General features: G+C 66.5%; 58 protein-coding genes and 1 pseudogene (1 of these 59 running past the window's edge). 29 read left to right on the forward strand and 30 right to left on the reverse strand.

Annotated elements, in window-relative coordinates; genetic code table 11:
• The 3 genes and pseudogenes from C8D95_RS22140 to C8D95_RS19105 all read left to right on the forward strand — a co-directional run.
• Positions 1–444, forward strand: a pseudogene (locus C8D95_RS22140) (hypothetical protein); the annotation flags it as partial.
• 55 nt (positions 445–499) lie between these two features.
• Positions 500–853, forward strand: a complete 354-nt coding sequence (locus C8D95_RS19100; RefSeq protein ID WP_109760809.1) for a PIN domain-containing protein — start codon at positions 500–502, stop codon at positions 851–853.
• Positions 850–1,488 carry an HAD hydrolase-like protein gene (locus C8D95_RS19105; RefSeq protein WP_109760810.1) on the forward strand — a complete coding sequence of 213 codons (639 nt, stop codon included), beginning with the start codon at positions 850–852 and terminating at the stop codon, positions 1,486–1,488. Before C8D95_RS19100 ends, C8D95_RS19105 begins: the two co-directional genes overlap by 4 nt.
• Before the next feature lie 3 nt (positions 1,489–1,491).
• On the opposite strand, the gene C8D95_RS19110 is transcribed toward C8D95_RS19105, so the two are convergent.
• The 7 genes from C8D95_RS19110 to C8D95_RS19140 all read right to left on the reverse strand — a co-directional run bounded on the left by C8D95_RS19110 (position 1,492) and on the right by C8D95_RS19140 (position 9,735).
• On the reverse strand, positions 1,492–3,063 hold the full coding sequence (locus C8D95_RS19110; protein ID WP_109760811.1) for a Hint domain-containing protein: 1,572 nt from the start codon (positions 3,061–3,063) through the stop codon (positions 1,492–1,494).
• Positions 3,064–3,300: 237 nt separating this feature from the next.
• Positions 3,301–4,557, reverse strand: coding sequence for a lytic murein transglycosylase (locus tag C8D95_RS19115; protein WP_109760934.1), 1,257 nt, complete (start codon positions 4,555–4,557; stop codon positions 3,301–3,303).
• A 126-nt stretch (positions 4,558–4,683) separates the two neighbouring features.
• On the reverse strand, positions 4,684–6,939 hold the full coding sequence (gene rnr, locus C8D95_RS19120) for a ribonuclease R (protein ID WP_109760812.1): 2,256 nt from the start codon (positions 6,937–6,939) through the stop codon (positions 4,684–4,686).
• A 62-nt stretch (positions 6,940–7,001) separates the two neighbouring features.
• Entirely contained in the window at positions 7,002–7,583 is a 582-nt protein-coding gene (locus C8D95_RS19125) for a TIGR04282 family arsenosugar biosynthesis glycosyltransferase (protein WP_249033332.1), read from the reverse strand.
• Positions 7,571–7,960, reverse strand: coding sequence for a GNAT family N-acetyltransferase (locus C8D95_RS19130; RefSeq protein WP_109760936.1), 390 nt, complete (start codon positions 7,958–7,960; stop codon positions 7,571–7,573). The genes C8D95_RS19125 and C8D95_RS19130 overlap by 13 nt, the downstream gene beginning before the upstream one ends.
• A 26-nt stretch (positions 7,961–7,986) precedes the next feature.
• Entirely contained in the window at positions 7,987–9,129 is a 1,143-nt protein-coding gene (gene dapE / locus C8D95_RS19135) for a succinyl-diaminopimelate desuccinylase (RefSeq protein WP_109760813.1), read from the reverse strand.
• Between the two features lie 9 nt (positions 9,130–9,138).
• The gene (locus C8D95_RS19140) at positions 9,139–9,735 is read right to left on the reverse strand and encodes a DNA-3-methyladenine glycosylase I (protein ID WP_109760814.1); all 597 of its coding nucleotides are present in this window, start codon (positions 9,733–9,735) and stop codon (positions 9,139–9,141) included.
• 322 nt (positions 9,736–10,057) lie between these two features.
• On the opposite strand from C8D95_RS19140, the gene C8D95_RS19145 reads away from it, so the two are divergent.
• From C8D95_RS19145 to C8D95_RS19160, 4 genes are all read left to right on the forward strand, one after another.
• Positions 10,058–11,314, forward strand: a complete 1,257-nt coding sequence (locus tag C8D95_RS19145; RefSeq protein WP_109760815.1) for a SulP family inorganic anion transporter — start codon at positions 10,058–10,060, stop codon at positions 11,312–11,314.
• 69 nt (positions 11,315–11,383) lie between these two features.
• On the forward strand, positions 11,384–12,577 hold the full coding sequence (gene rlmN, locus C8D95_RS19150) for a dual-specificity RNA methyltransferase RlmN (RefSeq protein WP_109760816.1): 1,194 nt from the start codon (positions 11,384–11,386) through the stop codon (positions 12,575–12,577).
• A gap of 46 nt (positions 12,578–12,623) precedes the next feature.
• On the forward strand, positions 12,624–12,986 hold the full coding sequence (locus tag C8D95_RS19155; RefSeq protein ID WP_164721759.1) for a c-type cytochrome: 363 nt from the start codon (positions 12,624–12,626) through the stop codon (positions 12,984–12,986).
• Positions 12,983–13,201 carry a hypervirulence associated TUDOR domain-containing protein gene (locus C8D95_RS19160; protein WP_109760817.1) on the forward strand — a complete coding sequence of 73 codons (219 nt, stop codon included), beginning with the start codon at positions 12,983–12,985 and terminating at the stop codon, positions 13,199–13,201. The genes C8D95_RS19155 and C8D95_RS19160 overlap by 4 nt, the downstream gene beginning before the upstream one ends.
• Positions 13,202–13,204: 3 nt before the next feature.
• Here C8D95_RS19160 and C8D95_RS19165 read toward each other — a convergent pair whose 3' ends face one another.
• The 9 genes from C8D95_RS19165 to C8D95_RS19205 all read right to left on the reverse strand — a co-directional run bounded on the left by C8D95_RS19165 (position 13,205) and on the right by C8D95_RS19205 (position 19,729).
• A complete protein-coding gene (locus C8D95_RS19165; RefSeq protein ID WP_109760818.1) occupies positions 13,205–13,450 on the reverse strand; it encodes a GlsB/YeaQ/YmgE family stress response membrane protein in 246 nt (81 codons plus the stop codon).
• A 58-nt stretch (positions 13,451–13,508) separates the two neighbouring features.
• Positions 13,509–13,751, reverse strand: coding sequence for a GlsB/YeaQ/YmgE family stress response membrane protein (locus tag C8D95_RS19170; RefSeq protein WP_109760819.1), 243 nt, complete (start codon positions 13,749–13,751; stop codon positions 13,509–13,511).
• A gap of 15 nt (positions 13,752–13,766) precedes the next feature.
• The gene (locus C8D95_RS19175) at positions 13,767–14,624 is read right to left on the reverse strand and encodes an LOG family protein (protein ID WP_109760820.1); all 858 of its coding nucleotides are present in this window, start codon (positions 14,622–14,624) and stop codon (positions 13,767–13,769) included.
• 66 nt (positions 14,625–14,690) lie between these two features.
• Complete coding sequence (gene arfB, locus C8D95_RS19180) at positions 14,691–15,107, reverse strand: alternative ribosome rescue aminoacyl-tRNA hydrolase ArfB (protein ID WP_109760821.1); 417 nt, start codon at positions 15,105–15,107, stop codon at positions 14,691–14,693.
• Positions 15,108–15,364: 257 nt separating this feature from the next.
• Positions 15,365–15,985, reverse strand: coding sequence for a queuosine precursor transporter (locus C8D95_RS19185; protein ID WP_109760822.1), 621 nt, complete (start codon positions 15,983–15,985; stop codon positions 15,365–15,367).
• A 74-nt stretch (positions 15,986–16,059) separates the two neighbouring features.
• Complete coding sequence (locus C8D95_RS19190) at positions 16,060–16,929, reverse strand: esterase-like activity of phytase family protein (RefSeq protein ID WP_109760823.1); 870 nt, start codon at positions 16,927–16,929, stop codon at positions 16,060–16,062.
• Positions 16,905–17,765, reverse strand: coding sequence for a penicillin-insensitive murein endopeptidase (gene mepA, locus C8D95_RS19195; RefSeq protein WP_109760824.1), 861 nt, complete (start codon positions 17,763–17,765; stop codon positions 16,905–16,907). The genes C8D95_RS19190 and mepA overlap by 25 nt, the downstream gene beginning before the upstream one ends.
• Positions 17,732–19,132 (reverse strand): MFS transporter, encoded by a 1,401-nt coding sequence (locus C8D95_RS19200; RefSeq protein WP_109760825.1) that lies wholly within the window; start codon positions 19,130–19,132, stop codon positions 17,732–17,734. The genes mepA and C8D95_RS19200 overlap by 34 nt, the downstream gene beginning before the upstream one ends.
• A gap of 66 nt (positions 19,133–19,198) precedes the next feature.
• Positions 19,199–19,729 carry an acyl-CoA thioesterase gene (locus C8D95_RS19205; protein WP_109760826.1) on the reverse strand — a complete coding sequence of 177 codons (531 nt, stop codon included), beginning with the start codon at positions 19,727–19,729 and terminating at the stop codon, positions 19,199–19,201.
• Between the two features lie 116 nt (positions 19,730–19,845).
• Between C8D95_RS19205 and C8D95_RS19210 the strand changes: the two genes are divergently transcribed.
• Together C8D95_RS19210 and recQ are read left to right on the forward strand one after the other, a co-directional pair.
• Positions 19,846–20,136, forward strand: a complete 291-nt coding sequence (locus C8D95_RS19210) for a YggT family protein (RefSeq protein WP_109760827.1) — start codon at positions 19,846–19,848, stop codon at positions 20,134–20,136.
• Positions 20,137–20,284: 148 nt separating this feature from the next.
• On the forward strand, positions 20,285–22,336 hold the full coding sequence (gene recQ / locus C8D95_RS19215; RefSeq protein ID WP_109760828.1) for a DNA helicase RecQ: 2,052 nt from the start codon (positions 20,285–20,287) through the stop codon (positions 22,334–22,336).
• Between the two features lie 55 nt (positions 22,337–22,391).
• Here recQ and C8D95_RS19220 read toward each other — a convergent pair whose 3' ends face one another.
• The 5 genes from C8D95_RS19220 to dctP form a co-directional block, all read right to left on the reverse strand.
• Entirely contained in the window at positions 22,392–23,909 is a 1,518-nt protein-coding gene (locus C8D95_RS19220; RefSeq protein ID WP_109760829.1) for a malonate--CoA ligase, read from the reverse strand.
• Between the two features lie 13 nt (positions 23,910–23,922).
• A complete protein-coding gene (locus C8D95_RS19225; protein ID WP_109760830.1) occupies positions 23,923–25,170 on the reverse strand; it encodes a malonyl-CoA decarboxylase domain-containing protein in 1,248 nt (415 codons plus the stop codon).
• A complete protein-coding gene (locus C8D95_RS19230) occupies positions 25,167–26,483 on the reverse strand; it encodes a TRAP transporter large permease (RefSeq protein WP_109760831.1) in 1,317 nt (438 codons plus the stop codon). Before C8D95_RS19230 ends, C8D95_RS19225 begins: the two co-directional genes overlap by 4 nt.
• Entirely contained in the window at positions 26,483–27,046 is a 564-nt protein-coding gene (locus C8D95_RS19235) for a TRAP transporter small permease (RefSeq protein WP_109760832.1), read from the reverse strand. Before C8D95_RS19235 ends, C8D95_RS19230 begins: the two co-directional genes overlap by 1 nt.
• Positions 27,047–27,109: 63 nt before the next feature.
• Positions 27,110–28,090, reverse strand: coding sequence for a TRAP transporter substrate-binding protein DctP (dctP, locus tag C8D95_RS19240; protein ID WP_109760833.1), 981 nt, complete (start codon positions 28,088–28,090; stop codon positions 27,110–27,112).
• Positions 28,091–28,226: 136 nt separating this feature from the next.
• On the opposite strand from dctP, the gene C8D95_RS19245 reads away from it, so the two are divergent.
• The 4 genes from C8D95_RS19245 (at position 28,227) to C8D95_RS19260 (ending at position 31,593) form a co-directional block, all read left to right on the forward strand.
• Positions 28,227–28,883, forward strand: a complete 657-nt coding sequence (locus C8D95_RS19245; protein WP_109760938.1) for a GntR family transcriptional regulator — start codon at positions 28,227–28,229, stop codon at positions 28,881–28,883.
• A 76-nt stretch (positions 28,884–28,959) separates the two neighbouring features.
• On the forward strand, positions 28,960–29,733 hold the full coding sequence (locus C8D95_RS19250) for a FadR/GntR family transcriptional regulator (protein ID WP_109760834.1): 774 nt from the start codon (positions 28,960–28,962) through the stop codon (positions 29,731–29,733).
• Positions 29,730–30,662, forward strand: a complete 933-nt coding sequence (locus C8D95_RS19255) for a Gfo/Idh/MocA family protein (protein ID WP_109760835.1) — start codon at positions 29,730–29,732, stop codon at positions 30,660–30,662. The genes C8D95_RS19250 and C8D95_RS19255 overlap by 4 nt, the downstream gene beginning before the upstream one ends.
• Before the next feature lie 13 nt (positions 30,663–30,675).
• Positions 30,676–31,593 (forward strand): dihydrodipicolinate synthase family protein, encoded by a 918-nt coding sequence (locus C8D95_RS19260; RefSeq protein ID WP_109760939.1) that lies wholly within the window; start codon positions 30,676–30,678, stop codon positions 31,591–31,593.
• 3 nt (positions 31,594–31,596) lie between these two features.
• Here the strand turns inward: C8D95_RS19260 and C8D95_RS19265 are convergent, their stop codons facing one another.
• A complete protein-coding gene (locus C8D95_RS19265; RefSeq protein WP_109760836.1) occupies positions 31,597–31,776 on the reverse strand; it encodes a DUF1674 domain-containing protein in 180 nt (59 codons plus the stop codon).
• 44 nt (positions 31,777–31,820) lie between these two features.
• Here C8D95_RS19265 and C8D95_RS19270 point away from each other — a divergent pair, with 44 nt between their 5' ends.
• From C8D95_RS19270 to C8D95_RS19325, 12 genes are all read left to right on the forward strand, one after another.
• Entirely contained in the window at positions 31,821–33,080 is a 1,260-nt protein-coding gene (locus C8D95_RS19270; protein WP_109760837.1) for an RsmB/NOP family class I SAM-dependent RNA methyltransferase, read from the forward strand.
• Between the two features lie 76 nt (positions 33,081–33,156).
• A complete protein-coding gene (locus C8D95_RS19275) occupies positions 33,157–34,905 on the forward strand; it encodes a heparinase II/III family protein (protein ID WP_241239741.1) in 1,749 nt (582 codons plus the stop codon).
• A gap of 22 nt (positions 34,906–34,927) precedes the next feature.
• Positions 34,928–36,517, forward strand: a complete 1,590-nt coding sequence (purH, locus tag C8D95_RS19280; RefSeq protein ID WP_109760838.1) for a bifunctional phosphoribosylaminoimidazolecarboxamide formyltransferase/IMP cyclohydrolase — start codon at positions 34,928–34,930, stop codon at positions 36,515–36,517.
• Positions 36,517–37,008, forward strand: coding sequence for a signal peptidase II (lspA, locus tag C8D95_RS19285; RefSeq protein ID WP_109760839.1), 492 nt, complete (start codon positions 36,517–36,519; stop codon positions 37,006–37,008). Before purH ends, lspA begins: the two co-directional genes overlap by 1 nt.
• Positions 37,009–37,096: 88 nt before the next feature.
• Positions 37,097–37,612, forward strand: coding sequence for a DUF3035 domain-containing protein (locus tag C8D95_RS19290; RefSeq protein WP_109760840.1), 516 nt, complete (start codon positions 37,097–37,099; stop codon positions 37,610–37,612).
• Between the two features lie 79 nt (positions 37,613–37,691).
• On the forward strand, positions 37,692–39,026 hold the full coding sequence (locus C8D95_RS19295) for a M16 family metallopeptidase (RefSeq protein WP_109760841.1): 1,335 nt from the start codon (positions 37,692–37,694) through the stop codon (positions 39,024–39,026).
• Positions 39,023–40,339: a M16 family metallopeptidase gene (locus tag C8D95_RS19300; protein WP_164721806.1), complete on the forward strand. Its 1,317-nt coding sequence runs from the start codon at positions 39,023–39,025 to the stop codon at positions 40,337–40,339. Before C8D95_RS19295 ends, C8D95_RS19300 begins: the two co-directional genes overlap by 4 nt.
• A gap of 21 nt (positions 40,340–40,360) precedes the next feature.
• Positions 40,361–41,266 carry an NAD-dependent epimerase/dehydratase family protein gene (locus C8D95_RS19305; RefSeq protein ID WP_109760843.1) on the forward strand — a complete coding sequence of 302 codons (906 nt, stop codon included), beginning with the start codon at positions 40,361–40,363 and terminating at the stop codon, positions 41,264–41,266.
• 96 nt (positions 41,267–41,362) lie between these two features.
• On the forward strand, positions 41,363–41,662 hold the full coding sequence (locus C8D95_RS19310; RefSeq protein WP_206508368.1) for a putative quinol monooxygenase: 300 nt from the start codon (positions 41,363–41,365) through the stop codon (positions 41,660–41,662).
• 17 nt (positions 41,663–41,679) lie between these two features.
• Positions 41,680–42,096 carry a cupin domain-containing protein gene (locus C8D95_RS19315; RefSeq protein ID WP_109760845.1) on the forward strand — a complete coding sequence of 139 codons (417 nt, stop codon included), beginning with the start codon at positions 41,680–41,682 and terminating at the stop codon, positions 42,094–42,096.
• Positions 42,096–42,440 carry a helix-turn-helix domain-containing protein gene (locus C8D95_RS22805; RefSeq protein WP_109760846.1) on the forward strand — a complete coding sequence of 115 codons (345 nt, stop codon included), beginning with the start codon at positions 42,096–42,098 and terminating at the stop codon, positions 42,438–42,440. The genes C8D95_RS19315 and C8D95_RS22805 overlap by 1 nt, the downstream gene beginning before the upstream one ends.
• Positions 42,441–42,500: 60 nt before the next feature.
• Positions 42,501–42,785 carry a universal stress protein gene (locus C8D95_RS19325; RefSeq protein WP_109760847.1) on the forward strand — a complete coding sequence of 95 codons (285 nt, stop codon included), beginning with the start codon at positions 42,501–42,503 and terminating at the stop codon, positions 42,783–42,785.
• Between the two features lie 77 nt (positions 42,786–42,862).
• Here C8D95_RS19325 and C8D95_RS19330 read toward each other — a convergent pair whose 3' ends face one another.
• From C8D95_RS19330 to C8D95_RS19345, 4 genes are all read right to left on the reverse strand, one after another.
• A complete protein-coding gene (locus C8D95_RS19330; protein ID WP_109760848.1) occupies positions 42,863–43,375 on the reverse strand; it encodes a CarD family transcriptional regulator in 513 nt (170 codons plus the stop codon).
• A 259-nt stretch (positions 43,376–43,634) separates the two neighbouring features.
• The gene (fdxA, locus tag C8D95_RS19335; RefSeq protein WP_109760849.1) at positions 43,635–43,970 is read right to left on the reverse strand and encodes a ferredoxin FdxA; all 336 of its coding nucleotides are present in this window, start codon (positions 43,968–43,970) and stop codon (positions 43,635–43,637) included.
• A 48-nt stretch (positions 43,971–44,018) separates the two neighbouring features.
• A complete protein-coding gene (locus C8D95_RS19340) occupies positions 44,019–44,402 on the reverse strand; it encodes an RNA-binding S4 domain-containing protein (RefSeq protein ID WP_109760850.1) in 384 nt (127 codons plus the stop codon).
• Entirely contained in the window at positions 44,403–47,330 is a 2,928-nt protein-coding gene (locus C8D95_RS19345) for a helicase-related protein (RefSeq protein ID WP_109760851.1), read from the reverse strand.
• Between the two features lie 154 nt (positions 47,331–47,484).
• Here C8D95_RS19345 and C8D95_RS19350 point away from each other — a divergent pair, with 154 nt between their 5' ends.
• Positions 47,485–48,411, forward strand: coding sequence for a DMT family transporter (locus C8D95_RS19350; RefSeq protein WP_109760852.1), 927 nt, complete (start codon positions 47,485–47,487; stop codon positions 48,409–48,411).
• Here the strand turns inward: C8D95_RS19350 and C8D95_RS19355 are convergent.
• Complete coding sequence (locus C8D95_RS19355; protein ID WP_241239740.1) at positions 48,341–49,042, reverse strand: thiamine diphosphokinase; 702 nt, start codon at positions 49,040–49,042, stop codon at positions 48,341–48,343. The two genes, C8D95_RS19350 and C8D95_RS19355, sit on opposite strands and share 71 nt — an antisense overlap.
• A gap of 121 nt (positions 49,043–49,163) precedes the next feature.
• Between C8D95_RS19355 and C8D95_RS19360 the strand changes: the two genes are divergently transcribed.
• On the forward strand, positions 49,164–50,996 hold the full coding sequence (locus C8D95_RS19360; protein ID WP_109760853.1) for a hypothetical protein: 1,833 nt from the start codon (positions 49,164–49,166) through the stop codon (positions 50,994–50,996).
• Here the strand turns inward: C8D95_RS19360 and C8D95_RS19365 are convergent.
• Positions 50,993–51,340, reverse strand: coding sequence for a hypothetical protein (locus C8D95_RS19365; RefSeq protein ID WP_241239739.1), 348 nt, complete (start codon positions 51,338–51,340; stop codon positions 50,993–50,995). The two genes, C8D95_RS19360 and C8D95_RS19365, sit on opposite strands and share 4 nt — an antisense overlap.
• Positions 51,341–51,544: 204 nt before the next feature.
• Here C8D95_RS19365 and C8D95_RS19370 point away from each other — a divergent pair, with 204 nt between their 5' ends.
• Positions 51,545–52,723 carry a lytic murein transglycosylase gene (locus tag C8D95_RS19370; protein ID WP_109760855.1) on the forward strand — a complete coding sequence of 393 codons (1,179 nt, stop codon included), beginning with the start codon at positions 51,545–51,547 and terminating at the stop codon, positions 52,721–52,723.
• A 4-nt stretch (positions 52,724–52,727) separates the two neighbouring features.
• Here C8D95_RS19370 and C8D95_RS22810 read toward each other — a convergent pair whose 3' ends face one another.
• Together C8D95_RS22810 and C8D95_RS19375 are read right to left on the reverse strand one after the other, a co-directional pair.
• The gene (locus C8D95_RS22810) at positions 52,728–52,850 is read right to left on the reverse strand and encodes a hypothetical protein (protein WP_277601026.1); all 123 of its coding nucleotides are present in this window, start codon (positions 52,848–52,850) and stop codon (positions 52,728–52,730) included.
• A gap of 136 nt (positions 52,851–52,986) precedes the next feature.
• Positions 52,987–53,547, reverse strand: coding sequence for a TlpA family protein disulfide reductase (locus C8D95_RS19375; protein ID WP_109760856.1), 561 nt, complete (start codon positions 53,545–53,547; stop codon positions 52,987–52,989).
• A gap of 24 nt (positions 53,548–53,571) precedes the next feature.
• Between C8D95_RS19375 and argH the strand changes: the two genes are divergently transcribed.
• Positions 53,572–54,005, forward strand: partial view of an argininosuccinate lyase gene (gene argH / locus C8D95_RS19380; RefSeq protein ID WP_109760857.1) — the start only. Its footprint extends 955 nt past the window's final position; only the first 434 of its 1,389 coding nucleotides appear in the window; the start codon lies at positions 53,572–53,574; its stop codon lies off the right edge, out of view.

The raw sequence follows: 54,005 nt of genomic DNA on the forward strand, positions 1-54,005 counted from the left end.
CCCGCCTTCATCGCCGCCACCGCCATTCTTCTCACCGACCGGATTTCGGAAGGCGGCGGGACGGACGACCTCTATTGGAACTGGGAGGCGTTCCGCGACCATTACCGTCTCGCCGATCCGCCAGTCCGCGCGGCGCTGATGAACGGCTTCCGGCTGAGCGGCGACAAGGGACGTGTGATCCTGGGCGATGGACCGACGCAGGACGAATGCCTTACGCGCGGCGATGACGACGTGCTTTCGATCGTGTCGGGCGCTGGTCTCCGGGCTCTTGCGCAGGCCATCGCCGAAGACGTGCCGCCCGACGAAGCCGGGGCGCTTTGGCAGGACGCGGCGACGCTTCCCTTGTCTTGGCAGGCTGTCGCGGGGTTCCGCTATCTCTATGAGCGTGCGGGGTCGATGAATCCTCCCGACGCGCACCAGGCGCCGCTGATCCCCTGGACGTAGTGCGCGCGATCCACCGGCCATGGACAAGCATCGGCGAACCGCCTAAGGCGCCCGCATGGCGAAGAAACAAGGCTCCCTTCAGGTCTATACCCTTCTCGTTCAAGTCGGACGCGGCCCGGAGGATGGTCTTCCAGCCAAGGCGGCGGGAGCCGCCTTGCTGTGCTATGCCGCCGGTCACGACGAGGCCGAGGCGGTACGCGAGACCGTGGCGGTGCTGAAGACCGCCGGATTGAAGCCGCTCGACGTCACCGGGTACGGGACGCGGGCTGAACGTGAGGCCGAAGGACACGAGATCGGCGACGGGGATCTTGCCCTGATGGAGCGCGCACTTGCCGAAAACGCGGTGATCGTCGCCGAGACGACTGTCCTGCGGGAAGGCGAAAGCATCGGGGACGCATCGGACGAATGAGCGTAGCCGTGTTTCTCGACCTCGACGGCACACTCGTCGACTCGCGTCCAGGCATCGTCTCGTCGCTGGTCTACGCGCTGACGGTCACCGGTCACCCCGAACTGGCGGCAAGCGATCTGACGTGGATGATCGGACCGCCTTTCGTCGAAAGCTTCGCCAAGGCAGGCATTTCGGACCCGGCGGCCGCCATCGAGGCCTATCGCGTAAAGTATCAGGAAGCCGGCATGTACGACGCGCAGGTCTACGCCGGCATACCCGAGGCGATGGATGCCATCGGCCTTGCCGGCGCGCGCCTTTACCTCGCGACGGCGAAGCCCCACGCCTATGCGAAGCTCATCACAGCGCACTTCGGCCTCGCCCCCCGCTTTGTCGCCGAGTACGGACCCGAGTTGGATGGCACGCGGAACTGGAAAGGCGACCTGCTCGCCCACGCCTTGGCCGAGACGGGAGAGGACCCGGCGCGGTCGGTGATGATCGGGGATCGTCACCACGACGTGGCGGCGGCGGCGGAGGTGGGAATGCCATCGCTGGCCGTCGGCTGGGGCTATGGCACCGCTGCCGAATGGCATGGCGCCCGTGCCGTTCTGGAAAGACCGGACCAGATGCCGGAGGCGGTGGCGCGCCTCTTCGCCTGATCCTCAGGCGACCAAAAGGCGCGCCTCGAACCTCTTGAGAGCCGGTCGCGCAGCCGGTCCGTAGCCGAGGCCTGTCGCCGGGTCCAGTTCAGGGAAGATGTGGCGGATCTCGGCGACCGTCTCCGCATCGAAGCAACTCGTCGTCTGCGGTCCGGGCAGGAAGCTTTCACTTTCAAGACCGTCGGACCAGACGATCTGGTGGCGGTCGAACAGGATGTGGACGTATTCGACCATGCCGCCCTGAACCTGTCGCACGGCTCGGCCATCGACAAGGTCGCGGGCGGCCACCAGAACCTCGTGCGAACCGAAAAGCAGTTCGGCCTGCTGGTTCGTGATCAGAACACGGTGGTGCGGAGAAATGAGCACGGCTCGGTGATGGCCGAAGGTGTTCTCGGCTATGCGGACGGGCGCCATCGGTCCCTCGGCGGGCAGGATACGGCGGCCGATCCAGCGAACGGGCTGCAGGCCATCGTCGCGCGTCTCGACGAGGTCGCCCGGCTCCAACCTTTCAATCGGAACCTCGCCCCGCGAGGTGCGGATCATCGTGCCGGCGACAAAGCAGGGGACGGTGTCGAGTAGGACGAAGCCCACGGCATAGTCGCCCGCGCTCGACGTCACGCCATAGGTGAAGGCGACATCCTCGCTTTCGTTGTTGCCGACCATCTCGAGCTTGTTGTCGGCGGTCAGGGTGATCGTCTGTCCCGTCGTCAACGTGACGCTGTCGCCAGGCGACACGGCAATGCCGTTGATATGCGTGATCCACGCTTCGCCGCCGGTGAGGTTGATGTCATTCTTGAGGACGTTTACGGTCTTCGTCGTACCTGGCCGCAGCAGCACGTCATCGGTCACGGCAATCAGCGACCCCTGCACACTGTCGGCCGCGATCAGCACGTTGGAGTCGTACTGGTCGTCCGAGACGTCGGCGATGCCGATCTTGATCGAGTTCACCTGCCCGGCGATCACCGGAATGGTCAGCGACATGGATACAGTAAAGCCGTCCATCTCGGTGTTGTACTGGTCGCCGGTATTCGAGATGAAAAGGTTCTGCGCGCCCGACAGGTTGATGTTCGTGACGCTGGTCTGGCCGGTGCCCGCCGCCAACGGCACGATCTCCCCGTTGATCCAGACACCCACCATGTCGTTGTAGATCGACGTGGCATACTCGGGGTATTCGTCCGACGAGAACACGAATTCCATCGTTATGAACTCGGTCCCCGCATCAGGGATGAAGTCCACCTCGAGGAACGAGGCGTCATAAGTCCTTGTCCCGGAAAGTTCATCGAAATCGTCTTCGCGGTTCGGCCCGTCATTTGACGTTGTTGTCGAGGAAGAAGTGTTCGACTGCGAATTGTTCCGCGTCGTGAAGGCGCGGGCGTCGCCCGTCGAGAGGATCACGCCGCTGTCCGACGGCACCACGCCAGGCGAAATGCTATCGCCATTGGAGTATATCGCCGACGCGCGGTTGTCGCCGGTGTAGCTGGCGCTTAGGACGGTGACCCTGTCCCCGAAGATGAGGTTCGCCATCTGCATTGCGCTGGCGTTGATGTTGTAGTTGAGCTCGACGCCCTGAACCATGTCAGCCTCATGTCGCGATCACGAGGCCGGGTCCGCCACCGGTCGTGCCGGTGCCGTCTGCCGTTGTCCGTCTTGCGCATGGTCCGGGTATTCCCGGTCCCGCACGCGACCCTGCCTCGGGTTTTGCTTTGCCGGATGATGCGCGTGCGCCCGCGATCGGAAAAGCCCGCCGGATGAAAAGCTTGCCGTGGTTGTTGCCGCGCCACAGGCCCTTGGACGGGCCGGAGGCAGGTTTCGCTATTTCAGCCGGTTGAGGATCTCGAAGCTGGCATACCCGTCGGGGATCATTCCGATGGAGACCTGGAAGCGCCGGATCGCCTGGATCGTGTTCGGACCGATGATGCCGTCGACACCGCCAGTCTCGAAGCCCCGCCGCGACAGAAGCGCCTGCATCTCCTTTTTTTCTGCGAAGCGCAGGTTGCGGTCGCCGCGCGGCCATCCCGACTTGAGCGGACCGGCGCCGCGGATACGGTCGGACAGGTGACCGACGCCGATGACATAAGCGTCGGCCGTATTATAGCGCTCGATGACGTGAAAGTTCTGGAAGATCATGAAAGCCGCACCCTGCGCGCCGGCGGGCAAGAGGATGGAGGCGCTTCCGTAGTTCGGGACCGTGCCACCCTGCGTATCACGGATGCCGAGCGCCGCCCACTCGGCCGGGCTCTTCTTGATACGCTCTCCGGTCTCCGCATAGTCGAAGCCGCGCGGCAAGGCGACCTCGACCCCCCAGGGCTGACCCTTGGTCCATCCGAAGCGCCGAAGGTAGGCGGCGGTCGAGGCGAGGGCGTCGGCCGGATCGTCGGACCAGATGTCGCGCTTGCCGTCGCCAGTGAAGTCCACCGCGTAGGCAAGGTACGACGTCGGGATGAATTGTGTGTGGCCCATTGCCCCGGCCCAGCTTCCCGTCATGCGACCCGGGGACACATCGCCGGCCTGCACGATCTTCAGTGCCGCGACGAGTTGCTCTTCGAAGAACCTTCCGCGGCGCCCGTCAAAGGCAAGCGTGGCCAGAGACTGGATCAGGGGTTCGCTGCCCCGATACTCGCCATATGCGCTCTCGAGACCCCAGACGGCGGCCACGACCTCGCCTTCGACGCCGTAGGCTGCCTCGATCGCGTCGAGGAGCCTCTGATGGCGGCGCACCGCGTCGCGGCCGTTGCGGACGCGGGCGTCGGAGGCGGCGCTGTCGAGGTATTCCCAGATCGGCTTGGTGAACTCGGACTGGTTGCGGTCCTTTTCGATCACGCCCGGATCATAGCGTACGCCTTGGAAGGCTGCGTTGAACACGCCGTCACGGATGCCGGCGGCCCTTGCACGGCCGCGAAACCCGTCGATCCACCTCTGGAACTCCATGCTGGAGCGCGAAGCCTGGGCAAGCACGATCTGCGCCTCCTCTGCATGGGCGGGTCGCGGTCGGGGCGAAACGGATGTATCCGGGCCTGCCACGGCCGGGCCGGTGACAAGGCAGAACGCGAGGATGGCGACCTTTAGCATGCGCATGGTTCACCTGTGTTTTGACTGCTCGTGGTGGAGGTTAGCGGGATTCGGTCCTCGTCGGAAGCGGCCTGCGCCGAGATCGGCGAGGCGTCGCGCGGCAGACGCACCGACCGGGGGCAGACCCTATTTGCGGCGCCGCGCGACCTTGCGTTCCTTGCGCGCCTTCGCCGCCCCCGCCTTTTCCTTGCGGCGGACGGGACCCTTTCCCCGCCCCTTGCGCGGCGCGGCAGGAAGGGCACCGCCCTCGACCTCCAGCAGTTCCAGAAGGATGCCGCCCGTAACCGGCACCGCTTCGGAAAGACGCACCGTCACCCTCTGACCGATGGTCAGCGTCATGCCGGTCTCGGACCCCATGAGTGTCTGGCTGTCGCGGTCGAAGTGGAAATATTCGCGGCCGATCTCACGGATCGGGATCAGACCGTCGGCGCCGGTCTCGTCCAGCCGAACGAAAGCGCCGAACCTCTGGATCCCCGAGATTCGCCCCTTGAACTCGCTCCCGACGCGGTCCGAGAGATAGGCGGCCAAGTAGCGGTCCGTGGTGTCCCGTTCCGCTTCCATCGATCGCCTTTCGGTCATCGAGATCTGCTCGCCGGTGTTCGCCAGCCGCTCGATCTCGTCCTCGGTCAGCCCGTCACCGCCCCAGCCGTGCGCACGGATCAGGGCGCGGTGGACGACGAGGTCGGCATAGCGCCGGATCGGTGATGTGAAATGGGCATAGGCCTTCAGCGCGAGGCCGAAGTGGCCGAAATTCTCAGGGCTGTAGTAGGCTTGCGTCATGGCCCGCAGGACGGCCATGTTGATGATCGCGTCGTCGTCGTGACCCTCGGCCTGGGCCAGAAGGCGGTTCAGGTGTGCCGTCTTCAGAACCTGCCCCTTGGCGAGCGTCAGGCCGGCCCCCTGTGCGACCTCGCGGAGGGCCTCCATCTTGTCGGGGTCGGGTTCCTCGTGGACGCGGAACAAAAGCGGCGTACGCTTCGCGATCAGGGTTTCGGCGGCGGCGACGTTGGCGAGGATCATGAACTCCTCGATCAGCCGGTGCGCGTCGAGGCGGTCCTTGAAGGCGACGGACCTTACCGTGCCATCTTCGCCCAGGATCACCTGCCGCTCGGGCAGGTCGAGATCGAGGGGCTCGCGCGCCTTCCGTGCCGTCGCAAGGGCGTGGTAGGCCGCGTAGAGCGGTCGGATCACCGTTTCGAGCAGGGGCACGGTCTTCTCGTTCGGCTGGCCATCGATGGCGGCCTGCACTTCTTCGTAATGGAGCGTCGCGTCGGAGCGCATCAGGCCGCGATGGAACGAGTGGTCGCGCTTCTCGCCCTTCGCGTCGATGCGGATGCTCGCGACGAGGCAGGCGCGCGGAACACCTTCGTGCAAGGAACACAGGTCGCCGGACAGCCGGTCCGGCAGCATCGGCACCACGCGGTCGGGAAAGTAGGTCGAGTTGCCCCGCTCCCAGGCTTCCCGGTCCAGCGCCGAACCGGGGGTGACGTAGTGCGACACGTCGGCGATGGCGACCCAAAGGATGAACCCGCCGACGTTCTTCGGGTCGGGATCGGCTTCGGCCCAAACCGCATCGTCGTGATCGCGAGCGTCCGAGGGGTCGATGGTGACCAGCGGTACCTCGCGGAAATCCTCGCGGCCTTGCATCCCCGCCGGCTCCATCGCGTCGGCCTCGGCGATCGCGTCGTCGGCGAAGTCGTCGCGCAGTCCGTGCTGGTGAATGGCGATGAGGAACACAGCGCGCGGCTGCGACGGGTCACCCAGGCGCGTCACGATCCGTGCACGTGGAAGACCCATGCTGTCCTTCGGCCCAGCCTGCTCGGCCTCGACCAGTTCGCCGTCCTTCGCGCCGTGCGTCGCATCCTTTGCCACTCGCCATTCCCGCGCCGCGCCCTTGTCGACAGGCAGGATGCGGCCTCCCTCGGCGGTCTTGCGGAAGACGCCAAGGACCTTCCGCGGGTTCGTCCCGATGCGGCGGATCAGGCGGGCTTCGTAGGCATGGTCCTCGTCCCGGACGAGGGTCACCCGCGCGAGGATGCGGTCGCCCTCACCAAGAGCGGGATCGGAGTCGCGCGGTATCAGAAGGATGCGCGGCTCGGGTCCGTCGCCCTGCCATTCAAGCGGACGGGCGTAGAGGTCGCCGTCCTTGCCCGGGCCCGTGACCTGGAGGACGGAGACGGGAGGCAGGCGGTCCGGGTCGCGGTAGGTCTTGCGCCGCCTCTCGAGTTGGCCGTCCTCTTCGAGCTCTTTCAAGACGCGCTTCAGGTCGATCCGATCCGCGCCCTTGATGCCGAAGGCCTTGGCAATGTCGCGCTTCGCGGTCGCCGTCGGATGCTCGGCGATCCAGTCGAGGATGTCCTTTTTCGAGGGGATACGGGCCATGTCCCGGCGGTATCATGAGCGTGCGGAGAGGTCACGGGGGAAACCGCTGGCCACAGGTTCTCTCAGAGGTCGTCCGCGTCGTCGACGTCGGAGAGAGTGGCGGCGCTCGCGACGGGGTGGGGAAGCCGAGGCAGGGTGTTATCCAGCGTGTTATCTTGAGACCACGCGATGCCGTCGAGGAAGGCAGGCAGCGTGCGTTCGGGATGGCGCAGACCGATGAGCCAGAAGCCACCGTCCATGGCGGGTCCAATGACGCTTCCGTGGTGGCCAAGAGACTGAAATGCTTCCTCGATGTGATGTCGCCGGACACCCGGGATGTCCGCACCGATCAGGATGGCGGGGCCCTGTGAGGCGAGAAGGCAGCGCGCCATGCGTTGGCCAAGGTCGCCTCTGCCCTGGGCGATGCGCGGGAGGTGCGCCGGCCAGGAACGGCTTCTCAGTCCCTCGGCATCCGGCGTCACGGCGAGGACCAGGACCCACCTCCGGTCGTCCAGGCGACGCAGCAGGTGTCGTGCCTGGTGACGAAACCACCAGGCGGCGACGGTCATTCCCACCTGGCGGCCAAGGCGGGTCTTGACGCGCCCGGCGCGGGGTTCCTTCAGCATGACGATCAGGGTGGGTCGCCTGCGCCCTAGAGCGGGCATGTCATGTCGCGGTGCGGGATTCCGGCGTCGAGGTACTCGTCCCCCTGCGCGGTGAAACCGAGCGCCTCGTAGAAACCCAGGGCATGGGTCTGTGCGCCGAGCTTCGCGGTATGGGCGCCCGCGAGTCGGCTCTCCTCCATCGCGAGGCGGATCAGGGCTCGGCCAAGGCCGGTGCCCCTGTAGGGCTTCAGGACGGCAACGCGCCCGATCTTGCCTATGCCCCCGCCGATGACGATGCGGGCCGTTCCCACGGGTCGGCCGTCGGCGAGAGCGACGAGGTGAAGCGCCGTGGCGTCGAACATATCGCGTTCGATGGTCTCGGGGACCGACTGTTCGTCGATGAAAACCGTGCGCCGAATGTCCATAACCGCGGGCATGTCACCCGGGCGGGCGCGGCGGACGGTCACGCGAAGTAGCTTTCGAGGATGCGGCGGTAGACGGCCTTGAGCTGGTCGATGTGCTCGACCCGCACCCTTTCGTCCACCTGGTGCATGGTCTGGCCGACGAGGCCGAATTCCACCACAGGGCAATGACTTCGGATGAAGCGCGCGTCCGACGTGCCGCCCGATGTCGACAGCACCGGACGTCGGCCTGTCTCGGCCTCGACCGCACTGGCGACGAGGTCCGACAGCGGTCCGGGCGGGGTCAGAAAACTTTCGCCCGAGACGCGAGCGGTCATTCCGATCTCGACGCCCGTTTGCTCGGCGACCTTGCGTGCCTCAGCGGCAAGCCACGAGGTCAGGCTGTCCGAGGTATGGGCGTCATTGAAACGGATGTTCACCGTGGCGCGGCAGCCCGCCGGGATGACGTTGGTGGCGGGGTTGCCGGTGTCGAAGGTGGTCACGGCAAGTGTCGAGGCGTCGAAATGCTCGGTGCCGTCGTCGATGGTGTGGCTGGCGAGGCGGTCGATCAGGCGCGCCATCGCGGACACGGGGTTCTTCGCGCGATGCGGATAGGCGGAGTGGCCCTGCACGCCGGTTGCGGTAAAGACGGCGGTTATCGATCCGCGGCGTCCGACCTTCATCATCTCTCCCATTTCGGAGGGACAGGTCGGTTCTCCGACGAGGCACACGCTCATCGCCTCGCCGGTCGCGTTCATCCAGTGGAGGATCGCGGGGGTGCCGTCGGTGGCGTCGCCTTCCTCGTCGCCGGTCACGGTGATGAGGATCGCGCCATCGGGCGGAGCCTCAGCGACGAGGTCGACCGCGGCAGCGACGAAGGCGGCCACGCCGGACTTCATGTCGGCGGCGCCCCTGCCGAAAAGCCAGCCATTCTCGATAGTTGCTGAGAAGGGATCGTGGGCCCATTTCTGGGGGTCGCCGGGAGGAACGACGTCGGTGTGGCCGTTGAAGCCGAAGGTGCGGGGATGGGCCTTGGCGCCCCATCTGGCGACGAGGTTCGCGGTCTCGCCCCGGTCGGCGCGGTGGCAGGTGAAGCCGGCCTCGGTCAGGAGGTCCTGGAGAAGGCTGATCGCGCCGCCTTCCTCGGGGGTGACCGAGGGACAACGGACGAGGCGGCGGGTCAGGTCGATGGGATCGCAGGTCATGGCTTAGGGCTATCCCGGCTTGGAGGACCGGGCAACGAGAAGCGCGCGGGTCGAAATCCAGCAGCCGCGCCAATGGTCGTTCACGACGCCCACGGCCTGGAGGTAGGCGTAGATGATTGTGGGTCCGACGAAGCCCATTCCGCGCTTTCGAAGGTCTTTCGAGATGGCGTCCGAGAGAGGCGTCGTCGCGGGGATGTCGCCGCGCTCGGACCAGTCGCCTCGGAGGGGCTCGCCGTCGACATGGGACCAGAGCCAGTGCGAGACGCTGCCGTATTCTCTCTGCATTTCCATGAAGATACGGGCGTTGCGGCGCGTGGCCTCGACCTTCTGGCGGTGGCGCACGATGCCCGGGTCAGTCAGTGCGACAGCAAGGTCTTCGTCGGTCATGGCGGCGACCCTGGCGACGTCGAAGTCGTGGAAGATGCGGCGGTAGCCATCTCGTTTCTTCAGCACCGTCTCCCACGACAGGCCGGCATGGGCTCCTTCGAGGATGAGCATCTCGAAAAGCGTCCTGTCGTCGTGTACGGGCACGCCCCATTCGGTGTCGTGGTAGTGGGCGTAGAGTTCGGAGGAAGACCCGAAGCAGCGGGGAAGGTCGTCGATCATGCGCGGGACGGTAGCGGGAGCGGGGCGCGTTGTCATCCGGGACGGCAGCGGGGCGCGCCAAGGGTTAATGAGGCGCGCCGGGCAGGGCGTTGCGGAGAAAGCCCGCGAAGGTAAACGCCTTTAAAACACGGCCGAGGCGTGAAGCGGGCGTGTCGGCAAAGCGTATGGCAGCTGTCGGCAAACCGTCGGACATCTGTGACGAGTGACGGGCAATCCGGCGTCTCGGAGATGCGGGCGGTAACAAAGATTACCGCGCGATTTACGATTGTCGGATGGGGGGCGCGGGACTAGCGTCGCGGCGAGCCTCTCCAATGGACCTGACGTGAAGCCTCAGCTTCTCACGACCCTTCCGGGATACACGCGCACGCTTTTCGCGGCGGACCTCGCGGCCGGATTGACCGTCGCGATGGTGGCGCTGCCGCTGAGCCTCGCCATCGCCATCGCGTCGGGCGCGGATCCGGCGAAGGGATTGGTGACGGCGGTCGTCGCGGGCTTCCTGATCTCGCTTCTGGGCGGAAGCCGGGTGCAGATTGGCGGACCGACGGGGGCCTTCATCGTCGTCGTCGCGGGCGTGATCGCGGAACACGGCTATGACGGGCTGGTGCTTGCGACGTTGATGGCGGGGGTGATCCTGCTGGTGGCGGGTTTCCTGCGCGCCGGCCGGCTGATCGCGCTGGTGCCGGAGCCGGTGGTCAGCGGCTTCACCATCGGGATCGCCGTCATCATCGCGACGAGCCAGCTTCAGGACCTGTTCGGCCTGAAGGGCGCGACGCCCGCCGAGTTCTTCGGCAAGATCGCGGGTCTCTGGGCCGCACGAGGGACCTTGAATCCCGCCGCCCTGTCCGTGGGGCTGGTGACGATGGTGCTGATCGTCGCTCTGCGTCGTCTCGCACCGCGCCAGCCGGGCCTGATCGTCGCGGTCGCGCTGACCTCTGCCGCCGTGGCCTTGCTGGCGCTGCCGGTCGACACGATCGAGGGCCGCTTCGGCGCGCTGCCGAGAACGCTGCCCGCGCCATCGCTGCCGGACCTCGACCTTGCGCGGTTCCGTGAACTGTTGCCGTCCGCTCTGGTGATCGCCTTCCTGGCGGGCGTCGAGTCGCTTCTCTCTGCAATGGTCGCCGACCGCATGACGGGCGGATCGCACCGGCCGAGCGCCGAGCTGATCGCCCAAGGTGCGGCGAACCTGGGATCGGCGTTGTTCGGAGGCCTGCCGGCGACGGGCGCCATCGCGCGGACGGCGACGAACGTGCGGGCCGGAGGACAGACGCCCGTTGCGGGGATCGTTCATGCCGTCGCCATCCTTGCCGTCATGGCCATCGCCGCGCCGCTTGCGGGCTATCTTGCCATGCCGGCGCTGGCCGGGCTTCTGATCCTGACAGCATGGAACATGTCCGAGCCGCACAAGTGGGCAGAGTACGCGCGGATGCGGGTGTCGGACCGGCTGCTTCTGGTGCTGACGTTCGTCCTGACGGTGGTGGCCGACCTGACGGTGGCCATCGGCGTCGGTGTGGGGCTGGGACTGGCGTTGCGGCTTTACCGGCGCGACGCCCCGTCCAAGTGGAGCATGCCGCGCCGCTGAGGTGTTTCGGATTTGGCTTTTGGGGCGGCTTCGCTTATATGCCGCCTCTGACCCCGGAAAGCCAAAGCCATGACCGACGCCACAGCGCCCATCACCCAGGATGTCGTGACTATCCCCCGCAAGGAGTCCGCCTCGGCGGAGGGGCGGACGAATGTCGTCGGCCTGACGCGCGAGGCCATGCGCCTGGCGCTGATCGAGGCGGGAACGCCCGAGAAGCAGGCGAAGATGCGGGTCAACCAGATCTGGCAGTGGGTCTATTTCTGGGGCGTGCGCGACTTCGGCGAGATGACCAATCTGTCTAAGGACTATCGCGCGCTTCTGGCCGAAAAGTTCACCATCGCGCTGCCTGAGGTCGTCAGCCGCCACGTCAGCGCTGACGGCACGCGCAAATACCTTGTGCGCATCGCGGGCGGGCACGAGGTCGAGACGGTCTATATCCCCGAAGAGGATCGCGGCACGCTCTGCATCTCGAGCCAGGTCGGCTGCACGCTGACCTGTTCGTTCTGCCATACCGGCACGCAGAAGCTGGTGCGCAACCTGACGGCGGGCGAGATCGTGGGTCAGGTCATGCTGGCGCGTGACGACCTGGGCGAATGGCCCGAGCACGGCGTGGGCATGGGCGAGGCGGGGCCGCGCCTTCTGTCCAACATCGTGCTGATGGGAATGGGCGAGCCTCTCTACAACTTCGAGGCGGTGCGCGACGCGATGAAGATCGCGATGGACGCGGAGGGCATCGCCTTGTCGCGGCGGCGGATCACCCTGTCGACCAGCGGCGTCGTGCCCGAGATCGCGCGGACGGCCGAAGAGATCGGCTGCATGCTGGCGGTGTCGTTCCACGCGACCACCGACGAGGTGCGCAACAGGCTGGTGCCGATCAACAAGCGCTGGAACATCGCCGAGCTTCTCGATGCGTTGCGCGCTTATCCGAAGGCCTCGAACTCGGAGCGGATCACCTTCGAATACGTCATGCTGAAGGGTGTGAACGACAGCGACGAGGATGCGCGGCGGCTGGTGAAGCTGATCGCGGGCATTCCGGCGAAGATCAATCTCATCCCCTTCAACGAGTGGCCCGGTGCGCCCTACGAGCGGTCGGACTGGTCGCGGATCGAGGCGTTCTCGGACATCGTCTACAAGGCGGGATACGCCTCGCCCATTCGCACGCCGCGGGGCGAGGATATCATGGCGGCCTGCGGGCAGTTGAAGTCCGCGACCGAGCGCGAGCGCAAGTCCCGCGCGCAGATCGCCGCCGAGAGCGGGCTCTGAGGGGAACGGCGGGCCACCTCCGGCGTTGACGGGCTGGAGGTGGATCATGCAGAAATTCCTGACAGCCCTGATCGTTCTGGCCGCGTCGCCCGCGATGTCACAGGACGCGAGCGGCGAGGTCGAGTTCAACAACCATTGCCGCACCTGCCATTCCGTCGAGGAGGGCGACAACCGCATGGGACCGACGCTACATGCCGTGATCGACCGGAAAGCCGGTTCGGTCCCCGGCTATGGGTACAGCGATGCGATGGCGGGGTCCGATGTCGTGTGGGATGCCGAGACGCTGGACGCCTTCATCGAAGCGCCGGACGCCGTGGTGCCGGGGAACGCGATGAAGCCCTACAGCGAGATCACGGATCCCAAGGTGCGCGAGTTGATCGTGTCGTATCTGTCCGAGACCGAGGTATGAGCGCAGGGTACAAGGAAGGCGATACCGTCGAGTGGACCTGGTCCGGCAGTACGGCGCGCGGAAAGGTCGTGAAGGTCTATACCAGCCGACAGACGCTGACGATCAAGGGAAGCGAGATCACGCGGAACGCGTCGGCGGACTGCCCGGCCTACAGGATCGAGCAATCCGACGGCGACGAGGTTCTCAAGTCGCACACCGAGGTGCGCACGGTCTGAGGGTCAGCGACGGATGAGGCTGACCAGCCAGAGAAGCAGGACCGCACCGATGATCGCGATGACCAGCGCTCCGAGGAAACCGCCGGCGGTGATGCCGATCAGGCTGGCAACGAAGGCGCCGAGGTAGGCGCCGACGACGCCCACGATCAGGTTCATCATCAACCCGTGATCGCGCTTCATCACCTTCTCGGCGATCCAGCCCGCCAGAAGGCCGACGATGAGGAAAGAGAACCAGCCTAGAGCGTCCATTTTGCGTATCTCCCTGCAAATGTGTCGCCTGACAACTGCGCGCGGTCAATCTTGTTCCTTAGCGCTCCCTGACCTTCGCGACGATCCACAGAAGGACCACCGCGCCGATGGTCGCCATGATGATCGAGCCTATTAGGCCCGTCGCCTGGAGGCCGATCAAACGTCCCAGAAATCCGCCGATCAGCGCGCCGACGACGCCGACCACGAGGTTCATCGGCAAGCTGCCGCTATCCTTCTTCATGATCTGGTTCGCGAGCCATCCCGCGATCAGGCCGACGATCAGAAGCCAAATCAGTCCCATTGTCCCACCCTTTGGTTATGCGTTGCGACCCGGGATGCTTTGACGTCGCGTGTGCGGACCGGGCCAGTTTTCCATGCACGCGATTGCTTCCTCGGCCGTGTCCACGAAACGGAACAGGTCGAGGTCGGCGTCCGAGATCGTACCCGCTTCGGCCAGTGCCTTGAAGTCCACGATGCGATTCCAGAATTCCGAGCCGAAAAGCAGGAACGGGATGGGTTTCATCCGGCCGGTCTGGATCAGCGTCAGGGACTCGAACAGCTCGTCGAGCGTGCCGAAGCCGCCGGGAAAGACGGCGATGGCGGCGGCGCGCATCAGGAAGTGCATCTTCCTGATGGCGAAGTAGTGGAAATTGAACGCGAGGTCGGGCGTCACGTAATCGTTCGGCGCCTGCTCGTGCGGCAGGACGATGTTCAGGCCGATGGACACGCCCCCGGCCTCGGCCGCGCCCTTGTTGCCGGCCTCCATCACTCCGGGTCCGCCGCCCGTGACGATGACGTGCTCGCGGCCGCCGGTGCTGGAGGCGATGGCCCGCTCGGTGAGAAGACGGGCGAAGATGCGGGCCTCTTCGTAGTAGCGGCTGAGGTCCGCGAGGGTCTGGGTGCGCGCCGTCTGCGCGTCTTCCGGGCTGGGAATGCGGGCGCCCCCGAAGAGGACGACCGTGGAGTCGATGCCATATTCGGTCATCATCATCTCGGGCTTCAGAAGCTCGAGCTGCAGGCGGACGGGACGCAGTTCGTCGCGCAGGAGGAAGTCGGCGTCGGCAAAGGCAAGACGGTAGGATGGCGAACGCGTCTGCGGCGTGTCGGGGATGTCGCGCGCGGTCGCGCTGTCCTGGTGCGCGTCGCGGAACACGCGGTTCGTGTCGTCTGTCATGGCGGTCTCCTGTCGCGTGCCTTGAATGGCAGGCGGTGGGGCGGGGTGCAATCCGGGGAGGGTGATCTAGGGCTCGTCGACCGGGCCGCGGGCCGACTTGATCTCGCCTCGGCGCTTCTTGGCGTCGAGGCGCTTGCGCTTCTGCGAGAGCGATACGCGGGTCTTGAGGCGCGGCTTCGGCACGATGGTCGCGCGGCGGATCAGGTCTGCGAGGCGTTCGCGCGCGATATCCCGGTTGCGGGCCTGGCTGCGTTCTTCCGAGACCTGGATGATCAGCGCGCCGTCCTTGGTCCAGCGCCGGCCCGCCAGTCGCCGAAGCCTTCGTTTCACGGGGTCGGGCAGGTTCGGAGACCGCTCCGCCTCGAAGCGCAACTCGACGGCGGTGTTGACCTTGTTGACGTTCTGACCGCCCGGGCCGCTTGAGCGAACGAACTGCTCGGTCAGCTCCCAGTCTGCGATCTCGATGTCGGGCGTGATGCGCATGGCTCGGTCCGAAGTCAAAGGAAGAAGGGCCGCGACTGGCGCGACCCTTCCGAGTTTCTTGGAGATGGGCCAGTTAGGGGTCGACCGTGTCGACGGGCCCAATCAGGAGTGTTCTGCCTTCGGGTCTGCCCTAGGCAACGGCCCCCCCGACTGTCCGGACACATATCTCCAATATCGCTCTAGACACTGGACCACCTCCTTTCAATTGGTTGCCGATACCTGGAGGGTGGCACGCTATTTGTGTCTGTCAAATTAATTCACGATCCGAGCGGCGCGATTTTTTGCACGATGACTCGAAATGGCACGAGCGTCACAATCGCGAGCCCAAGTTTTACGCACCAATCGGCCAGGGCGAGCGAGATCCAGAGCGGGACCGCAGGGCCGACGCCGAGGAGCGGCAACATCTCGTTGGCCCAGGAGACGTCGTTGCCGGGTTCGAGGAACGACAGGCTGGCCGAAAAGGCCAGCGTGAAGAAGAGGATGGTATCGACGGCCGAGCCGATCAGGGTCGAGACGAGCGGCGCGCGCCACCACGCCTCTTCGCGTAGGCGGTCGAAGATCGCCACGTCGAGGAGTTGAGCGGTCAGGAAGGCCGTCCCGGAGGCGATGGCGATGCGCCACGTCACGAGAGGCCCGAACTCGCCCATGATCTGCGTGCCGATCAGGGAACAGGCGACGCCTGTGGCGAAGCCCGCGATCACCACCTTGCGGGCGGTGGCCGCGCCGTAGACGCGGTTCATGACGTCGGTGACGAGAAAGGCGAAGGGATAGGTGAAGGCGCCCCAGGTCAGCCAGTCGCCGAAGAGGAACTGCACGAGGATGTTGGAGGCCACAACGATGGCGGCCATGGCGATCACGCCGGGAAGAAGTCGGGTCATGTCGGGTTCCGTTTTGACAAGGTGGCGGAGACTTGGCCCCACGTTCGGGGACGGGGGCGAATACCTCTCGCGCCCTAGTCGGTCAAGCGGAACTCGACGAATTCGGTGGGCGTGGCGGAGCTGCCGTTGTTGTCCGAGATCAGGGTAAGGCGGCGGCCGGTGTCGTCGCTCCAGACCGAGAGGCCTTCGAGATTACCGTATTCGCCGCGCTCTCCGGTCCAGATGACAGTGTCGGCGCCGGTGTCGAGCCGCACGCGGCGCACGCGGTTCTGCCACCAGAGGCCCACGACCAGTTTCCGTTCGAGAAGGTAGAGCGTGCCGTCCGCATCGAAGTCGGCGCCGACGATGCCGAAGACCTCGCTTTCGGGGAGGTAGCCGTCGATTTCCCAGAGGTTGCCGGGGGCGAGGCGGTAGATCGGAAAGCCCTCGGCCAGCGGGCGTTCGGGAAAGGCGTAAACCGTGCCTTCGGGGGATATGGCGATGGCCTCGAGTTGCCAGTTGTCGGCGTAGTCCTTGAAGGTCTCGTGGTCGGGAATGTGGTTGGCTTTCGAAAACGGCGCATCGTACCACCAGACGTGGGCCCATCGTTCGAACGACACCCAGGCCCGGCCGTCGGGTCCGATGGCGAGGCCCTCGGCGTCGGACCAGTCGCCCACGCGGCGGGCGGCCGCGGGCAGGCCGTTCGAGCCGAGGATGGGTTCGAGCCGTTCGATCTCGACCCCGGTGATGACCTCGCCGTCGCGGGTCAATGCGCCCTGCAGCCACCAGCCCTGGTCGCTGACCGCGGTGAAGCCCATCCCGTCGTCATCCATCTCGATCCCGGAGAGCCCGACGATCAACTGGCTGTCCCAGTCGAACCGGCCGATGGGATCCAGTTCTTCGGCCCGCGCAGGTCCGGAAGCGAGACAGGTCGCGAGGATCAGCGCGACAGGACGCTGGAGCATTGCGCGGGCAGGTCGGACAGGACGTATTCCCGCGCCGGGGGCGAGGGCCTGGCGTTCGGATCGGGCGGCGGCGGGTTGAGGATGTTGTTCACCCAGTCCTGCGCATCGGCACATCCGTCGCCGGCGGGCGGCGGGGCCTGGTTCTCGCAGCCGCGCGCGCCGCGGGGGCAGGCGAGCCGGACGTGGAAGTGATAGTGGTGTCCCCACCAGGGCCGGACCTTCCTGAGCCAGCTTCGGTCGCCTTTCTCGTCGCGGCACATCTGCACCTTCGCGCCGGGGAAGACGAAGATGCGGGCGACGGCGGGGTCCTTTGCGGCCTGCCGGATGAGGGCGTGATGCTGCGGTGTCCAGAGGTTGTTGACGTAGGCGCCGCCGGCCCGCTGCATCGAGGTGGCCGAGATGTTCTCGCGCTCGCGCGCGGAGAGGCGGAGGGTCTTGGGCGGGTTCATCCAGATGTCGATGTCGAGACCGACCTGGTGGCTGCGGTGGCCAGTCAGCATCGGGCCGCCCTTGGGCTGGGACATGTCGCCGATGTAGAGGCCCTGCCAGCCGGGCTGTTTCGCCGCGAAGGCCGACAGGCGCTGGATGAAGGCGAGCGTTTCGGGATGACCCCAGTTGCGGTTGCGCGAGAGGCGCATGGCCTGCCAGGTCGGACCGCTTTCGGGCAGTTGGGCGGCGCCGGCGATGCAGCCCTTGGCGTAGCTTCCAAACGCCGCGGCGCGACCGGCGGCGGGACCGCGTTCGGCGCCGAAGAGTTCTTTCGCCAGTGGCTGTGCGTGGGCCGCAGGGGCAAGCGACAGGATCAGGGCGAGGGCGGCAAGGACGTGTCGGACCATTGTTCTGCTCGGTCTCCTTCAGGTCGTGTCCAGCGTAGCAGACCGAGGCCCGAAAGAAAGAGCAGTATCAGCGGCAGGACGCCAAGCCTCGCGTCGCCGGTTGCGATGGTGACGAGACCGATCAGCGCAGGCGCGAGGAACGAGGTTGCCCGGCCCGCCAGCCCGTAGAGCCCGAAGCCCGAGGTTTCGGACCCGGCGTCGGTGTGGCGCACCATCATCGACCGGCTCGCCGCCTGGAGGACGCCTCCCAGGCCGCCGATGAGGACGCCGCAGAAAAGGAAAACGGTGTCCGGGAGGCTGGAGCCTTCGGCGAGGGGGATGCCGAAAAAGCTCTCGCGGGTCATCGAGGCGACCACGGCGCTGACTATGGTGAGGCCGAGGACGGCGGTTGTGATGACGGGTTTCGGACCGTGGCGGCGGTCGAGGTGGCCGCCCAGCCATGAGAAGGCGGCGGCGGCGATGACGCTGACAATGCCGAAGACGCCGATGCGGATGACGTCCCAGTTCAGGACGAGGGCGGCATAGGTGCCTCCGAAGCCGTAAAGGCCGTTCAGCGCGTCGCGGTAGAGCATCGAGCCGCCGAGGTAGGAGGCGAGGCTGGGGCGGTCCTTCAGCGCGCGGACCGAGGCTGCAAGGTGGATGAGGGCGGCGGAGACGGAGTGGGGGCGGCGGACGCTGCGGGTTTCGCGCACCCACAGGAAGTAGGGCACCATGAAGATGACGAACCAGATCGCGGCGAAGGGTCCCGCGAAGCGGGTGCCCTCGCGCATGTCGGGGTCGAGACCGAAGAGCGGCGACAGGCCGACAAGCGTCTTGCCCGAGGGCTGCTCGACGAAGAGCGCCAGGACGAGGATCAGCGACACAAGGCCGCCCAGGTAACCGAAGGCGAAGCCGGAGCCGGAGATGCGGCCGATCTCGGCGCGCGTCCCCAGACCGGGAAGCTGGGCGTTGGTGAAGATCAGCGCAAATTCGGCCCCGATGAAGCCGATCCCGAAGGCAATGAGCGCGAAGGAGAGGTTCGAGCCGTCGGGCATCGTGACCCAGAGGGCCGAGGCCCCCGTGACATAAAGGGCCGAGAAAACGACGATCCAGGGCATCCGCCGCCCGGCGGTGTCGGCGAGGGCTCCCATGACGGGACCGCCGAAGCCCACGATCAGCCCGGTCACCGTCAGGCAGAGCGACCAGAGCGACTGTGCGCGGGCGTCGGCCGCCTGTTCCTCGAGGCCCGTGGCCATGAAGTGCGTCGCGGCGACGGTGGCGAAGAATGGTCCGAAGACGAAGGTCAGAAGGACGGTGTGATAGGGCTGCGTCGCCCAGTCGAAGAAGTACCAGCCCCAGACGCGCTGCTTGAGTGTCGGCTCCGCCATCCCGGTCCCTGTCCCTTTTGCGCGCCAGTTAGACGGCGTACCGGACATGAGGCAACGGCTTTCGCCTCAGAAGGCGGGCGGCCAGGGACGGAGGGTTTCGGCCTCCGACCAGGCCTCGATCCAGTCGGGCAGGGCGGGCGAGGCCGGATTATGGCCGAGGGTCGCTATCATCTCGGAGGGCGGCACGATCCCCTTGCCGCCGGTGATGGCGGTGCGGATGGCGGCGTGGGCGCAGCATTCGCCGTCGCGCCAGAAGGCCTGCTCGAAGTAGATGAAGCGGTCATCCCAGCCAGCGAGACGGGTGCGCAGTTCGAGATGCTGGAAGACGGTGATGCGGCGGCGGTAGCGGATGCAGGTGCCCGCGACGGTGCCGTACCAGCCGTTGGCCTTCAACTGCTTCAGGATTCCCATCCGGGTGAAGAGGCCGAACCGCCCGATGTCGAAGAGCGTCAGCAGGCGACCGTTGTTCAGGTCCATGAAGACGTCGATGTCCCAGGGCCAGACGCGCATCCGGCTGACGTGGGTCTCGCCGGCCGGCGGAGACAGGAGGTTGCGGGCGCGGGCCATTTCCGAGGCGAGGCGGATGACGGGATACATGGTCCCGGGTGTCCGTCCGGCGCCTTGCGGGGTCAAGCGGGACGCTGCGGCACGGACGGACTTGCGCGGCACGGCGCGGCCCCTTAGGTCAGGAGGGCCTCAGACACGGGTCGCACATGTTCACGCTCTACAAGATCCTCGCCCTTCTCCTGGACGTCGCCTTCATGGTGCTTCTGGTGCATGTCATCATGAGCTGGCTCATCAACTTCCAGGTGCTGAACCTGCGCCAGCCTCTCGTGGCGTCGATCTGGGACGGGCTGAACCGACTTCTCGAGCCGATCTACCGTCCGATCCGGCGGATGCTGCCGAATACCGGTGCGCTGGACCTGGCGCCGCTGGTGCTGTTCCTGATCATCATCATCCTGCGGGACATTCTTCTGCCGGACCTGATGCGCAGCATGATGTGACGCGTCGCTGATGACGAACCGGATGGCCGCTGCGACCGCAGCGGCCTTTTGCGTATTTGGGGCAAGATGACGCCCGGCCGGCCTTGTTCACGGGCCGTTCAGATGGCAGGGTATAGCCAACGAGCAGATCAAAAAAAATCGAGGCATCATGGACGGCGCGCAGGTCTCGGCCCTCGCTCTTCTGTCGCAGGTTTTCGGCTTCGACGGCTTTCGTCCGATGCAGGGCGACATCGTCGCTGCGGTAACGGCGGGTGAGGACGTTCTGGCGATCCTGCCGACGGGTGGCGGCAAGTCTCTGTGCTTCCAGTTGCCCGCGCTGATCCGGCCCGGACTGACCGTCGTCATCTCTCCCCTCATCGCGCTGATGCGCGACCAGGTTCGGGCCCTGCGCGAGGCGGGCGTCGCCGCGGGCGCGCTGACCAGCGGCAACACCGAGGAAGAGACGGCCGAGGTGTTCGACGCGCTCCACCGGGGGGCGCTCAAGCTTCTCTACATGGCGCCGGAGCGGCTGGCCTCGGGTGGCACGGGCCGAATGCTGGCCGAGGCGCGCGTGACGATGATCGCCGTCGACGAGGCGCATTGCGTCAGCCAGTGGGGGCATGACTTCCGGCCCGACTATCTGCGGATCAACGCGCTCCGCCGCGCGCTGGACGTGCCGCTCGCCGCGTTCACCGCGACGGCGGACGCCGAGACGCGGGACGAGATCGTCGAGCGTCTGTTCGACGGGCGTGCGCCCCGGCTCTTCCTAGGTGGCTTCGACCGGCCGAACATCCATCTCGCCTTCGCGGCGAAGGAGAGCCCGCGCAAACAGATCCTCGACTTTGCAGCGGCGCGGCCGGGTCAGTCGGGCATCGTCTATTGCGGGACACGCGCCAAGACCGAGACCTTGGCGAAGGCCTTGAGCGACACGGGGGGCGACGCGCTGGCCTATCACGGCGGGATGGAGCCCGACGCGCGGCGCGAGGTCGAGCGGCGGTTCCAGACCGACGACGGGCTGGTGGTGGTGGCGACGGTGGCCTTCGGCATGGGGATCGACAAGCCGGACATACGGTGGGTCGCGCATGCCGACCTGCCGAAGTCGATCGAGTCCTACTACCAGGAGATCGGGCGCGCGGGGCGTGACGGCGCGCCGGCTGAAACGCTGACCCTTTACGGCGCCGACGACATCCGATTCCGCCGGATGCAGATCGACGAGGGGCTGGCGCCGCCCGAGCGGCGGATGGCGGACCACGGGCGGCTGAACGCTCTTTTGGGCCTGGCCGAGGCGCAGGGCTGTCGTCGGGTACGGCTTCTGGCGTATTTCGGTGATGCGGCGGAGCCGTGCGGTGCCTGCGATCTGTGCGATGCGCCGCCCGAGACCTTCGACGGGACCGAGGCGGTGATGAAGGCACTGTCGGCGGTGCTGAGGACGGGCGAGAGCTTCGGGGTGGGGCACCTGACCGACATCCTCGTGGGTTCCGCGACCGAAAAGGTGATGCAGCGCGGGCACGACCGGCTTCCGACCTTCGGCGTTGGCCGCGATATCGACCGGCGCCAGTGGGGCGCGATCTTCCGCCAGATGATGGGGCACGACCTGGTGCGCCCTGATCCCGAGCGGCATGGCGGGTTGCGGATGACGCAGGCCGCACGGCCGATCCTCAAGGGCGAACAGGCGATCCTGCTCCGCCGCGACACCATGACAACGGTGGCGCGGCGGCCAGCGGTGAAGGCCCTGGTGGCGGATGAGGATGCGCCACTTCTGTCGGCGCTGAAAGCCAAGCGGCGCGCGCTGGCCGAGGCGCAGAAGGTTCCGGCCTATGTCATCTTCCCGGACCGGACGCTGATCGAGATGGCCGAAACGCGGCCGAAGTCGCTGGACGAGATGGCGCGGATCGGGGGCGTCGGTGCGAAGAAGCTGGAACGCTACGGCCGGACTTTCCTCGAGGTAATCACGGGCGAGGCGGCGGCGCCTGCGCATCCGGTGCGGCGCAAGCTGGCAGGTCGCGCGGCGGGCGAGGTCTATGATCGGCTGCTGTCGGTGCAGGCGCGTCTGTCGCGGGGCGAGGACGGGACGGGCAAGCCGATGAGCTGCTCGGCCTCGCTTCTGGCGCGTGTCGCCGCGCTGGGGCCCGACGCGGCGGACCAGGTCGAGCGCGTGCTGGGCGACCGGCTGGCCGAGCGGTTCGGGCCGGCGTTCTGCGAGGTCCTGGCCGAGGGCTGATCTTCTTCTGTCGAGAACTACTCCGGGGAGCGCGAGGGGCTGGCCCCTCGTACCGTCAGGCTGTCACGAAGAGGTCCTTGTAGGCCTCGCGCAGCTGGTTCTTCTGCACCTTCCCCATGGTGTTGCGCGGGAGCTCGTCGAGGACGATGAGCTTTCGCGGATGCTTGAAGCGGGCGAGCGACCTGCCCGCCGCCGCCTGGATCGCGTCGAGGTCGGGGGACTGCCCCGGCTCGGGGACTAGGACGCCGACGACGGTTTCGCCGAAGTCCGGGTGGGGCACGCCGATGACAGCGCTTTCCATGACGCCGGGCTGGTCGTCGAGGATCAGTTCGATCTCTTTGGGATAGATATTGTAGCCGCCCGAGATGATGAGATCCTTGTTCCGTCCGACGATGGTGACATAGCCGTCTTCATCGACGACGCCGAGATCGCCGGTGATGAAGAAGCCGTCGGCTCGCAGTTCGGCGGCGGTCTTGTCGGGCATCTGCCAGTAGCCCTTGAACACGTTGGGGCCGCGCACTTCGATCTGGCCGACCTCGCCCTGCTGCACCTCGCGGCCTGTGTCGGGGTCGGTGATCTTCAGCTCCACCCCCGGCAGCGGCTTGCCGACCGTCCCGGCGCGGCGCTCGCCCTCGTAGGGGTTCGAGGTGTTCATGTTGGTCTCGGTCATGCCGTAGCGTTCGAGGATGCGGTGGCCGGTGCGGTCCTCGAACCGGACGTGAGTCTCGGACAGAAGGGGGGCCGAGCCGGAGACGAAGAGCCGCATGTGGGACACGAGTTCCTTCGTGAACCGCGGATCGTCGAGAAGGCGGGTGTAGAACGTCGGCACGCCCATCATCACGGTCGCCCCGGGCAGGGCGGCGATGACCGCGTCCTGATCGAACTTCGGCAGGAAGATCATCGAGCCGCCCCCTGCCAACGTGACGTTCGTCGCGACGAACAGGCCGTGAGTATGGAAGATCGGCAACGCGTGGAGAAGGACGTCGTCGGGTGTGAAGCGCCAGTGCTCCGCCAGCGTCTCGGCGTTGGACAGAAGATTCTTCTGGGTCAGCATCGCGCCTTTCGACCGGCCCGTGGTGCCGGAGGTGTAGAGGAAGGCGGCGAGGTCGTCCGGCGCGCAGTCCACGGTGTCGAAGGCTGTGCGCATCCGGGCGGCGCGCTCCGGCAGGCTGCCGGTCCCGTCCGCATCCAGCGTCATCAGGCGTGCGCCCAAGGAGCTTGCGACGGGTGCAAGGGATGTTTCGCTGGCCCCGTCGCAGATCACGAGTGCGGCGCCGCTGTTCTCGATGAAATAGGTCAGCTCATCGACCGTATAGGCCGTGTTGAGCGGCAGGAAGACGATGCCTGCCTGGACGCAGGCGGCGTAGAGGGCCAGCGCCTCGGGCGATTTCTGCACCTGAGCGGCAAGGCGGTCGCCCGGAGAAAGGCCGGCGTCCGAGAGGACATGTGCGAAGCGCGCCGCAATCCCCAGAAACTCGGCGTGGGTCAGGGTGCTGCCGTCCGGAAGATGGAGGAAGGGCGTGTCCTGTCCGGCGTGCCGTCCGAAGAGGCGGTCGTAGAGCGGATTGGCCATGCGACGGGCTCCTTCAGGCGGTGGCGGTCTCGGCGGCGTTGGCCAGCGCACGGATTTCTCCGGTCGAGGCGATGGCGTAGCTCGCGGCGAAGCGCTCGTGGTTCTGCGCCACCCGGTCGAGGTCGTAGAGGTAGTTGACCATCATGCCGCCCGACTGCGCCATGCCCTTGGCCGAAGTGTCGGCGTCGGCATGAACGGCGTGGACGATGGCGCCGTTGCCGAGGTGGAAGCGGGCGACGGGATCGCGCGGCGCGCCGTGGCGGTCCTTGGCGGTGAGCAGGTAGCGCGCCGCGAGTTCCCGGCGCCGTTTTGGCGTGGCGCCCTCGAGCGAGAGGCCTTCGTCCTCGAGCCAGCGGGAAAGGCCGGGGATGGGCGAGAGGGTGACGAAGGTCTTGAGTCCGGGCAGCGCGACCGACAGATCGGCGGCGACCTGTTTGATAAGCGAGTTACCGAAGGAGACGCCGGCAAGTCCCGCCTGGCAATTGGAGATCGAGTAGAAGACGGCGGTGTCCGCCTCTTCTGCCGTCAGGTGTGCGCGGTCCTCGGCCAGAAGGGTCTGGACCGAGCCGGGGATGCCCCGGGTCAGCGCGACCTCGACGAAGATCAGCGGTTCGTCGGGCATCGCGGGGTGGAAGAAGGCGAAGCAGCGGCGGTCCCGAGGTTGCAGGCGGCGGCGCAGGTCGTCCCAGTCGTCGATTGCGTGGACGGCCTCGTAGGCGATGATCTTCTCGAGGATGTGCGCCGGGCTTTCCCAGTTGATGGGGCGCAGGACGAGGAAACCACGGTTGAACCACGACGCGAAGAGATGTCGGAAATCGAGGTCGAGCGCCTCGAGGTCGGGATCTCCACGGCCGAGCCGCAGAAGATCCTTCCGCATCGACACGAGTTGGCCCGTGGCGCCCGGCACGCGGTTCAGGCGGCGGATCAGTTCTTGGCGGGCGGGTTCGGCGGCCTCCATGAGGGCGCGGTAGCTGTCTTTCGTCTGGCCCTCCTCGTAGGCCGCAAGGGCCGCGCGCAGGCGAAGTGCATCGACCGACATAGCGGTGGCGAGGTGGCGGAAGAAGGCGGTTTTACCCTCGTCGTCCTTCGCGGCGTAGCGCTCGAAGAGTTGCCGCGCGGTGGTGATGCCGGATTCCTCGCCCGCCGTTCCGACGAGGTCGGCGGCGATCTTCTCGATCGGGCGGGTGTCGCGGCGAAGTTTGCCCGGCAGGGGCATCCGGCGCTCGAAGACGGTCGTGAGGAGATCGGCGAAGAGGCTCATCGCGCTGGTCCCATCACCGCCTCGGGCAGCCAGGTGGCGATGCCGGGGAAGATGCAGAGGATGACGATGCCAAGCACCATGCAGAGGACGTAGGGCAGCGAACCGAGCAGGATCGTCTTCAGCGAGATGTCGGGCGCGATGCCGTTGATGACGTAGAGGTTGAGGCCGACGGGCGGAGAGATCAGCCCAATCTCCATGTTGATGGTCAGGATGACCGCGAACCAGATCGGGTCGAAGCCCGCCGCGGTGATGATCGGCAGGAGGATCGGCGCAGCCATCAGGATCACGGCGACCGGCGGCAGGAAGAAGCCGGCGATCAGAAGGAAGACGTTCACCGCCCCCATCAGGACCCACCTGTTGACGTCCAGCGTGCCGATCCATTCGGCGATGGCCTGGGTGATGAAGAGCGAGGACAGCATGTAGCTGAACACGCCCGCCGCCGCGATGATGAAGAGGATCATCACCGACTCGCGGGTCGAGTCCCGCAGGACGACCCAGAGGGCCGACGGCGACCACAGGCGATAGATGACCATGGCGATGACGATGCAGAGAAGTGCGCCAACGGCTGCCGTCTCGGAGGGCGTCGCGATGCCGCCGTACATGGCGTAGAGCACGCCCAGGATGATCGCGAGAAAGGGCAGGACGCGCGGCAGGATCTCGACCTTCTCGCGCCAAGTATAGCTGCTGGCGCTCAGGACCTGGGCATTGCCGGACCGCCAGGTTGACCAGATCGACCAGGCCATGAACAGGACGACCAGCATGATGCCGGGAAAGACGCCCGCGAGGAACAGGCGGCCGATCGAGACTTCGGTCGCGATGCCGTAGACGATCATTGTCACGGAGGGCGGGATCAGGATGCCGAGGGTGCCACCGGCCGCGATCGAGCCCGCGGCGACGCCGTCGGGGTAGCCACGCTTGCGCATCTCGGGGATGCCCATCTTGCCGATGGCCGCACAGGTGGCGGGCGACGAGCCCGACATGGCGGCGAAGAGCGCGCAGGCGCCGAGGTTCGAGATGACGAGGCCGCCCGGTACGCGGGTCAGCCAGCGCTCCAGCGCCTCATAGAGGTCGGCGCCGGCCCGCGTCGAGGCGATGGCGGCGCCCATGATGATGAACATCGGGATCGAGAGGAGCGCAAAGCTGTTCAGTTCGGCGAAGAAGAGGTCGGGCAGAGATATCAGCGAGCGTGCGCCGTCAAAGATCAGGAGGAAGCCCGTCGCGACGACGAGAAGTCCCGCCGCCACGGAAATGCCCGAGAAGAGCATGATGACGGTGGAGAGGCCGACGAGACCGGCGAGCGTGAGCGGTTCCATCAGCCGACCCTCTCTTCGAGTTCCGCCTCATGCGCCATCGACGCGGCGAGCGGATTGTCTCGGCCCGAGACCGTCATCCACAGATCCATGGACAGCTGAAGGAAATAGAGCGCAAAGCCCAAGGGGACGGCGCCATAGGGAATCCAGAGAGGGAAGGCCCAGACCGTCTCGGATTTCCAGTTCCTCGACCAGGCCAGATGGAAGGTGTCGAAGCCGTACCAGACCATGGCGCCCGCCATGGCGATCGTCAGGACAAGGACAAAAAGCGCGAGCACTCGCCGGGGACCGGGCGGAAGAAGGCTTGGCAGAAGGTCGACGCCGACGTGGCCGCGCAGCTTCTGCACATAGGGCAGGCCGATCAGCGTCGCGCCGATCATCAGGTAGATCACCGCCTCGGTCTGCCAGATCGTCGAGCGGTTGAGGATCAGGCGGACGAAGATCATCTGGCAGGTGATCAGCACGGAGGACAGGATCATCAGCGCCGCGATTACGCCGCAGACGGTAGAGACGGCGTTCATCGCCCTCACGGGCAAGGGCGTGTCGACGGGTGCGGGGTCGGACATGGGGCTCTCGCGCAAGGGGGGCCGGGGAAGGCCGCGACGGATGCCGCGGCCCTCGATTTCAGGTCACTCGACGGAGAGCGCCATGTCGAGAAGCTCCTGCCCGCCCGGCGTCTCCTGTACGAAGATCGGGAAGGCGGTCTCCTTGGCCAGCGCGAGCCAGGCGTCGAAGTCCTCGGACGTCATCTCGGCGATCTCGACGCCCGCGTCCGCGAAGGTCTGGCGCGCGATCTCGTCGCCCTTCTTGCCTTCCTCAAGATAGAAGGCCTCGGCCTTGGCCGACGCCTCGGTCAGCGCTGTCTGCTGTTCCGGGGTCAGTCCCTCGAAGGTCGACTTGTTGATGAGGAGCGGCTGGTACATGAACCAAAGCGCCGTGTCGCCCGCGGGCGTATAGCACTTGAGCTGCTCGTAGAGGCGGAAAGACACGAAGCTTTCCGATGAGGTGTTCGTCGCGTCCAGAACGCCGGTCTGGAGCGCGGGATAGATCTCGGACGAGGCCATCGACGAGATCGAAGCGCCGGCGCCGGCCAGCATTTCCTCGAACGACTTGCCTGCGGCGCGGATGCTTATGCCCTGGACGTCTTCGGGCTTGGTGATGCAGCCCTTGTTCGAACCAAAGCCGCCCGCGAGATAGCCGTGGACCAGGACCATGACGTCGTCCTGGGCCATGATCTCGGACAGCTTGTCCATGAAGGGCGAATGCGACAGCCGGTCGCCGTGGTCGAGGTTCTTCACGAGCCCCGGCATCAGGGTGAGGTTGTAGGCGGGCTGCTGGCCGCCCGCGTAGGACAGCGGCAGGACGGTCATGTCGAGCTGTCCGCGCGACAGCGGCGTGTATTGCTCGCGCGCCTTGAACAGCGACTGGTTCGGGAAAATCTGGATCTCGAGGTCGACGCCCGCGGCGGCGACGTCGTCGGCGATCATCTGGGCGATCTGGTGGCGCACGTCGCCGGTGGCGAACTGGTGCGACAGGCGAAGTTCGACCGCCGAGGCGGCGCTTGCTGCAACGGCGAGGGTCAGCACGGATGCTGCTAGAGTCAGTTTCATCGAAGGTCCTCCCTGGACTCCCCGGACTGGCGCCGGGTCGGGTCCTGCGTGGCATAGCATGTATTTCGAGTCAACATTCCTGTATACAAGAACGCCGTTCTTGTTCGGGAAGTTGAGGGCGGCTATGGTCCCGCGCATGGAGCGCAAACGGTCCGACATCATCGCCGACGAACTGGAGGGCCTGATCCTCGAAGGCTCATTCACGGACGGGGCGCGTCTGGACGAGGTCCAGCTTGCCGACCGCTTCCAGGTGTCGCGCACCCCGATCCGCGAGGCGCTGCACCGTCTGACGCAATCCGGGCTGGTCGAGCAGGTGCCCCGCCGCGGCGTCTTCGTGCGACAGCCGGGGCCGGTCGAACTGATCGAGATGTTCGAGGTCATGGCCGAACTCGAGGCGGTCTGCGCGCGGCTTGCGGCAAGCCGGATCACCGAGCAGGCGCTGGAGGAGTTGAAGGCGCTCAACGTCCGGTGTCTGGACGCGGTAGGGCAGGGGCAGTCCGACGACTATTACGAGATGAATGAGGTCTTTCACCGCATGCTGTACAGGCAGTCGGGGAATGCCTTTCTCGAGCAGGAATGTCTGCGCCTTCATCGCCGTCTGAAGCCCTTCCGCCGCCTCCAGTTGCGTGTGCGCGGGCGCCTGTCGCAGTCGATGACCGAACACGAGCAGGTCGTCGCGGCGCTGGAGGCGGGCGACGGAAGCGCCGCGGCGTCGGCGATCCGGGCCCATGTCGCCGTGCAGGGCGAGAAATTCCACCACCTGATGTCCAGCCTGAGGCCCGCTGCGGAGTAGCCGCCGCCGATTTGACCTTGCCAATTAATATTACTTTATACAGTCTCTGCGGAAAACCACGGGAGGATGGAGGGACTTGGTCGAACGCGGGGCATCCGATGGCGGCCGCGCCGCGAGCGTGCCCGGTGCGGGTTGGCAGGCGCCGCTCGTCACCGTATCCGGCGCGTCGAACCTGGCCAACCTGATCGGGCGGGACATCGTGTCGGGTCGCCTGGGCGAGACGCTCCTTCCCTCCGAAGTCGAGATGCGCGAGCGGTACGCGGTGTCCCGCACCGCGCTGCGGGAAGCCTATTCCAAACTGGCCGCCAAGGGTCTTGTCGCCGCGCGTCCCAAGGTCGGCACCTCGGTGAGGCCTCGCGCGGACTGGAACATGCTGGATCAGGACGTTCTGGCCTGGCACCTTCAGACCTCGCCGGTGGGCGAGCTTTTCGCCGACCTCTACGCGCTTCGGAAGATGATCGAGCCCGCTGCTGCCGACCTTGCCGCGCGCATCCGCACCGACGACGACCTGACGCGGATCGACGCCGCCTTCGAGCGGATGACCGAGTCGCGGGGGTCGGCGCTGGTCGAGGCCGACTACGAGTTCCACGTCTCGATCCTGACCGCGACGCAGAACCGCTTCATCCTGTCGTTCAGCGGGCTCATCAAGGCGGCGATGCTGAGCGCTTTCGAGGTCAGCTGGTCGAATGCGGGCGTCGTCCTGGTGAAGACGCGGATCGGACAGCACGGCGAGGTGGCGCGCGCCATTCGCGACGGGAAGGGCGAGACGGCACGGCGGATCATGGCGGCTCTTCTGGAGGATTCGATCGGCGACGTGCGCGCCGCTCTGGACAAGGGACGCACGGCATGACCCGACGCAAGATCGCCTTGGCCGGGATCGGAAAGATCGCGACCGACCAGCATATCCCGACGCTGGCGTCGTCGCCGGACTGGGAACTGGCGGCCGCCGTGTCGCGGCACGGGCGTGTCGAGGGCGTTCCCAACTTCACGGACATGGACGAGATGCTGGCGGCCCATCCCGAGGTCGGGACCGTCTCGCTGTGCATGCCGCCGGTGCCGCGCTTCGCCTATGCCGAAGCGGCGCTGAAAGCCGGGCGGAACGTGATGCTGGAAAAGCCGCCGGGCGCCACGCTGTCGGAGGTTCATGCGTTGGAAAACCTGGCGCGCGAGGCGGGCGTCGTTCTCTACGCTACATGGCATTCGCGCGAGGCCGCCTTCGTGGCGCCGGCGGCGGCGTGGCTGAAGGGTCGGCGGCTGAAGCGGTTCACCGTGACCTGGAAGGAAGACGTGCGGAAATGGCACCCTGGCCAGGACTGGGTCTTCGAGCCGGGAGGAATGGGTGTTTTCGATCCTGGCATCAACGCGCTCTCCATCGTCACGGCGATCCTGCCCGATCCCATCCATGTGACGCGGGCGACGCTGGAAATGCCTGAAAACCGCCAGACCCCCATTGCGGCGACACTGGCTTTTCATCATCCGCAGGGAGCCGAGGTGACGGCGACTATGGACTGGGACCACTCCGGAGACGATGTCTGGCGGATCGAGGCGGTGACCGATGGCGGGACCATGACGCTTGACCGGGGCGGAGCAGAGATGCGCATCGACGGATCGGTCCAGAGCGCCGGTGACGGGCTTCACGGAGAGTATCCCAGGCTTTATGCGCAGATGGCCCGACTGGTGGAGGATGGGCGCTCTGACGTCGACCTCAGTCCGGCGCGGCATGTCTGGGACGCGATGACGCTTGGCCGCCGCAAGATCGTCGCACCATTTCACTGGTAGGGAAGCAAGCATGTTGAAAGAGCCGCTCAAGGGCATACTGCCGGTTGCGCCGACGCCTTTTCACGCAGACGGACGGATCGACGAGGACGGGATGCGCCGTGTGCTCGACTGCATGGTGGATCAGGGCGTCGACGCCATCTGCATCCTTGCCAACTACTCCGAGCAGTTCCTTCTGTCGGACGAGGAGCGCGCCACGCTGATGCGCGTCAGCCTCGAGCGTGTGGATGGCCGGGTGCCGGTGATCGTGACGGTCAGCCACTTCTCGACCGACATCGTAGTGGGCCGCGCAAAGGCCGCCGAGGCGCAGGGTGCGGCGATGGTGATGATGATGCCGCCCTATCACGGCGTGGGGCTGGTGCCGGCCGAGGCGGGCATCCTCGAGCATTTCCGCGCCGTGTCGGACGCGATCACGATCCCGATCATGGTGCAGGACGCGCCGCTTTCGGGCGTCTCGCTACCCGTGCCGACGCTGGTGCGGATGGCGCGCGAGATCGAGAACGTGAGCTACTTCAAGATCGAGACACCCTTTGCCGCCGACAAGCTGGCGGCGCTGATCGAGGCGGGCGGCGACCATATCGTCGGGCCATTCGACGGCGAGGAGGCGGTGACGCTGCTGGCCGACCTCGACGCGGGCTGCACGGGGACGATGACCTCGGCGCTTCAGCCCGAGATGATCCGGCCGATCGTCACGGATTTCCTGGCAGGGAACGGCGAGGCGGCGCTGGACCGGTGGAAGCTGTGCCTTCCGCTCATCAATCACGAAAACCGCCAGTGCGGGTTGCGGGCGACGAAGACAGTGATGATGGAGGGCGGCGTGATCGGGTCCGATTACGTCCGCCATCCTCTCAAGCCGATGAGTGCGCGCACCAGGGAGCGTTTGATCCAGCTCGCGCGCGATCTGGACCTCATCGCGCTCCGGTGGGGCAAGTAGCGCTCAGAAGTCGACCGCGAGACCCTTCTTCTCCCAGTCGCCATATCGGACTGGCTCAGGTCCGTCACGCCCGCCCAGCTCCACGGGCATGTTGGCGGGCTCGGCCGCCTCGCGGCGCGCTTCGGCTTCGGCCAGTGCGCGTTGTGCGGCGGGGGGAAGGTCGGTTCGGCTGGTCTCGGTCATGTCCTCTGTTATAGGGATGGCGCGGTTTCAGACAAGGCAGGGCGATGGCGAAGGCGGGATCGGGCGCGCGGGCGGCGGCGGTGGTGGCGATGACCGCCGTGACCGAGGAGGGGCGGCTTCTGTCCGACGCGCTGGCGAAGGCGACGTCTGGCCTCGAGCCGTCGGATACCGCGCGTGCCGGGCGGCTGGCGACGGGGGCCCTGAGGTGGGCGGGCCGGTCCGACCGGCTTCTCGGTCCGCACCTTCGGATGAAGCCCGAAGAGCAGGTGATGAACATCCTGAGGCTGGCGCTTTACGAGATGTACGCCGAGGGGACGCCGTCGCACGCCGCGGTCGATGGAGCCGTCTCGCTGGCCGCGCGCCCGAAGGCCGGGCTGGTGAATGGCGTCCTGCGCAACATCCAGCGCCGCGATCCCGACTGGTCGGCGCTTCCCGTGCCGAGCATCCAGAAGTGGCTGAGAAAGCGGTTGGTCGCGGCCTGGGGCAAGGAGGCCGTTGCGGCGATGGAAGCGGTTCAGGCGACCGAGCCGCCTCTGGACCTGACGCTTCGCGATCCGGCGACGGCGGACACATGGGCGCAGACCCTCGACGCCGAGATCCTGCCGATGGGGAGCCTGCGCCTTTCTCAGCACGGCCAGATTTCTGCTTTGCCGGGTTTTGCCGAGGGTGCCTGGTGGGTGCAGGATGCCGGGGCGACGATGGCCGTTCGCGTGCTCGACCCAAAACCCGGCGAGCGGGTCCTCGACCTCTGCGCGGCGCCGGGGGGCAAGGCCATGCAACTCGCCGCGGCGGGGGCGAGGGTCACGGCTCTCGACATCGCGGCCGACCGGATGACGCGCGTCGGCGAGAACATTTCGCGGACGGGGCTCGCGGCCGATCTAGTCGTTGCGGACATGATGACGTGGGAGCCCGACGCGCCCTTCGATGCCATCCTTCTCGATGCGCCCTGTTCCGCCACGGGCACGCTGCGGCGTCACCCGGATCTGGCCTATGCGCGGGACGGGAGCGGGATCGACATGCTGACCGAACTTCAGGCGGCCATGCTCGATCGTGCGCTCGGCTGGCTGACGCCGGGCGGGCGGCTGGTCTATTGCACCTGTTCGCTGTTGCCCGAAGAAGGCGAGGCGCAGCGCGACGGCGTCCTGGCCCGGCATCCGGACGTGACGCTTTCGGACCATGTTCCCGAGGGCACCGACCCCGCCTGGATCACGTCCGGAGGCGGACTGCGCCTGCGTCCCGACCATTGGGCGGAGCGGGGCGGCATCGACAGCTTCTTCGTCATGCGGCTGGAAAAACGCCCATGACACCCTCGCCGTTCGCGGCTATGCTTCCGGCCATCACAGGCCCGATCGAACGGGCGGCAGAGGCAGGACGACCCCGTTGTCCAACGACGAGAGCTGGTCCGCGCGCAAGACGCGCTGGTTGAACCATTTCCACGCTCGCGTGGCCTCGCTGACGCGTCCGGCGACTGCCTTCACCTCGACCCCGGAACCCCGCACCATCGGCACCTTCGCGCGGGGTCGGCAGATCACCGGCGGCAATTTTCTCTTCGCGGGCTACCTCGTGCAGGCTCCCGGGACCGCGATCTGGGACCTGCCGATGCCGGACCAGGCCTTCGAGGCCGATCTGCACGGATTCACCTGGCTCGATGACCTCGCGGCCGTCGGCGACGTCCACGCGACACGCCGGGCGCAGGACTGGACCCACGAGTGGGTGCGCCGCTTCGGGCGGGGCGTGGGGCCGGGGTGGACGCCCGACCTGACGGGGCGGCGGCTGATCCGCTGGATCAACCATTCGATCCTTCTTCTCAACGGTCAGGAGCGCGACGTCAGCACCGCCTACTTCCGCTCGCTCGGCGCGCAGACCCGGTTTCTCGCCCGGCGATGGAAGGCGGCCTCGCCCGGTCTGCCGCGGTTCGAGGCGCTGACGGGACTGATCTACGCCGGCATCGCCCTGACAGGCATGGACAGGCACGTCGACGTGGCGACCCGGGCGCTGGTGCGCGAGTGCGGCAACGAGATCGACGCCGAGGGCGGGCTTCTGACGCGCAACCCCGAGGAACTGCTGGAGGTCTTCACGCTGCTGAACTGGGCGGCGGTCGCCCTTCAGGATGCCGGGAGGACGCCCGGACCGGACCTCATGGGCGTCATCGCGCGGATCGCCCCGGTGTTGCGCGCTTTGCGACACGCCGATGGCGGGCTGGCCCGGTTCCACGGCGGCGGACGCGGGATGGAGGGCCGGCTGGATCGCGCGCTGGCGACGGCGGGGGTGCGGGGAGCCGCGCGGCACGATCTTGCAATGGGTTTCGCGCGGATCGCGCATGGGCGGACGACGGTCATCATGGATGCGGCCTCGCCGCCGCGCCCGGACGTTTCGGAGAATGCCCACGCCTCGACGCTGGCGATCGAGCTGACCTCGGGGCGGAGGCCGCTGATCGTGAACTGCGGTTCGGGCGCATCGTTCGGGAAGAACTGGCGGCGCGCTGGCCGGGCGACGCCCAGCCATTCGACCCTAGGGATCGAGGGATACTCCTCGTCGCGCCTCGGCGTCGCAGGGATGGTGTCGGGGAAGAAGGCCGAGCTTCTGATCGACCGGCCCGAGGACGTGCGGTTCGAGCGCGTCGAGGTCGAGGGCGGCACGCGCATCGTCGCGGGCCACAACGGCTGGCAGGCGAGTCATGGGCTGACCCATGTCAGGACGCTGCACATCGGGTTCGAGGGGCGCGAGCTGCGGGGCGAGGACGTGCTTCTCGCCATGACACCCGCCGACAAGCGCCGGTTCGACATCGTGTTCGACCGCTCGCGACTGGAAGGCATTCCCTTCGCCGTGCGCTTTCATCTGCATCCCGACGTCGACGCGACCCTCGACATGAACGGAACGGCGGTCTCAATGGTGCTGAAGTCGAGCGAGATCTGGGTCTTCCGGTTCCAGGGGCCGGTTCAGCTTGCGCTCGAACCGAGCGTTTACCTGGAGAAATCGCGGCTGAGTCCGCGTGCGACCAAACAGATCGTTCTATCCGGACGGGCCATGGAGTATGCTACCCGCGTCAGCTGGACCCTTGCCAAGACGCAGGATACGCCCACGGCGATCCGCGACTATGCGCAGGAAGACGAGCTGGCACAGAGATAGGCAGACAGGATCCGACCGACCGATGAGCCAATTGCAGCAGGTGCGCCGTGCGCTGATTTCCGTATCCGACAAGACCGGACTTGTTCCCTTCGCCCGCGCCTTGGCTGAGCGGGGCGTCGATCTGGTCTCGACCGGAGGAACGGCGAAGGCGCTGCGCGAGGCGGGGCTGGAGGTGTCGGACGTGTCGGATCTGACGGGTTTTCCCGAGATGATGGACGGCCGGGTCAAGACGCTGCATCCGGCGGTGCATGGGGGTCTTCTGGCATTGCGCGACGACGCGGGGCATGTCGCCTCGATGGAGGCGCACGGGATCAAGGCGATCGACCTTCTGGTGGTGAACCTCTATCCCTTCGAGGCGACGGTGGCGGGCGGTGCGGACTACGACACCGCGATCGAGAACATCGACATCGGCGGGCCCGCCATGATCCGGGCCGCTGCGAAGAACCACGGCTTCGTCACCGTGGTCGTCGACGTCGAGGATTACGACGCGGTCCTCACAGAGATGGACGCCCACTCCGGCTCGACGAGCCATGCGTTCCGGCAGCGGCTGGCACAGGTCGCCTACGCGAGGACCGGGGCCTACGACGCCGCCGTCTCGACCTGGATGGCGGGGGCGATTGGCGAGACCCAGCCGCGCCGCCGCGTCTTTGCGGGCAGGCTCGCTCAGGGCCTGCGGTATGGCGAAAACCCGCATCAGGGGGCGGCGTTCTATACCGATGGCCTCGATGTGCCGGGCGTCGCCACGGCACGGCAACACCAGGGCAAGGAGCTGTCCTACAACAATATAAACGACACCGATGCGGCCTTCCGGCTGGTGGCCGAGTTCGAGCCCGCGGACGGGCCGGCGGTGGCGATCATCAAGCACGCGAACCCCTGCGGGGTCGCGCGGGGGGCGACCTTCGCGGAGGCGTTCGGGCGCGCGTTCGATTGCGACCGCACCTCTGCTTTCGGGGGGATCGTGGCGCTGAACGGAACGCTCGACGGCGATACGGCGCGCGCGATTTCCGAGATTTTCACCGAGGTCGTCATAGCTCCGGACGCGACCGACGAGGCGAAAGAGGTCTTCGCCGCGAAGAAGAACCTGCGCCTTCTGACGACCGGCGGTCTGCCCGATCCGGCGGCGCGGCGGCTTGCGGTGCGGCAGGTCTCGGGCGGCTGGCTGGTGCAGGACGACGACGTGGGGCAGATCTCGGAGGATGATCTCAGGGTGGTGACGAAGCGCGCGCCGACCGACGATCAGGTGGCCGACATGCTTTTCGCCTGGCGCGTGGCGAAGCACGTCAAGTCGAACGCCATCGTGTATGCAAAGCGTATGGCAACTGTCGGCATAGGGGCGGGCCAGATGAGCCGCGTCGACAGTTCGACCATCGCGGCCCTGAAGGCCGGACGGATGGCGGCGGAGCTGGGTCTGCCCGAGAGCCCCGCCGCCGGATCCGTGGTCGCCTCCGACGCCTTCTTCCCGTTCCCCGACGGCCTTCTCGCCGCGGCCGAGGCAGGGGCGACGGCGGTGATCCAACCCGGCGGATCCCTGCGCGACGATGCGGTGATCGAGGCGGCGGACGCCGCAGGCCTTGCAATGGTGTTCACCGGCATGAGACATTTCCGGCACTGATGCGTTCGCTGGCCCCCTTGACCGTGACGACGATCCTGATCGTCCTCGCCGACCAGATCTCGAAGCTGGCCGTCGTGCATGTCATGGATCTCAAGTCGCTTGGCGTCATCATCGTGGCCGATCCCTTCCTGATCCTGCGCATGGCCTGGAACGAAGGCATCAACTTCGGCTTCCTGCCGTTCGCCGGAAAGTGGGTGCTGATCGGCCTCGCGGCTGCGATCTGCGCGTGGATCCTCGGCTGGATGATCCGCGACAGGCCAAGCCGCATCGTGCAGATCTCGGCGGGGCTGGTCGTGGGCGGCGCCATCGGCAACGTCATCGACCGGCTGCTCTACGGGGCTGTGGCGGACTTCCTGAACATGTCGTGCTGCGGGTTCGAGAACCCCTGGTCGTTCAACGTCGCCGACATCGCGATCTTCCTTGGCGCCTTCGGACTGATCCTGTTCACGGGCGACAGCAAGAAAGACGTCCAGACGCCGCGCAACGGCTGAGACGGCGGCACGGGAGACGGTGGGACGAAAAGCGGTTTCAACCCGCGTCGCGCGACAGTAAGACTGTGAAAACACCGGCGAGGACGACATGGCGCGACGGCTTATCGCACTGGCACTTCTGATGGCTCTGCCGGCCTGCGCGGGCGATCCTCGGCTGATGAACATCTCGCAGCCGCGCCGGGACGGGCCCGACGAATTTTCGGTCGCGCCGTCGAAGCCGCTGGAAATGCCTCAGACCTATGCCGCGCTGCCGCCGCCGACGCCGGGTGGGTCGAACCGTGTCGACCAGACGCCGATCGCCGACGCCACCATCGCGCTTGGCGGGCGGCCGGAGGTGCTGACGCGCGCATCGGGCGACGGGGCGCTTGTGTCCTACGCCGGGCGCTACGGCGTCGATCCTTCGATCCGGCCGCAGCTTGCCACGGCTGACGCCGCGTTCCGCGCCGACAACCAGGGCCGGCTTCTGGAGCGCGTGTTCAACGTCAACGTCTACTACCGGGCCTACGAGGAAATGTCTCTCGACCAGCACCGCGAGCTGGAGCGGCTGCGCCGCGCCGGGATACGCACGCCCTCGGCCCCTCCACCGGCCGGCGCGGGCGGCTGAGGGTCATATCGCCGTGAGCCTGCTTGAAGGGCTGGGGCGAGGTCCCATGTTGGGGACATCGCAACGAAAGGGAGCGTTTATGCGTCGCATCGCTGGAGCCGTGCTGGCCGTCATATGGGCCGGGACGGCAGCCGTGGCCGAGCAGGGGGTCACGACCTTCACCCTGGACAACGGGCTGGAAGCCGTGGTGATCGAGGATCACCGAGCGCCGGTCGTGGTCCACATGGTCTGGTATCGCGTGGGATCCGCAGACGAGCCGATCGGCAAGTCGGGGATCGCGCACTTCCTGGAACACCTCATGTTCAAGGCGACGGACGAGCTTGAGTCGGGGGAGTTCAGCCAGACCGTCGCCGCCAATGGCGGCAGCGACAACGCCTTCACCTCCCTCGACTACACCGCCTATTTCCAGCGCATCGCTTCCGACCGTCTCGACCTCGTCATGGGGATGGAGGCGAGCCGGATGGATGGCCTCGCGCTGAAGGAAGAGGACATCGCCACCGAGCGGGACGTCGTCATTGAGGAGCGCAACCAGCGCACCGACAACGACCCCGGCGCGCTGTTCAACGAACAGCTCATGGCGTCGCAGTTCCTGAACCACCCCTACGGCATACCGATCATCGGCTGGAAGCACGAGGCCCACACGCTTGACCTCGCCGACGCGCAGACCTTCTACGAAGCGCATTACGCGCCGAACAACGCGATCCTCGTGGTGGCGGGCGACGTCGATCCCGACGAGGTCCGCGCGCTGGCCGAAAAGCACTATGGTCCGATCCCCGCGAACCCGGCCATCGGCGCGCGCGAGCGCGTCTCGGAGCCGCCGCAACTGGCGGCGCGGCGTCTCGATTACAGCGACCCGCGCCTTGGCAACGACTATGTCACGCGCAGCTACCTTGCCCCCGAGCGCGATCCGGGAGACCAGAAGGAAGCCGCGGCACTCGCCATGCTGGCCGAGGTTCTGGGCGGCTCGCCCACGACGTCGGTGCTGGCGCGCAAGCTTCAGTTCGGCGATGCGAAGGCGGTTTATACCGGCGCCTGGTATCGCGGCGAGTCCTATGACGACACGACCTTCGGCCTGGTCATCGTGCCGGTCGAGGGCGTCTCGCTCGAGGAGGCGGAAACCGCGCTCGACAAGGCCGTGGCGGAGTTTCTGGAGGAAGGCGTCGACGAGGCCGAGCTCGAACGGATCAGGATGCAGGTCCGCGCGTCCGAGATCTATGCGCTCGATGACGTGTCGGCCATTGCCTATCGTTATGGCGGCGGCCTGACTTCGGGCCTGACGGTGGAGGACATAGACGCCTGGCCCGAGCTGTTGCAGGAGGTGACGGGCGAAGAGATCGTCGCTGCCGCGCGCCGTGTGTTCGACCGTCGTACCTCGGTGACCGGCCATGTCAGCGTTACGCGGGAGACCAACTGATGATCCGTTTTGCCATGGCGGCCCTTTTGACCGCCGTCTTCGCCGCGCCGCTTCACGCCGCCATCGACATCCAGGAGGTGACTTCTCCCGGAGGTATCGAGGCCTGGCTGGTCGAGGATCATTCCATCCCCTTCGCCGCCATCGAAATCCGGTTCCAGGGCGGCGGCTCGCTTGATCGCGAGGGCAAGCGCGGAGCCGTCAACCTGATGACCGGCCTGCTCGAGGAAGGTGCCGGGGAGATGGATGCGCAGGCCTTTGCCGCCGCGCGGGACGCGCTGGCCGCAAGCTTCGGCTTCGACTCTCATCTCGACGCCGTGTCCGTGTCCGCGCGATTCCTGACCGAGAACCGCGACGAGGCGATGGCGCTTCTGCGCGAGGCGCTGGTCAATCCGCGCTTCGACCAGGAGGCGGTCGATCGGGTGCGTGGCCAGGTCCTGTCGGGTCTTCGCAGCGAAGCCACCGATCCCAACACGATGGCGTCGCGGGCGTTCTACGAGATGGCCTTCGGCACGCACCCCTATGGCTCGGACATGCGGGGGACGCTGGAAAGCGTCGCAGCGCTGACGCGGGACGACGTGGTGAACGCCTATCAGGACGCCCTGGCGCGTGACCGGCTTTACGTCGGCGCGACGGGCGACATCACGGCCGAGGAACTGGGCGTCCTGCTGGACGAGCTTCTGGGCGATCTGCCGGAAACGGGAGCGCCGCTTCCCGATCCGGCCGAGGTTTCGGTCACGGGCGGGGTTACCGTGATCCCGTTCGAGACGCCGCAGTCCGTGGTGTTCTTCGGCGACGCGGGCATTCCGCGGGATGACCCGGATTTCTTCGCAGCCTTCGTGGCGGATGCCATCCTTGGTGGATCGGGCCGTCAGTCGCGTCTGTCGACCGAGGTGCGCGAGAAGCGCGGGCTGACCTATGGCGTCGGCACGGCGCTGGTGAATTTCGACCTCTCCGACATGCTTCTGGGTCAGTTCGCCTCGGCGAACGACCGCGTGGGCCAGGCCATCGGCATCGTCCGCGACGAATGGGCCAAGATCGCCGAAGAGGGCGTGACGGATGCCGAGTTGGAGGAGGCCAAGACTTACCTTACGGGCGCCTATCCGCTTCGGTTCGACGGCAACGGAACCATCGCACGGATCCTCGTCGGCATGCAGATGGACGGTCTGACGCCGGCCTATGTGACCGAGCGGAACGACAAGGTGAATGCGGTCACGGCCGAGGATATCCGCCGCGTCGCGCAGCGCCTCTACCGGCCCGATAACCTGCGCTTCGTCGTCGTCGGCCAGCCCGAAGGCGTCGAGAGCGTCAACTAGACTGAACGGGAGAAGACCATCATGCGCATCGTGTTCACCGGGGGCGCCGGCAAGGCCGGCCGCCATGTCGTGCCCTACCTCGTCGGCAAGGGGCACCAGGTCCTGAACCTGGACAAGGTGCCGCTTCTGGCGCCGGGGGTCGACAACATCCTGACCGACATTACGGACGCGGGGCAGGTGAAGGACGTGATGCAGAGCTACGCCAACCTGGGCGAGCTCGACGAGGCGAATGGCGGGCCCAAACCCTTCGACGCCGTCGTCCACTTCGCCGCCGTTCCGCGCATCCTCATCGCGCCCGACAGCGAATGCTATCGCGTCAACGTCATGGGCACCTACAACGTCATCGACGCGGCGCTGAAGGCAGGCATCCGCAAGGTGATCTTCGCCTCGTCCGAGACGACCTATGGCGTCTGCTTCCACGACGGTGAGGTGACCCCCGAATACCTGCCGGTGGACGAAGAGCATCCGACCGTCCCGCAGGACAGCTATGCCATGTCCAAGGTGGTCAACGAGGTGACGGCGCGCAGCTTCCAGGCGCGCACCGGCGCCGACATCTATGGCCTGCGCATCAACAACGTGATCGAGCCGCAGGAATACCGCTCGATGTTCCCGGAGTTCATCACCCAGCCCGAAAAGCGGCGCCGCAACATCTTCGCCTACATCGACGCCCGCGACCTGGGCGAGATGGTGGATCGCTGCCTGAAGACCGATGGTCTTGGCTACGAGGTCTTCAACGTTTCGAACGACGACCACTCGGTCGCCGCATCGACGAAGGAGCTGGTCGACCGCTTTTACAAGGGTGTGCCGGTCAAGAAGGACATGGGCGAGTTCGAGACGTTCTATTCGAACGACAAGGCGAAGAAGCTGCTCGGCTACAAACCGCAGCACTCCTGGCGCATGTACCTCGACGATCCGACCCGGGCGTGACTCTGTCCGTTTCGCGATAGTTTCTGGCGCATGCGCGCGCGCAGGCCACGTCCGGAAATGGCAGGGTCGCTCCGAGACAGACGGAGGACCTTTCATGTGATCGCCATTCTTGATTTCGACGTTGGCCCGGACGACGGCGGTGTCGCTCTGAATCAGTTGCTGACGGAAGCGCCCGACGTGAGAGCGATGAAAGGCAACATCGCCTTTCGGCCCTATGCCGATCCCTTGATCGGCACGCGGGTCACCTTGGTCCACGAGTGGGAAAGCAGGGAAGATTTCGCCGCCTACCTCGCCAGTCCCGCCTTCCTGCGGTCGGGCGAAAAACTGCGCCCCTTGATGGCCGCCCCGCCGGTAAGCCGCAGATTCGAGGCGCAGCTTATTGAAACGCTGGCCTGACAGGTTAGCGTTCCTTCATGTCGAAAGAGGATGCCTTCGTCGTTTCGCGCGACATGCCCGCGCGCCGGGCGCAGGCGTTTTGCGTTCCCTATCACTACCTCGTCTATGCCGAGGTGGGGACGCTCACGCTTGAAGCCGACGGTCAGCGCTGGACCCTGCCGCCCGCCCGCGCGGGCCTAGTCGCGGCGGAGCACGAAGTCATGATCTCGCTCGCGCGTCCGGTTCGGGTCTGTTCCGCGCTGATCCGGCCCTTGCTTATGCCCGGACCCGTCCTGCCGCTTTCCGTCTTTGCCATGTCACCCCTTGCGCGGCAGCTTCTGTTTGCGCTTCGGGGCGTGGGTGAAGAGACACCTCTGGATGATTATACAGCCAGTCTGGTTCAGGCACTGGCGCTTGAAGCGCTGCGTCTCGCACGGCTCCGACCCGCGCCGTGATGCCCGTGCCCCGGGATCCACGGCTTCGCAAAGCGCTCGACCTGACCGAGGCCCGACTGGATCAGCCGCTGAGACTGCGTGAGCTGGCGCGCGAAGTCGCGCTTTCGGAGCGGAGCTTGGCGCGAAAGCTGATGAACGAGATCGGCATGAACTGGACTGAAGCTCAGCGGCGGCTGCGAATGATACGCGCTGTGGAGTTATTGGCAGAGACCCGGGAGCCGGTCACAAGCATCGCGCTCGCGGTGGGTTACGGCTCGCCCTCGGCGTTCGGCGCGGCGTTCCGCGATTTCGCCGGACAAAGCCCCTCCGAATTTCGGGCGGACGGCTCCATCGCCTGGCCTTGATCCCGGTCAGGATAGGCAGCGGCACGAGGCTATCTTCTGCGAATGAGGAGGTAAGCCCCCATGAAACATATCGTTGTCGCAACCGACATGTCCGAACGATCCGACCGCGCACTTGCCCGTGCTCTGAGCCTTGCACGCGAGACGGGCGCCAGATGCACAGTGACGTCGGTCGTCGAGGATGCGCTGCCGGAAGATCTTGCGAACCAGCTTTGCGAGTCAACGCATGCACGACAGTTTCTGGCTATCGGCGCTCACGCGCGCTCGACGCCCTCGTTCCACAAGCTCGGACGCTATACGGCGGACCTCATCCGAAATCCTCCGGTGGACCTGCTTGTCGCAAGATGAGAGGTGCGAACAGGGTTACGACCAAAGAAAAACCGCGCCCGTCCAGGCGCGGTTTCACTTGGCCGTAAGCCATCGGATCAGGCGGCGGCGCGGCCCACCAGGACTTCGCCGACCTGCCGCTGCGCGGCGATCTCGTCCGAGCCGCCGACGGCCGCGATCTCACGCGTGAGGCGTTCGAGCGCGGCTTCATAGAGCTGACGTTCGGAATAGCTCTGCTCGCGCTGGTCGTCGGCGCGGTGCAGGTCGCGCACCACTTCGGCGATGGCAATGAGGTCGCCCGAGTTGATCTTCTGTTCGTATTCCTGCGCGCGGCGCGACCACATGGCCTTCTTGACCCGGGCCTTGCCCTTGAGCGTCGTCATCGCCTTCGTGACGATGTCGGGGGACGACAGGGTGCGCATCCCCACGTCGGCCGCCTTGTTGGTCGGAACGCGAAGCGTCATCTTGTCCTTCTCGAACGAGATCACGAACAGTTCCAGCCGGATGCCGGCGATCTCCTGCTCCTCGATCGAGACGATCTGGCCAACTCCATGAGCCGGATACACCACATAGTCGTTTGGTCTAAATTCCATTTTCCTGGCTTTCGTCATTCAGCCTTTTCCTTCTCAGCCCCCGGCAGGAGGCGACAGAAACACGCCGGGAACACACACATCTTCCCGCCGCCCTGTTGCTGTCGCCGAACGTCTTCAAGAACAACAATCCGGGTCTCCGGCCTATGTGACAGAAATATAGCAAAAAAATCGGGTGATTCCAAGTCACGCCTTGGACAGGGCGCAGGAACGCCAGCGATTCAAGGAAAAACGCCCGGCGAATGACGTGACGTCAATGCGGCAGGGACTGTGCGAATCGTCAGCCGCCCTCGCCGGCCTGCTCCGAAAAGAGGTCCATCTTGCCGGTCTTGCCGTCCATCTCCTCGGCTCCCGGAAGCGGGTCCTTCTTGGTGATGATGACGGGCCAGGCCTCGGAGTACTTGCGATTGAACTCGACCCACTTCTCCATGTCCGGCTCGGTGTCGGGCTTGATCGCGTCGGCGGGGCACTCGGGTTCGCAGACGCCGCAGTCGATGCACTCGTCGGGGTGGATCACCAGCATGTTCTCGCCCTCGTAGAAGCAGTCGACAGGACATACCTCGACGCAGTCGGTGTATTTGCAGGCGATGCAGTTGTCGGTGACGACGTAGGTCATGGGTCTCTCGGCTTCCGTGTCCCGGCTGAGGTAACGCGCGCGGCGGCGTCATTCAAGCGGCGGAGGTCCCGAAAGACGGGCGTTACGGCGATCCTTCCCGGTGGGACGTCCTTTTCCCTCGTAGCGGGGATTGGGCGGATCGTCGTTCCGGGCTGGAGGCGACAGATCCGTGTAGAGAGCCTGCGCTTCGGAAGCGGGACCGCGTCGAGTCGCGAGGGCCTCGACTCGGACCACTCGGGACTGGCGCGCCTGCTGGAAGGTCAGCGTCATGCCCGGGCGCAGGGCATGGCTGGCTTTCAGAACACGTTCACCGTCGATCCGAACATGGCCGCTGGTGACGGCGCGGGTCGCAAGACTGCGGCTCTTGAAGAAACGCGCATGCCAGAGCCACTGATCCAGCCTCTGCGACGTGGCTGCCGCGTCGCCCGACATTCAGTCGTCTCGCCGGAGGCCCATGAGCGCCTTGGCGAAGGGATTGTCGGGGTCGATCCGGTCTTTTCGGGCGGGACGGGCCTCGAACGTGCGCGGGGCGTTGTCCTTCTCGCCCGACTGTGGCGGGCGCTTGCCCTTGCCGCGCGGCCGGCCGCCACTCTTCTTCTGCTCAGGGCGCGATCCCTGGTTCGCAGGCCGTTTCTGGCCGCCCCGGGTGCCGGCCCATGTGAAGGTGTAGAACACCTCACGCGTCTCACCCTCGATTGCGGCGTCGGCGGAGACGCCCACGGGCACCTCGGTCTCGGACATCTCTGGCGGCGGCGCGCCCTCTGCGGCGGCCTCCTCTTCCGTGTCTGCGGATTGTGTCGTCTCGTCGATCGGGGCCCGGCCCTCGTTCAGCAACATCTCGGCGCCTTCGGGAACGTTCGGATCGGGGTCGGCATGGGGGCTTTCGACCACCCCGCCCGGCGCCGCGTCGCGGCGGTCCATGACCGGCACGTCGTCGGGAACCTCGGCCGAGCCGCCGGGGACGACCTGATCGGTGCGAATGACCTTCTCTCGGTCACCGCGCTCGGCCTTGTAGCCCAGGCCTTCCATCAGGTTCGCGAACTGCTCCAGCGTCATGCCGGTGATCGACAGCATGTCGGGCGTCGCCTCGAAGCCGCCCCGCGAGTTCTCGGCGCGGAGGAGGTCCGCGAGACGCTCGAGCATGTCGATGCGGATGGCGCGGTCGCCGGCGGTCTTGTAGCCGGACTTGAGGTAGATTTCTGCCGGAATGGCGTTGATCGCGGGAATCGTCACGAGACCCGGCGGCGGGCTTTCGGGAAACTCGTCTGCCCCATTCGCAAGCGACCACAGCACTAGGCGAAGGCGCGTGGGCGCCGGTTTCAGAAGGGCAGGCATGAAGACGGTGAACTGCCCGAAGCGAAGTCCGTGCTTGCGCAGCGCGCCGCGCGACTCCTGATCCAGCTCCTTGACCTCGTTCATGACGTCGCGGCGGTCGAGGATGCCCATGCCTTCGATCATCCGAAAGCCGAACCCGCGCGCGAGGCCCGTCAGCGTCTCGTCGCGCTGAATGTTGAGCAGGGGCTCGAAGAGGGCCGCGATCTTGCGGTCGACAAAGTGCTGAAGCCGGCGTTGCACCTTCTCGACCACATCCGGGCCTGCGTCTTCGTCGACGAAGGCGACGACCTGCGGCCTCAAGGGATCGTCGCCCTTGGCGAGGCGGCCCACGGCGTGCTCGCCCCACATCAGCCCGCCCTGTTCGGTGAAGTCCATCTCGGTGTCGGGCGCGTTGTAGAACCGATCCGCCCGCAGATGGAACTCCGGTCTGAGCGCGGCGGTCGCGGCCGACTTGACCGTCTTCGCCTCGTCGCCCGTGGCGCTGGCGTCCTGGTGGAACCGGAACCCCTCGAGACGGCCTACGAACTGACCTTCGACGGTCACTTCACCCTTGTCGTTCACCTCGGCCACAAGGCTCTCCTTCTGTTTCAACCGGCGAAGAAGGACACTGGTCCGCCGGTCGACAAATCTTTGCGTCAGCGCCTGGTGGAGGGCGTCCGACAGGCGGTCTTCTACCTCGCGCGTTGTGTCGCGCCAATGTCTTTCATCCCGTGTCCACCCCTTGCGCTGTGCCACATAGGTCCAGGTCCGGATGAAGGCGAGGCGACGGGACAACGTATCTATGTCCCCTTCGGTTCGATCGATTCTGCCAATTTGCTGAGCGAGCCACTCATCGGGCACATGTCCATGCTGATGGAGGAAGCAGAATATCGCCAAAAGAAGGCTTGCGTGCTCCTGATGGCTGATGCCCCGGAAGTCGGGAATCCGGCACACGTCCCACAGAAGACGCACCGACGGGCCGTCGCTGGCGCGCGCGGTCACCTCGGCCTCTTCCGAGAGCGCCTTGAGCGCCGTCAGGTCGTCCGCTTCGCGCGCCCGGACCATGTGTTCGCTGTCGGGCGGCATCTCGAGGCTGTCGATCAGGCGTCGCGTCGATCCGAAGTCGAGGCGGGAGTTGCGCCATTGCACCTTCCGCACTGGGGCGAAGCTGTGGGCCATGATGCCGGCGGCGACCTCGTCGTCGAGAGGTGGCGCCTCACCCGTAACCCCGAAGGTCCCGTCGGTCTGGAAACGACCCGCGCGGCCCGCGATCTGCGCCAGCTCGTTCGGTTGAAGATCGCGCATCCGCCGCCCGTCGAACTTCCGCAGGCCCGAAAAGGCGACATGCGTAATGTCGAGGTTCAGGCCCATGCCGATGGCGTCGGTGGCGACGAGGTAGTCGACCTCGCCGTCCTGGTACATGTCGACCTGCGCGTTCCGCGTGCGCGGACTGAGCGCTCCCATGACCACGGCGGCACCGCCCTTCTGGCGGCGCAGAAGCTCGGCGATGGCGTAGACGTTTTCGACCGAGAACCCCACGATGGCGGCGCGCGGCGTCATCCGGCTGATCTTCTTCGATCCGGTGTAGGTCAGCGTCGACAGCCGCTCGCGCCGCTGGAACTGGATGCCGGGCACCAGGGCCGCGATCACCCTCCGCATGGTGTCCGAGCCGAGAAACAGCGTCTCGGCCGTGCCCCGCGCCCGCAACAGCCGGTCGGTGAAGACATGTCCCCTCTCGGGGTCCGCGCAAAGCTGGATCTCGTCGACGGCCAGGAAGTCCGCGCCCATGCCGTCTGGCATCGCCTCGGTCGTGCAGACCCAGTATTGCGCGCGGTCGGGGACGATCCGCTCTTCGCCCGTCACCAGCGCCACGACCGACGGGCCGCGCGCCGCCACGATGCGGTCATAGACCTCGCGCGCCAGAAGCCGCAGCGGCAGCCCGATGATGCCCGTGCGATGCGCAAGCATACGCTCGATGGCGTAGTGGGTCTTGCCGGTGTTGGTCGGTCCCAGGACCGCCGTCACCCGGCCGATGGACTGGGACATGTGGGGATGATCGATCTGTTCGCGTCCCCTGTTATAAAGCGGATGCGTCCCCCGGCTTCAAGGCGTCAGGCCCAAAGGGCGCTACCGTGGAGATACGGACACGGCGGTCAGGAATCCGTCGCCAAGGCCCAAAGGCGCCTCTAAGGTCGCGGCCATGACAGCGGACCGGCCGGTTCTAGGCATCCTCCTCATGCTTTGCTTCTGCCTGATGGCGCCCGTCGCGGACGCCACGGCCAAGCTTCTGGGCCCCGCCGTCGACCTTGTCCTTCTGGTCACGATCCGCATGGCGGCGCAGGTCCTGATCTGCGGACCCGTCGCCTGGGCCATGCGCTCGGCGATGCCGAAGGGGGCGCGAATGTTGCGCCTCGCCTTCATTCGGGCGATGCTTCATGTCCTCGGCATCGGGACGATGTTCCTGTCCCTGCGGTTCCTGCCTCTCGCCGACGCCATCGCCATCGTTTTCGTCATGCCGTTCGTGATGCTGCTGCTCGGGAAACTCATCCTCGACGAAGAGGTCGGCCGTCGCCGCATCGCCGCCTGCGCCGTGGGCTTCGCCGGCACGCTGATGGTCGTGCAGCCCAGCTTCGCCGAGGTCGGGTGGCCAGCGCTTCTGCCTCTGGGTGTGGCGGTGATCTTCGCGTTCTTCATGCTCGTGACGCGCCAGCTTGCGCGCGAGACGGACCCGGTGGCGCTTCAGTTCGTCTCGGGCGGCATGGCGGTCGCGGTGCTGGTGCCGGCGCTGGTTCTCTTCGGCGACCGGCTGCCGGGCTTCGACCTGGCGTGGCCTGCGTCGTCGACCTGGGGCTTGCTCGCACTCATGGGCGTCCTCGGAACGGCGGCGCACCTCGTGATGACCTGGGCGCTGCGGTTCGCCCCCTCGGCCACGCTGGCGCCGATGCAGTACCTGGAAATTCCTGTCGCGGCCGTGGTGGGCTGGCTGATCTTCGACGACTTCCCCGATGGTCTGGCCCTTGCGGGGATCGGCGTCACGATCCTGGCCGGTCTCTATATTATCTTTCGGGAACAGTCCCTTGCGCGGTCAGCGCGGACAGTGCGGACGGCAGCGCCTCCGGCGGCATGAGGACGACGCAACCGGGGCCGTCGAACGACAGTCGCACCGGCCCCGTGGTTTCGTTCGAGGTTCCGATGCGGCCCATCGGATCAAGCGACAGCCCTTCGATCGGCCAGCGCAGGCCAGCCGACCGACCCGTCACCGGCGCCATCGGAAAGAGCGAGAGGCGAAGTCCCGGCGGGACGTCCAGGGTCAGTCTCGCCGGCGCGGCGAAGGCGATGTCGTGGCGTCCGACGAGGATCGTGGGAGCGCCCGGCGTGCGGACGAGGACCGAAAACGCCGCAAGCGTGTGATCGAGGCGTCCGTCGGTGAACCCGGCCGCCAGAACGAAGGGAGCGCGGATCGCGGTCAGGCATTTCTCGAAATCGGTGCTCTCCTGCTCCTCGACCCAGAGGAAGCGCGCGCCCGACAGGGCCGTCCGCGCGCCCGGCCGGACCGAGTCGAAATCGCCGATCACCGCGACCGGCTCCAACCCCTCGTCCAGGCAGAAGTTCGCTCCTCCGTCTGCGGCGATCAGCACCGGGGCCAGCGCCAGCGCACGGTCGATTTCCGGCCGCGATGGCCGTCCTCCGCCAACCAGCGTTACCCCCTGATCCGACTGGACAGTTTCCCGACCCAGGTCCGACTGTTCCGTACCCAAGAGTGCATCGCCTTATTTATGACTAGAAAAAATCTTGTGATCTCCCCAAGTCTGTTCCTATTTTCGACTGCCCCGAGGGTAAACACATTGTTGCGGCTCGGGGGAGAAAGCGGATGACGGTATGAACGGTTCGACCAAGATTCTGACGGTCTCCTACGGGACGTTCAGTTGTACCTTGGAAGGGTTCGACGACCCGCTCGGAACCATGCGCGACATCGCGGAGTATTTCCGCGATCTTGCCGCCGACGACCGCTACTTCGGGGCCGAGCCGCCCACGCCCGATGTCGAGATGCTTCAGAACATCGCCCAGAAGGAAGTCGACCGCCGCGTCGAGGCCCGGATGAGCGAGACCGGCGTGGCGCTGCGCCAGGTCGAGAAACGCGCCGAGCCCTCCGCGCCGCCGCCCGCCGTCGAGGACGCCGAGGTGGCGGACCAGGACGAGGCGCCCGAGACCGACAGCCGCGATCTTGCCGCCCGCGTCGCGGGCCGCATCGCCGCCGAAGCGGCGGCCGAGCGTGTCAAGTCCGTCACGCCACCCGCGCCTCAACCGGCGCCCGCCGACGCGGATCGCGGACCGCTTGCCTTCGACGACGAATACCTGATGTCCGACGAGCCCGAAGACGTGCTCGCCGTCGACCCCGACGCGCGCCCGCTGGGCGAAGGACCCGCCGAAACAGTGGCGGAAAAGCTGCGCCGCATCCGTGCCGTCGTCTCGCGCAACGTCGAGGAGGCCGCGGAACGCCGCCCTTTTAGCCAGCCTCCTGCCGAGGAAACCGCGCCGCGCGACCGCGCCCACACAGCCACCATCGAGGCCATCTCGGCCGATCTGTCCGACGAGGACGGCAACCTCTACGACGCCGGCTACGAGGACGAGGATCCCGCCGCATCCGCCGAACCGACCGAGGACGCACCCGCCGAGGAGCCGGTGGCAGAGCCCGCGCCCGACACGGCCGAAGACGAGTCGCAGGACGAAACCGCATTCGTGATGGATGCTCCGACCGAGGACGACGCCGAAGACCGCGACGCGGCACCTGCCACCGAAGCTCGGGACCCCTCAGGCTGGGATTTCGAGGACGACGACGAGGACAACGCGCCGGAAGAGCCCGCGGACGAACCCGCCCCCGCCGCGCGCCCCCTCCGCACGGTCTCGCAGATCATCGGCAACGTCGCGGGACGCGTCGAGCGGGAGCGCGCCGAGGCACGCGCCAGGCTCGACAGCGACGAGACCCCCGAGGCCACCGACGCCGCCGAAACCCCCGAAGTCACGACGGACGACGCCCGCGCCGACCGCACCGCGCGCTCGCTCACGCCCGAGCCCGAAGGCGACGTGGGTCGCCTGATGGCCGAAACCGACACCAAGCTCAACGACGACGACGTCGTGCGCCGCCGCCGCGTCATCTCGCAGATGCGCGCCGCCGTCGCCGCCACCAAGGCCGACCGCCTCGTGTCGCGTCAGGTGTCGAAGGAAGTCGCCGAAGAGCAGGAGAAAAGCCGCTACCGGCAGGATCTCTCGCAGGTCGTCCGCCCCTCGCGTCCGACCGCCGACAGCGCGACCGGCCACCGCCGCTCGTCTAGCCCGCCCCTGGTCCTCGTCTCGTCGCAACGTGTGGACAGCGGGCTTTCGGTCGGGCACGCGGTCAGCCTCTCGTCCGAACAGGAAGGCTTTGCGCAGTTTGCCCGCACGGTCGGCGCAAAGGACCTGTCCGAGCTTCTCGAGGCCGCCGCCGCCTATACTGTCTTCTCCGAAGGCCAGTCGTCCTTCACCCGCCCCGAGATCATGAAGCGTGTGGCGCGGGTCGATCCGACCATCCGGCTGTCGCGCGAGGAGAGCCTGCGCTCGTTCGGCCAGCTTCTGCGCGAGGGCACCTTCAAGAAGCTCGAACGCGGCCAGTTCACCATCGACAACGGCTCGCGTTTCAAGCCGAACGACGCGATCGCGAACGGCAGATCCTAGACCGCCCGACCGTGGTAGGCGACGATCGCCGCAAGGTCGGTCGGCGGAGTCTTTTCCTGAAGGACCGCCGCCGTGTTCGGGATGTGCGAAAACAGGGATCCGTCCGAGAAGAAGCTGCTGCGCGTCACGAAGGCGATCTTCGCCTTCGGATGCCGGTAGCTTGCGAAATCCGCCACGGCGAAGGCGCTGCCCTCTTCCAGTAGCAGGTCGAGCACGATCACATCCGCCGAGGCGGTGCGCAGATAGGACACGGCCTCGTCCTGGGTTTCGACGACGATGACGTCCTGGCCCTGACGACGCAGGTGCGAAGCCCAGATGGCCGAAAGACCTGGCTTGGAAGCCACGATGAGTATCACTAGTTCCGACCCTTTGACGACTTCAGCCGACTTCTTCCCCCGATTTCGAAAATTCGGCCGAAAGTGTTAACGCTCGGTTAACGCATCCGAAGAAACGGTTAACGATGCGCGGAAAGGCGCTTCCGGCCCTTGCCGCACCGAAGACGCGCCTGATAGCTTCCGTCGAAATCTCAAGGAAAGCAGGTCCTCTCGATGTTGAAAGCCCTCGCACTTGTTGCGTCCGCCGCGCTTTTCGCTGTCCCCGCCGTCGCGCAGGAACAGTGCGGAGGCGACTTCGGCGCGTTCGTCCGCGGTCTCTCGGACGAGGCGGTTCAAAAGGGTTTCGGGTCCGCCGAGGCCAGGCAGTTCTTCGGGGGCGTCAGGCAGGATCCCAAAGTGCTTCGCGCTGACCGGGCGCAGGGCATCTTCCAGATGCCCTTCATCGACTTCTCACGCCGTCTCATCAGCCAGAACCGGGTCCAGGCGGGCGAGCGGAACGCGCAGAAGTACGCGGAGGTCTTCGACCGCATCTCGCAGGACTACGGAATTTCGCGCGGCATTCTTCTGGCCTTCTGGGCCTTCGAGACGGACTACGGCGCCGTTCAGGGCGACTTCAACACGGTGAACGCGCTGGTCACGCTGGCGCACGACTGCCGGCGCCCGGACCTCTTTCGTCCGCAGGTCTTCGCGGCGATGGAGCTTTTCCGGCGCGGCGACCTCGACCCCGCACGCACGACCGGGGCTTGGGCCGGCGAGATCGGCATGGTTCAGGTCCTGCCCTCCGAGATCGTCGAAAAGGGCGTCGACGGAGATGGCGACGGTCACATCACTCTCAAGACCTCGGCGCCCGATGCGCTGATGACGGGGGCACGGGTTCTGGCCGAGCTTGGCTGGCGAAAGGGCGAGCCCTGGATGCAGGAAGTCGACATGCCGAGTGATTTCGCCTGGGAGAAGACGGGACTCGAAACCTGGATGCCCGCGTCGGACTGGGCGGCCCTCGGCGTCACGCCACGCTCGGGCAAGCTGCTTGGACCTGACCTGTCCTCTGCCATCCTGCTGCCGCAGGGCAAGGACGGACCGGCCTTCCTAGTCTATCCGAACTTCAATGTCCTCTTCGAATGGAACAAGAGCTTTACCTACGTCACGACCGCCGCCTATTTCGCCACCCGGCTCGAGGGCGCGCCGGTCTACGACGCCGGCAACCCGTCGCCCGCGCTGAGTGATGACGAGATGAAGGCGTTGCAGCAGAAACTCTCGGCCCGCGGACATGACGTCGGCGCCGTGGACGGGATTCTTGGAGCCATGACGAGGCAGGCCGTGCAGAAAGAGCAGGCGCGTCTGGGATTGCCCGCCGACGCATGGCCGACACGCGATCTGCTGAACGGTCTCTAGGCGCCTACCAGCAGAGCTGGAGCCACGATCCGGCGCAGTGCGTCTGGAAGGCGGCGGGATCGGCGGCAAAGTTGCCGACCGCAGCAAGGGCCACGAGGATCAGGAAGGCTGTTAAGAATTCGCTCATCGCGAATAACCCGGTTACAAGTGACAGTTACACCTCGCCCGAAAGCGAGTGTGGCCAAATTATGGCACAAAGCTGTCGCAAACAAGGCGGGGTTCCGCCTCATTCGGGCAACATACAGGTTCCGTAAGGGAAACGCCTAGCTCCCGCCGTCGGTCAGAAGCGCGGCGATGATGGCCTTGGCGCTGGCCCCGTTCCATTCGGCGTCGCCCCGCATCCGTGCAATCTCCATGCCCTCGGGATCGAGGATGACGGTGATCGGCAGTCCCAGGACCGCCATCTCGCGCGCCAGCGCCTGCCGGGGGTCGAGATAGGTCGGCAGGTTGTCGACGCCGATCTCCTCGAAGAACTTCGTGATGGCCTGGGGCGGGTTCCGGCCGGTGGCGATGGTCACGACCTCGAAGTCGTCGCCCCCGAACTCGGCTTGAAGCTCGGACAGCATCGGCATCTCTTTCCGGCAAGGCGCGCACCATGTGGCCCAGAAATTGACGAGGACATGCTTGCCCGCAAAATCCGACAGCCTGACCTCGGCGCCGTCGGGCCCGGTGAAGGCGGTGTCCGGAACGGGTGCGGGATCGGCGAAGACCAGCTTCTGCATCGACCCCTCGCGCAGGGCCTCCAGCGCGGCGCGGTCGGCGGCGGCGGCGTTTGCGAAGAGGGCAAGGCCCGTGTAGAGGACGGCGAGAACCAGACGACGCATGACGCTCCTTCCAGGAACCAGACGATGACCGACAGCGCGAACAAGATGTGGGGCGGGCGCTTCGCCGCCGGACCGGACGCGATCATGGAGGCGATCAACGCCTCGATCGGTTTCGACCAGCGGCTCGCGCGCCAGGACATCGAAGGCTCGCGCGCCCACGCCGCGATGCTCGCCGCGCAGGGCATCATAACGGATAGCGACGCGCAGGCGATCCGGGAAGGCCTCCTCACGGTCTTGTCAGAGATCGACGGCGGGACTTTCGCCTTTTCGACCGCTCTGGAAGACATCCACATGAACGTCGAGGCGCGTCTGAAGGAGCTGATCGGCGAACCTGCCGGACGGCTTCACACGGCGCGCTCCCGCAACGATCAGGTGGCCACCGACTTCCGCCTCTGGGTCCGCGACCAGTGCGACGCCGCGCAGACCGCCATCGCCGCGCTGCAACGCGCGCTGATCGG

It is taken from the genome of Silicimonas algicola (assembly GCF_003148765.1).
Taxonomy (GTDB): domain Bacteria; phylum Pseudomonadota; class Alphaproteobacteria; order Rhodobacterales; family Rhodobacteraceae; genus Silicimonas; species Silicimonas algicola.

Excerpts from the sequence above, each read along its gene's own strand:
- C8D95_RS19270 (WP_109760837.1), top strand. The coding sequence starts at position 31,821 with ATGGCGAAGGCGGGATCGGGCGCGCGGGCGGCGGCGGTGGTGGCGATG.
- C8D95_RS19255 (WP_109760835.1), top strand. The coding sequence starts at position 29,730 with ATGACCCGACGCAAGATCGCCTTGGCCGGGATCGGAAAGATCGCGACC.
- C8D95_RS19210 (WP_109760827.1), top strand. The coding sequence starts at position 19,846 with ATGTTCACGCTCTACAAGATCCTCGCCCTTCTCCTGGACGTCGCCTTC.
- rlmN (WP_109760816.1), top strand. The coding sequence starts at position 11,384 with ATGACCGACGCCACAGCGCCCATCACCCAGGATGTCGTGACTATCCCC.
- C8D95_RS19100 (WP_109760809.1), top strand. The coding sequence starts at position 500 with ATGGCGAAGAAACAAGGCTCCCTTCAGGTCTATACCCTTCTCGTTCAA.
- C8D95_RS19205 (WP_109760826.1), bottom strand. The coding sequence starts at position 19,729 with ATGTATCCCGTCATCCGCCTCGCCTCGGAAATGGCCCGCGCCCGCAAC.
- lspA (WP_109760839.1), top strand. The coding sequence starts at position 36,517 with ATGCGTTCGCTGGCCCCCTTGACCGTGACGACGATCCTGATCGTCCTC.
- C8D95_RS19235 (WP_109760832.1), bottom strand. The coding sequence starts at position 27,046 with ATGTCCGACCCCGCACCCGTCGACACGCCCTTGCCCGTGAGGGCGATG.
- C8D95_RS19160 (WP_109760817.1), top strand. The coding sequence starts at position 12,983 with ATGAGCGCAGGGTACAAGGAAGGCGATACCGTCGAGTGGACCTGGTCC.
- C8D95_RS19200 (WP_109760825.1), bottom strand. The coding sequence starts at position 19,132 with ATGGCGGAGCCGACACTCAAGCAGCGCGTCTGGGGCTGGTACTTCTTC.
- purH (WP_109760838.1), top strand. The coding sequence starts at position 34,928 with ATGAGCCAATTGCAGCAGGTGCGCCGTGCGCTGATTTCCGTATCCGAC.
- C8D95_RS19185 (WP_109760822.1), bottom strand. The coding sequence starts at position 15,985 with ATGACCCGACTTCTTCCCGGCGTGATCGCCATGGCCGCCATCGTTGTG.
- C8D95_RS19290 (WP_109760840.1), top strand. The coding sequence starts at position 37,097 with ATGGCGCGACGGCTTATCGCACTGGCACTTCTGATGGCTCTGCCGGCC.
- C8D95_RS19130 (WP_109760936.1), bottom strand. The coding sequence starts at position 7,960 with ATGCCCGCGGTTATGGACATTCGGCGCACGGTTTTCATCGACGAACAG.
- C8D95_RS19375 (WP_109760856.1), bottom strand. The coding sequence starts at position 53,547 with ATGCGTCGTCTGGTTCTCGCCGTCCTCTACACGGGCCTTGCCCTCTTC.
- C8D95_RS19105 (WP_109760810.1), top strand. The coding sequence starts at position 850 with ATGAGCGTAGCCGTGTTTCTCGACCTCGACGGCACACTCGTCGACTCG.
- C8D95_RS19330 (WP_109760848.1), bottom strand. The coding sequence starts at position 43,375 with ATGACGAAAGCCAGGAAAATGGAATTTAGACCAAACGACTATGTGGTG.
- C8D95_RS19115 (WP_109760934.1), bottom strand. The coding sequence starts at position 4,557 with ATGCTAAAGGTCGCCATCCTCGCGTTCTGCCTTGTCACCGGCCCGGCC.
- C8D95_RS19190 (WP_109760823.1), bottom strand. The coding sequence starts at position 16,929 with ATGCTCCAGCGTCCTGTCGCGCTGATCCTCGCGACCTGTCTCGCTTCC.
- C8D95_RS19315 (WP_109760845.1), top strand. The coding sequence starts at position 41,680 with ATGTCGAAAGAGGATGCCTTCGTCGTTTCGCGCGACATGCCCGCGCGC.
- C8D95_RS19360 (WP_109760853.1), top strand. The coding sequence starts at position 49,164 with ATGAACGGTTCGACCAAGATTCTGACGGTCTCCTACGGGACGTTCAGT.
- rnr (WP_109760812.1), bottom strand. The coding sequence starts at position 6,939 with ATGGCCCGTATCCCCTCGAAAAAGGACATCCTCGACTGGATCGCCGAG.
- C8D95_RS19325 (WP_109760847.1), top strand. The coding sequence starts at position 42,501 with ATGAAACATATCGTTGTCGCAACCGACATGTCCGAACGATCCGACCGC.
- C8D95_RS19110 (WP_109760811.1), bottom strand. The coding sequence starts at position 3,063 with ATGGTTCAGGGCGTCGAGCTCAACTACAACATCAACGCCAGCGCAATG.
- arfB (WP_109760821.1), bottom strand. The coding sequence starts at position 15,107 with ATGCGCATCACGCCCGACATCGAGATCGCAGACTGGGAGCTGACCGAG.
- dctP (WP_109760833.1), bottom strand. The coding sequence starts at position 28,090 with ATGAAACTGACTCTAGCAGCATCCGTGCTGACCCTCGCCGTTGCAGCA.
- C8D95_RS19340 (WP_109760850.1), bottom strand. The coding sequence starts at position 44,402 with ATGTCGGGCGACGCGGCAGCCACGTCGCAGAGGCTGGATCAGTGGCTC.
- C8D95_RS19295 (WP_109760841.1), top strand. The coding sequence starts at position 37,692 with ATGCGTCGCATCGCTGGAGCCGTGCTGGCCGTCATATGGGCCGGGACG.
- C8D95_RS22810 (WP_277601026.1), bottom strand. The coding sequence starts at position 52,850 with ATGAGCGAATTCTTAACAGCCTTCCTGATCCTCGTGGCCCTTGCTGCG.
- C8D95_RS19225 (WP_109760830.1), bottom strand. The coding sequence starts at position 25,170 with ATGAGCCTCTTCGCCGATCTCCTCACGACCGTCTTCGAGCGCCGGATG.
- C8D95_RS19345 (WP_109760851.1), bottom strand. The coding sequence starts at position 47,330 with ATGTCCCAGTCCATCGGCCGGGTGACGGCGGTCCTGGGACCGACCAAC.
- fdxA (WP_109760849.1), bottom strand. The coding sequence starts at position 43,970 with ATGACCTACGTCGTCACCGACAACTGCATCGCCTGCAAATACACCGAC.
- C8D95_RS19370 (WP_109760855.1), top strand. The coding sequence starts at position 51,545 with ATGTTGAAAGCCCTCGCACTTGTTGCGTCCGCCGCGCTTTTCGCTGTC.
- C8D95_RS19350 (WP_109760852.1), top strand. The coding sequence starts at position 47,485 with ATGACAGCGGACCGGCCGGTTCTAGGCATCCTCCTCATGCTTTGCTTC.
- C8D95_RS19155 (WP_164721759.1), top strand. The coding sequence starts at position 12,624 with ATGCAGAAATTCCTGACAGCCCTGATCGTTCTGGCCGCGTCGCCCGCG.
- C8D95_RS19245 (WP_109760938.1), top strand. The coding sequence starts at position 28,227 with ATGGAGCGCAAACGGTCCGACATCATCGCCGACGAACTGGAGGGCCTG.
- C8D95_RS19230 (WP_109760831.1), bottom strand. The coding sequence starts at position 26,483 with ATGGAACCGCTCACGCTCGCCGGTCTCGTCGGCCTCTCCACCGTCATC.
- C8D95_RS19305 (WP_109760843.1), top strand. The coding sequence starts at position 40,361 with ATGCGCATCGTGTTCACCGGGGGCGCCGGCAAGGCCGGCCGCCATGTC.
- dapE (WP_109760813.1), bottom strand. The coding sequence starts at position 9,129 with ATGACCTGCGATCCCATCGACCTGACCCGCCGCCTCGTCCGTTGTCCC.
- C8D95_RS19175 (WP_109760820.1), bottom strand. The coding sequence starts at position 14,624 with ATGACAGACGACACGAACCGCGTGTTCCGCGACGCGCACCAGGACAGC.
- C8D95_RS19220 (WP_109760829.1), bottom strand. The coding sequence starts at position 23,909 with ATGGCCAATCCGCTCTACGACCGCCTCTTCGGACGGCACGCCGGACAG.
- C8D95_RS19165 (WP_109760818.1), bottom strand. The coding sequence starts at position 13,450 with ATGGACGCTCTAGGCTGGTTCTCTTTCCTCATCGTCGGCCTTCTGGCG.
- recQ (WP_109760828.1), top strand. The coding sequence starts at position 20,285 with ATGGACGGCGCGCAGGTCTCGGCCCTCGCTCTTCTGTCGCAGGTTTTC.
- C8D95_RS19140 (WP_109760814.1), bottom strand. The coding sequence starts at position 9,735 with ATGATCGACGACCTTCCCCGCTGCTTCGGGTCTTCCTCCGAACTCTAC.
- C8D95_RS19170 (WP_109760819.1), bottom strand. The coding sequence starts at position 13,751 with ATGGGACTGATTTGGCTTCTGATCGTCGGCCTGATCGCGGGATGGCTC.
- C8D95_RS19125 (WP_249033332.1), bottom strand. The coding sequence starts at position 7,583 with ATGCCCGCTCTAGGGCGCAGGCGACCCACCCTGATCGTCATGCTGAAG.
- mepA (WP_109760824.1), bottom strand. The coding sequence starts at position 17,765 with ATGGTCCGACACGTCCTTGCCGCCCTCGCCCTGATCCTGTCGCTTGCC.
- C8D95_RS22805 (WP_109760846.1), top strand. The coding sequence starts at position 42,096 with ATGCCCGTGCCCCGGGATCCACGGCTTCGCAAAGCGCTCGACCTGACC.
- C8D95_RS19265 (WP_109760836.1), bottom strand. The coding sequence starts at position 31,776 with ATGACCGAGACCAGCCGAACCGACCTTCCCCCCGCCGCACAACGCGCA.